General features: G+C 72.6%; 46 protein-coding genes (1 of these 46 running past the window's edge). 28 read left to right on the forward strand and 18 right to left on the reverse strand.

Annotated features, from left to right (window positions below):
• Positions 1-216 precede the first annotated feature (216 nt).
• Positions 217-624 carry a tetratricopeptide repeat protein gene (locus tag IF23_RS0112410; protein ID WP_051739534.1) on the forward strand — a complete coding sequence of 136 codons (408 nt, stop codon included), beginning with the start codon at positions 217-219 and terminating at the stop codon, positions 622-624.
• Between the two features lie 101 nt (positions 625-725).
• On the opposite strand, the gene IF23_RS0112415 is transcribed toward IF23_RS0112410, so the two are convergent.
• Both IF23_RS0112415 and IF23_RS0112420 read right to left on the reverse strand, forming a co-directional pair.
• Positions 726-1,046: a DUF6343 family protein gene (locus IF23_RS0112415; protein WP_030282886.1), complete on the reverse strand. Its 321-nt coding sequence runs from the start codon at positions 1,044-1,046 to the stop codon at positions 726-728.
• Positions 1,047-1,212: 166 nt separating this feature from the next.
• Complete coding sequence (locus IF23_RS0112420; protein WP_030282887.1) at positions 1,213-2,766, reverse strand: UvrD-helicase domain-containing protein; 1,554 nt, start codon at positions 2,764-2,766, stop codon at positions 1,213-1,215.
• Between the two features lie 401 nt (positions 2,767-3,167).
• Here IF23_RS0112420 and IF23_RS0112425 point away from each other — a divergent pair, with 401 nt between their 5' ends.
• The 4 genes from IF23_RS0112425 to IF23_RS0112440 all read left to right on the forward strand — a co-directional run bounded on the left by IF23_RS0112425 (position 3,168) and on the right by IF23_RS0112440 (position 11,876).
• Complete coding sequence (locus tag IF23_RS0112425; protein ID WP_078653937.1) at positions 3,168-6,080, forward strand: DEAD/DEAH box helicase; 2,913 nt, start codon at positions 3,168-3,170, stop codon at positions 6,078-6,080.
• Positions 6,077-7,723, forward strand: a complete 1,647-nt coding sequence (locus tag IF23_RS0112430) for an SWIM zinc finger family protein (RefSeq protein WP_078653938.1) — start codon at positions 6,077-6,079, stop codon at positions 7,721-7,723. Before IF23_RS0112425 ends, IF23_RS0112430 begins: the two co-directional genes overlap by 4 nt.
• Positions 7,720-9,654 (forward strand): helicase-associated domain-containing protein, encoded by a 1,935-nt coding sequence (locus IF23_RS35375; protein WP_051739535.1) that lies wholly within the window; start codon positions 7,720-7,722, stop codon positions 9,652-9,654. The genes IF23_RS0112430 and IF23_RS35375 overlap by 4 nt, the downstream gene beginning before the upstream one ends.
• 140 nt (positions 9,655-9,794) lie before the next feature.
• Positions 9,795-11,876: an NB-ARC domain-containing protein gene (locus IF23_RS0112440; protein ID WP_037678038.1), complete on the forward strand. Its 2,082-nt coding sequence runs from the start codon at positions 9,795-9,797 to the stop codon at positions 11,874-11,876.
• Positions 11,877-11,934: 58 nt separating this feature from the next.
• Here IF23_RS0112440 and IF23_RS0112445 read toward each other — a convergent pair whose 3' ends face one another.
• Positions 11,935-13,821, reverse strand: a complete 1,887-nt coding sequence (locus tag IF23_RS0112445; RefSeq protein ID WP_078653947.1) for a CDP-glycerol glycerophosphotransferase family protein — start codon at positions 13,819-13,821, stop codon at positions 11,935-11,937.
• Between the two features lie 278 nt (positions 13,822-14,099).
• Positions 14,100-15,668, reverse strand: coding sequence for an FAD-dependent monooxygenase (locus IF23_RS31150; protein ID WP_051739536.1), 1,569 nt, complete (start codon positions 15,666-15,668; stop codon positions 14,100-14,102).
• Between the two features lie 714 nt (positions 15,669-16,382).
• Here IF23_RS31150 and IF23_RS0112455 point away from each other — a divergent pair.
• The 4 genes from IF23_RS0112455 (at position 16,383) to IF23_RS0112470 (ending at position 19,601) form a co-directional block, all read left to right on the forward strand.
• A complete protein-coding gene (locus IF23_RS0112455) occupies positions 16,383-17,354 on the forward strand; it encodes a quinone oxidoreductase family protein (RefSeq protein ID WP_030282901.1) in 972 nt (323 codons plus the stop codon).
• A 72-nt stretch (positions 17,355-17,426) separates the two neighbouring features.
• Positions 17,427-18,347 (forward strand): IclR family transcriptional regulator domain-containing protein, encoded by a 921-nt coding sequence (locus tag IF23_RS0112460; protein WP_030282902.1) that lies wholly within the window; start codon positions 17,427-17,429, stop codon positions 18,345-18,347.
• Between the two features lie 148 nt (positions 18,348-18,495).
• Positions 18,496-18,936 (forward strand): hypothetical protein, encoded by a 441-nt coding sequence (locus IF23_RS0112465; protein WP_030282904.1) that lies wholly within the window; start codon positions 18,496-18,498, stop codon positions 18,934-18,936.
• A 41-nt stretch (positions 18,937-18,977) separates the two neighbouring features.
• On the forward strand, positions 18,978-19,601 hold the full coding sequence (locus tag IF23_RS0112470) for a nucleoside/nucleotide kinase family protein (RefSeq protein ID WP_030282906.1): 624 nt from the start codon (positions 18,978-18,980) through the stop codon (positions 19,599-19,601).
• A 37-nt stretch (positions 19,602-19,638) separates the two neighbouring features.
• Here IF23_RS0112470 and IF23_RS0112475 read toward each other — a convergent pair whose 3' ends face one another.
• Positions 19,639-21,069, reverse strand: a complete 1,431-nt coding sequence (locus tag IF23_RS0112475) for a WGR domain-containing protein (RefSeq protein ID WP_030282907.1) — start codon at positions 21,067-21,069, stop codon at positions 19,639-19,641.
• 142 nt (positions 21,070-21,211) lie between these two features.
• Here IF23_RS0112475 and IF23_RS0112480 point away from each other — a divergent pair, with 142 nt between their 5' ends.
• Entirely contained in the window at positions 21,212-21,670 is a 459-nt protein-coding gene (locus IF23_RS0112480; protein WP_030282908.1) for a type II toxin-antitoxin system PemK/MazF family toxin, read from the forward strand.
• 63 nt (positions 21,671-21,733) lie between these two features.
• Here the strand turns inward: IF23_RS0112480 and IF23_RS0112485 are convergent, their stop codons facing one another.
• The 3 genes from IF23_RS0112485 to IF23_RS0112495 all read right to left on the reverse strand — a co-directional run bounded on the left by IF23_RS0112485 (position 21,734) and on the right by IF23_RS0112495 (position 23,854).
• The gene (locus tag IF23_RS0112485) at positions 21,734-22,276 is read right to left on the reverse strand and encodes a DUF1697 domain-containing protein (protein ID WP_030282909.1); all 543 of its coding nucleotides are present in this window, start codon (positions 22,274-22,276) and stop codon (positions 21,734-21,736) included.
• A 37-nt stretch (positions 22,277-22,313) separates the two neighbouring features.
• Complete coding sequence (locus tag IF23_RS0112490) at positions 22,314-22,877, reverse strand: methylated-DNA--[protein]-cysteine S-methyltransferase (protein WP_051739537.1); 564 nt, start codon at positions 22,875-22,877, stop codon at positions 22,314-22,316.
• A 92-nt stretch (positions 22,878-22,969) separates the two neighbouring features.
• Positions 22,970-23,854 (reverse strand): glycerophosphodiester phosphodiesterase, encoded by an 885-nt coding sequence (locus IF23_RS0112495; protein ID WP_030282911.1) that lies wholly within the window; start codon positions 23,852-23,854, stop codon positions 22,970-22,972.
• A gap of 674 nt (positions 23,855-24,528) precedes the next feature.
• Between IF23_RS0112495 and uvrB the strand changes: the two genes are divergently transcribed.
• Positions 24,529-26,664, forward strand: a complete 2,136-nt coding sequence (gene uvrB, locus IF23_RS0112500) for an excinuclease ABC subunit UvrB (protein ID WP_030282913.1) — start codon at positions 24,529-24,531, stop codon at positions 26,662-26,664.
• A 273-nt stretch (positions 26,665-26,937) separates the two neighbouring features.
• Entirely contained in the window at positions 26,938-27,921 is a 984-nt protein-coding gene (locus IF23_RS0112505) for a TerC family protein (RefSeq protein ID WP_030282915.1), read from the forward strand.
• Positions 27,922-27,991: 70 nt separating this feature from the next.
• Here IF23_RS0112505 and IF23_RS0112510 read toward each other — a convergent pair whose 3' ends face one another.
• The 3 genes from IF23_RS0112510 to IF23_RS0112520 all read right to left on the reverse strand — a co-directional run bounded on the left by IF23_RS0112510 (position 27,992) and on the right by IF23_RS0112520 (position 31,233).
• A complete protein-coding gene (locus tag IF23_RS0112510) occupies positions 27,992-28,648 on the reverse strand; it encodes an MBL fold metallo-hydrolase (RefSeq protein ID WP_030282917.1) in 657 nt (218 codons plus the stop codon).
• A 9-nt stretch (positions 28,649-28,657) separates the two neighbouring features.
• Positions 28,658-29,389 carry a maleylpyruvate isomerase family mycothiol-dependent enzyme gene (locus IF23_RS0112515; RefSeq protein ID WP_030282919.1) on the reverse strand — a complete coding sequence of 244 codons (732 nt, stop codon included), beginning with the start codon at positions 29,387-29,389 and terminating at the stop codon, positions 28,658-28,660.
• A 260-nt stretch (positions 29,390-29,649) separates the two neighbouring features.
• Positions 29,650-31,233, reverse strand: coding sequence for an FAD-dependent oxidoreductase (locus IF23_RS0112520; protein WP_051739538.1), 1,584 nt, complete (start codon positions 31,231-31,233; stop codon positions 29,650-29,652).
• A gap of 76 nt (positions 31,234-31,309) precedes the next feature.
• Here IF23_RS0112520 and IF23_RS0112525 point away from each other — a divergent pair, with 76 nt between their 5' ends.
• Positions 31,310-32,035 carry a TetR/AcrR family transcriptional regulator gene (locus IF23_RS0112525; protein WP_078653940.1) on the forward strand — a complete coding sequence of 242 codons (726 nt, stop codon included), beginning with the start codon at positions 31,310-31,312 and terminating at the stop codon, positions 32,033-32,035.
• 262 nt (positions 32,036-32,297) lie between these two features.
• The gene (gene uvrA / locus IF23_RS0112530) at positions 32,298-35,321 is read left to right on the forward strand and encodes an excinuclease ABC subunit UvrA (protein WP_030282925.1); all 3,024 of its coding nucleotides are present in this window, start codon (positions 32,298-32,300) and stop codon (positions 35,319-35,321) included.
• A gap of 144 nt (positions 35,322-35,465) precedes the next feature.
• On the opposite strand, the gene IF23_RS0112535 is transcribed toward uvrA, so the two are convergent.
• Both IF23_RS0112535 and IF23_RS0112540 read right to left on the reverse strand, forming a co-directional pair.
• Positions 35,466-36,431, reverse strand: a complete 966-nt coding sequence (locus IF23_RS0112535; RefSeq protein ID WP_030282927.1) for a carbohydrate kinase family protein — start codon at positions 36,429-36,431, stop codon at positions 35,466-35,468.
• Positions 36,428-37,525 (reverse strand): LacI family DNA-binding transcriptional regulator, encoded by a 1,098-nt coding sequence (locus tag IF23_RS0112540; protein WP_030282929.1) that lies wholly within the window; start codon positions 37,523-37,525, stop codon positions 36,428-36,430. Before IF23_RS0112540 ends, IF23_RS0112535 begins: the two co-directional genes overlap by 4 nt.
• Positions 37,526-37,850: 325 nt before the next feature.
• Between IF23_RS0112540 and IF23_RS0112545 the strand changes: the two genes are divergently transcribed.
• Positions 37,851-38,858: a zinc-dependent alcohol dehydrogenase family protein gene (locus tag IF23_RS0112545; protein ID WP_030282931.1), complete on the forward strand. Its 1,008-nt coding sequence runs from the start codon at positions 37,851-37,853 to the stop codon at positions 38,856-38,858.
• 85 nt (positions 38,859-38,943) lie between these two features.
• Positions 38,944-39,348 (forward strand): Rieske (2Fe-2S) protein, encoded by a 405-nt coding sequence (locus IF23_RS0112550; RefSeq protein ID WP_030282933.1) that lies wholly within the window; start codon positions 38,944-38,946, stop codon positions 39,346-39,348.
• 40 nt (positions 39,349-39,388) lie between these two features.
• On the opposite strand, the gene IF23_RS0112555 is transcribed toward IF23_RS0112550, so the two are convergent.
• Positions 39,389-40,327 carry a hypothetical protein gene (locus tag IF23_RS0112555; RefSeq protein ID WP_030282934.1) on the reverse strand — a complete coding sequence of 313 codons (939 nt, stop codon included), beginning with the start codon at positions 40,325-40,327 and terminating at the stop codon, positions 39,389-39,391.
• 237 nt (positions 40,328-40,564) lie between these two features.
• Between IF23_RS0112555 and IF23_RS0112560 the strand changes: the two genes are divergently transcribed.
• The 12 genes from IF23_RS0112560 (at position 40,565) to pgi (ending at position 53,391) form a co-directional block, all read left to right on the forward strand.
• Entirely contained in the window at positions 40,565-41,185 is a 621-nt protein-coding gene (locus IF23_RS0112560; RefSeq protein ID WP_030282936.1) for a papain-like cysteine protease family protein, read from the forward strand.
• A gap of 4 nt (positions 41,186-41,189) precedes the next feature.
• On the forward strand, positions 41,190-42,020 hold the full coding sequence (locus IF23_RS0112565) for a hypothetical protein (RefSeq protein WP_030282938.1): 831 nt from the start codon (positions 41,190-41,192) through the stop codon (positions 42,018-42,020).
• A 177-nt stretch (positions 42,021-42,197) separates the two neighbouring features.
• Positions 42,198-44,282, forward strand: coding sequence for an excinuclease ABC subunit UvrC (gene uvrC, locus IF23_RS0112570; RefSeq protein ID WP_030282940.1), 2,085 nt, complete (start codon positions 42,198-42,200; stop codon positions 44,280-44,282).
• 68 nt (positions 44,283-44,350) lie between these two features.
• Positions 44,351-45,241, forward strand: coding sequence for an RNase adapter RapZ (gene rapZ, locus IF23_RS0112575; RefSeq protein ID WP_078653941.1), 891 nt, complete (start codon positions 44,351-44,353; stop codon positions 45,239-45,241).
• A complete protein-coding gene (locus IF23_RS0112580) occupies positions 45,238-46,293 on the forward strand; it encodes a gluconeogenesis factor YvcK family protein (RefSeq protein WP_030282944.1) in 1,056 nt (351 codons plus the stop codon). Before rapZ ends, IF23_RS0112580 begins: the two co-directional genes overlap by 4 nt.
• Complete coding sequence (whiA, locus tag IF23_RS0112585; protein WP_030282946.1) at positions 46,284-47,273, forward strand: DNA-binding protein WhiA; 990 nt, start codon at positions 46,284-46,286, stop codon at positions 47,271-47,273. Before IF23_RS0112580 ends, whiA begins: the two co-directional genes overlap by 10 nt.
• Before the next feature lie 228 nt (positions 47,274-47,501).
• Positions 47,502-48,506 carry a type I glyceraldehyde-3-phosphate dehydrogenase gene (gene gap, locus IF23_RS0112590; protein WP_030282948.1) on the forward strand — a complete coding sequence of 335 codons (1,005 nt, stop codon included), beginning with the start codon at positions 47,502-47,504 and terminating at the stop codon, positions 48,504-48,506.
• A 140-nt stretch (positions 48,507-48,646) separates the two neighbouring features.
• Positions 48,647-49,858, forward strand: coding sequence for a phosphoglycerate kinase (locus IF23_RS0112595; RefSeq protein ID WP_030282950.1), 1,212 nt, complete (start codon positions 48,647-48,649; stop codon positions 49,856-49,858).
• A gap of 6 nt (positions 49,859-49,864) precedes the next feature.
• Positions 49,865-50,641: a triose-phosphate isomerase gene (tpiA, locus tag IF23_RS0112600; RefSeq protein WP_030282952.1), complete on the forward strand. Its 777-nt coding sequence runs from the start codon at positions 49,865-49,867 to the stop codon at positions 50,639-50,641.
• A 158-nt stretch (positions 50,642-50,799) separates the two neighbouring features.
• Positions 50,800-51,036: a preprotein translocase subunit SecG gene (gene secG / locus IF23_RS0112605; RefSeq protein WP_030282953.1), complete on the forward strand. Its 237-nt coding sequence runs from the start codon at positions 50,800-50,802 to the stop codon at positions 51,034-51,036.
• Between the two features lie 156 nt (positions 51,037-51,192).
• Positions 51,193-51,528 (forward strand): RNA polymerase-binding protein RbpA, encoded by a 336-nt coding sequence (locus IF23_RS0112610; RefSeq protein WP_078653942.1) that lies wholly within the window; start codon positions 51,193-51,195, stop codon positions 51,526-51,528.
• A gap of 210 nt (positions 51,529-51,738) precedes the next feature.
• Positions 51,739-53,391 carry a glucose-6-phosphate isomerase gene (gene pgi / locus IF23_RS0112615; RefSeq protein WP_030282957.1) on the forward strand — a complete coding sequence of 551 codons (1,653 nt, stop codon included), beginning with the start codon at positions 51,739-51,741 and terminating at the stop codon, positions 53,389-53,391.
• A 94-nt stretch (positions 53,392-53,485) separates the two neighbouring features.
• On the opposite strand, the gene pgl is transcribed toward pgi, so the two are convergent.
• The 4 genes in view from pgl to tal are tightly spaced (at most 4 nt apart) and all read right to left on the reverse strand, a layout consistent with a single transcriptional unit that may run on beyond the window.
• A complete protein-coding gene (gene pgl, locus IF23_RS0112620; RefSeq protein WP_030282959.1) occupies positions 53,486-54,268 on the reverse strand; it encodes a 6-phosphogluconolactonase in 783 nt (260 codons plus the stop codon).
• The gene (gene opcA / locus IF23_RS0112625; protein ID WP_030282961.1) at positions 54,265-55,293 is read right to left on the reverse strand and encodes a glucose-6-phosphate dehydrogenase assembly protein OpcA; all 1,029 of its coding nucleotides are present in this window, start codon (positions 55,291-55,293) and stop codon (positions 54,265-54,267) included. The genes pgl and opcA overlap by 4 nt, the downstream gene beginning before the upstream one ends.
• Positions 55,290-56,822 carry a glucose-6-phosphate dehydrogenase gene (gene zwf / locus IF23_RS0112630; RefSeq protein ID WP_030282963.1) on the reverse strand — a complete coding sequence of 511 codons (1,533 nt, stop codon included), beginning with the start codon at positions 56,820-56,822 and terminating at the stop codon, positions 55,290-55,292. The genes opcA and zwf overlap by 4 nt, the downstream gene beginning before the upstream one ends.
• A gap of 4 nt (positions 56,823-56,826) precedes the next feature.
• Positions 56,827-57,671, reverse strand: the 3' portion of a protein-coding gene (gene tal / locus IF23_RS0112635; protein ID WP_030282965.1) for a transaldolase. It continues 274 nt past the right edge of the window; only the last 845 of its 1,119 coding nucleotides appear in the window; its start codon lies off the right edge, out of view; its stop codon occupies positions 56,827-56,829.

Raw genomic sequence — 57,671 nt, forward strand, 5'->3', positions numbered from 1 at the left:
CCCCCCGCCCCACCCCCTCCCTCCGCCCGCCCTCTTCCCCTTCCGCCTCGTGCTCGCCCCGGCCCGGCCTCGCGTGGCCGAGACGAGGTGTCGACGTCGATGTCTTATCCGTCGGCCGTCCGCCGGGAATGCGGCGGCAGGCGTTGTCGTTGTGCGGTGAGTATCCGACCGGGTGGCCCAGGAGGGGCATCCGGTGCCCACCGGAAGGAGGCAGCCGTGCAAGAGCGCAGCCCCGAGACCTATGTCATCGATTACCGCACTGCGGAGCAGCTGCTGGACATCCGCGACCCCCGTGGCGCGATCCGGCTGCTCGATCCGGTCATCGAGGCGTACCCGGAGAACACCGCGGCGCGGCTGCTGCGCGCACGCTCCTTCTTTCTCGCCGCTCAGCTCCGCCCGGCCGAGCTGGAGTTCAAGGTCGTTCTGGAGCGTGAGCCGGACAACGCGTTCGCGCACTTCGCCCTGGCGCGTACCTTCGAGCGGTCCGGTCGCCCGGAAGAGGCGCAGCGTCACTTCCGGCTCGCTGCGGCTCTCGAACCGAGGCCCGACTTCCTCCAGGCGGCCAGCTTCGGCACCGGTACCGACGGCACGGGCCCCGATCTGCCGCCTGCTCCCGCTGTCTGATCCTGCGTTCCTCGCGCCGTGGGGTGGGCCCGGTCTTCGGGCCTTCCTCCTTCCTCGGGGCATGGCTGGACCGGGTCTTGAGCGCGGTAAGCGCGGTGGTGCTACGGGTGCGCTCGGCCCTGTGGCCCTGATGAGCGGGGCCGGGTGAGCGCCTTGTTCCGGCCGTGGTCGGGCTCGTAGGGAGGTATCTCCTTGCCCGGCTGGTAGTGCGGGCCCTGGTGGATGTGCCGGATGACCATGGCCAGGTCCATCAGGGTCACCACGGCCAGGGTGGCGCAGGCGGCCGCCCAACCGGGTCTGCCGACCATGACGAAAGCCACGGTTCCGGCGACCGTCCAGACCAGCCCCCAGATGATCAGCCCGAAGCGGATCTTCAGCGGGCTGCGTGCGTGGAGGGGCTCATTTCCCGTGCGCATTGCCATCCATCTCCCGCCTCCATGGTCCTCCTCAATCGTGGGGTCGTCACTCACCAGTGCGTAGCGCCATGTCACCCAGCGCAGGTGAAACGAGCGCGCGTGCGGGAGGGCGGTTGGCGTGGGTGCGAGCCGAAGCTGTCTCCGTAAGCAGGTCCGTCCTCTCCGTGTCCGCTCAGACGGTGTTCTCCGAGCCGGGCTCTGTGCCCTCGCGGGGCGCGGGTGTGGCGTAGGTGCGGGGGTCGCCTGCCGGGTGTCTGTTGATCCAGGCCAGTCCGCCGATGTCGAGGCGGGAGCGGGCTCGGGTCACCGCCACGTAGGCGAGGCGGGCCTCGTCGGGGTCGACGGGGCCGGGGAGCGGTATCCCGCGGTCGTCGTGCTCGTCCAGATCGTCGGGCTCCGTGAAGTCGTCGCCGATTCTTACGCTGTCCCATTCACGCCCCTTGGCGCGGTGTGCGGTGGAGACGATGACTTCGGCGTGCTCCTCGGGTGAGAGCTGGTCCAGGGTGGCCAGGACCGCTTCGCTTCCGTGGGTGTCGACGAGCTCCACCAGTGGCAGCAGATCCCGTCCCGCCGGGTCGTACTCCGCGTATTCGCGCAGCTCGCCCCACGAGGCGAAGAGCATCAGCTCCGGGTGCCCGGTCGACCGGCCCGACTCCAGTTCGTGTGCGGCCTGTGCCAAGGCGTTGAGCGCCCCGCTACCGCCGGCGAGCGCCACTCTGCGGCCCGTCGCCAGTTGCCGTATCACCTCTCTCATCGCTCCCGCGTTGGATCGGCAGAGGATCGCCCGGGGCGCGCGGACCACGGTGAGCTCCGTGGTGCGCCACGGTGCTCCGGTCAGGCGGAGTGGCGCGTTCGCCAGGGTCAGCCAGCGGTTCGCTTCGTGGGCGAGTGCCGGGCCGAAACGGAAGGAGTGGGAGAGGCGGAGATGTCGACCGGGGGAGCCGGTCATGATGTCCCGGGCCCCGCGCCAGCCGTAGACGGCCTGCGCGGAGTCGCCGACCAGGACCACTTGGGCGTGGTTCCGCTGCGCGTCGAGGAGGTGCTCCACGACCGGGTTGGTGTCCTGCGCCTCGTCCAGGAGGAGGTAGTCGGCGGCGATGATGGGGTCCTGCAGGGCCCACATCTTGAGGTAATGATCGTGGAGGAACCGCACCGTGCCCCGGTCCGGATTCTGCAGGTCGGCCCATGCCTTACGCGCGTAGGGGAGAACGGCGTCGGCGAGTCGGCTGTGGAGCGGCTCGGCCTCGGCGCCGCGCAGGGGCGGGACATGGTGGTGCGTGAGGTGACGGTCCGCGGACTGGCAGAAGCGGTTGACGGTGCGCAGTGCCGTGCAGGACAGGCCCCGGTGCGTGATCGTGCGGGGGCCTAGGCGTAAGGACATTCCGGTGTCGATCCCGAGGGCTGCACCGGTCCGCCACCCCGAGCGGCGGGGCGCGTCCATCCTGGCCCGGAAATTTCTGCCGACTTCGGCGTAGGCGAGGGCGTGCGCAGTGGTGCAGGCGGTCTCCCCGGGAAAGGTATGGGCGGCGTCCCTGGCGATGGATCTGTTGAAGGCGAGGTAGCGGCCGCGGCGGCCCTGGGCCTGAGCCTCGTGCGCCAGCATGGCGAGGGTTGTGGTCTTCCCCGTCCCGGCGCCTGCCTGAATCACGAGGTGTGAGCCGGACCGGAAGGCCTCCGCAGCCGTGCTCTGCTCGGTGGTGGGGGCGGTGGTGCGGTGGGCATGCATGGGCATCTCCTCAACGAGGCGAGTCGGTCACAGAAAGTGACGACGTGACTCACTGTAACCTCTTCGTCGTTGCTGTGCGAGACCTTTCGTGGGCTGTGGAAAACCTTCGCGGGGGAGCGGGCGGCGCGACGGGTGGGTGCTTGGGGGCGCAGGGAGGTGCACCGGCGAAAGCACAGCTCAGAGGTGATTGTCAGTGGTGTCTGGTTCCATCGGCGGTGGATCGGTCGCAGCGATCCGCGGAGGGAGAACGCCCGCGCCGGAGTGGCGGGGAGCGGAATCGAAGCGGGGGAGGAGGGGCCGTGCGGACGACCGTAGACTCGCGAGCTGGAGCCGGGTGGCGGACGGAAGGTGCCGAACCGGCGAGGTGCGTGACAGCGAGTGATCGGCAAGTAGAGGTAGGCATGGCGACGGACGGGGAGCGGGCGGGGCACGCCGGTTCGGCTGTCGGCGTCGCGCCGAGTACGCCGTCCGCTGCCGAGGAGGCGAAGCACGCGGGGCTGGTGGCGTGCGCCGCGACCTTCCTGCCCGCTTCACCGCCGCGGGCCGGAACCGTCGCCTTCTGGCGGCCGGACGGTGCCCCGCTTCCTTGTGAGGAGGCCGACGGCATCACACAGCTGACCGTCGCCCGGCGCCACGGCAACGGCGCACGGAGCCGCGCCGTCCCCGCCGTACTCCTGCCGATCGCCGACGCGCTTCCGTTGCTGCTCGATGCCCGGCACGACCCCCGGGCCCATCCGGCAGCCGTCTGCTGGGGTGCCGCCGCCCACCACGCGCTGCACCTCGCGGCACGCGGACGACTGCTGCCCGGCCTCACCGAACACGACATCGACGCCTGGCGCGCCGGGCCGCTCGACCCGGACGACGCCGCCCACCTCGCCGCCATCGCCGCCGCCATGCCCGGCGAGGCATACGCGACCCCCCTGCCGGGCACACGCCCCCTCCAGCTCCCCGACCCGGGCGCACTCGTCCGGCTCTTCGTCGACGCCGTCACCGACACGCTGCCGCGCACACCGGGCGCCGCACTCCTCGCCGGGCCCGCCTTCGCCGCCCAGGAGCCGCAGACGATCCCCGGAGCGCGGGAGTGGGCGGCCGAGACCGCGGCCGGTGCGGACGCCGGGGTACGCCTCTCCCTCCGGCTGGACCTCGCCCCCCACCGGCTCTTCGACCGCCCCGACACACCGTCGCCCACGGACGGACAGGGCGCGGCGGACTCGGCGTCCGAGCGGAACGCCGCCGCGGCCATCCTCCAGGTCCACAGCCTCACCGACCCCACCCTCGTGACCGACGCGGCAGACCTGTGGGACGGCGACGGCGCCGACCGCTTCGGCCCCCGCTCCCGCGTCGACACCCTTCTGGCCCTCCGCCGCGCCGCACGGATCTGGCCCCCACTCGGCCGACTCCTCGACCGGCCGGTCCCGGACGTCCTCCCGCTCGACGAAGACGAACTCACCGATCTGCTCGGCGCGGTGGCGACCCGGCTGAAAGCCGCCGGTGTGACCGTCCACTGGCCCAGAGAGTTGGCCCGCGGCCTCACCGCCACCGCCGTGCTGCGCCCCGCGCCCGGTACCGCCGCCGACGGATTCGGCTTCTTCGACACCGACGAACTCCTGCAGTTCCGCTGGCAGCTGGCCATGGACGGGGTGCCGCTCACCGAGGCGGAGATGGACGAACTCGCCGAGGCGCACCGCCCCATGGTGAGGCTGCGGGACCGATGGGTTCCGGTCGACCCTGCCCTCGTCCGTAAGGCCCGTAAGCGGGAGCTCGGCCTCCTGAGCCCGGCCGACGCCCTTGCCGCCACCCTCGACGGCACCACGGACATCGACGGCGAAGAGGTGGAGGTCGTCCCCCTGGGAGCGCTCGCCGCCCTCCGTGACCGCCTCACCGACCCCACCCACCTCCTGCCGCAACCACCCGCGCTCCGCGCCACCCTCCGCGACTACCAACTCCGCGGAATGACCTGGCTCGACACCATGGCCTCCCTCGGCCTCGGCGGCTGCCTCGCCGACGACATGGGCCTGGGGAAGACCGTCACCGTCATCGCCCTCCACCTCCACCGACGCCCCACCGACCCGGTGCTCGTCGTCTGCCCCGCCTCTCTCCTGGGCAACTGGCAACGCGAGATCGAACGCTTCGCGCCCGGCACCCCCGTACGCCGCTTCCACGGAGCGGGGCGCAGCCTCGACGGCGCGGACAGCGGATTCGTCCTCACCACCTACGGAACGATGCGCAGCAGCGCCTCCCAACTCGCCGACCACCCCTGGGCCTGGGTCGTCGCCGACGAGGCCCAACACGTCAAGAACCCCGGTTCCGGCACCGCCAGAGCGCTGCGCGGCATCAAGGCACCCGCCCGCATCGCCCTCACCGGCACGCCTGTCGAGAACAACCTCTCCGAACTCTGGGCCCTCCTCGACTGGACCACCCCCGGGCTCCTCGGACCCCTGAAGACGTTCCGCGCACTGCACGCCCGCGACGTCGAGGGCGGTGAAGTCCCCGGTGCCGCGGAGCGCCTCGCGCGGATCGTGCGGCCGTTCATCCTGCGCCGCAGAAAGTCCGACCCCGGCATCGCCCCGGAACTCCCGCCCAAGACCGAGACGGACCACCCGGTGGCGCTCGGCCGCGAACAGGCCGCCCTCTACCGGGCGGTCGTCCGGGAAACCCTCGCCGCCATCGAGGGCGCCGAGGGCATCGCCCGCCGCGGCCTGATCATGAAGCTGCTCACCGCCCTCAAGCAGATCTGCAACCACCCCGCCCAGTACCTCAAGGAGGCCGCACCGGGGCTCGTCGCCCGCTCCGGCAAGCTCGAACTCCTCGATGAACTGCTCGCCACCATCCTCGCCGAGGGCGGCGCCACGCTGATCTTCACCCAGTACGTCGAAATGGCCCGGCTGCTCGAACACCATCTGCGCACCCGCGGCATCCCGAACCAACTGCTGCACGGAGGCACCCCCGTCGCCCGGCGCGAGGAGATGGTCGACCGCTTCCAGTCCGGCGACGTCCCGGTCTTCCTGCTCTCCCTCAAGGCCGCGGGCACCGGACTCAACCTCACCCGCGCCGGCCATGTGATCCACTACGACCGCTGGTGGAACCCGGCCGTGGAGGAGCAGGCCACCGACCGCGCCTACCGCATCGGCCAGACCCAACCGGTCCAGGTGCACCGCCTCATCACCGAAGGCACCGTCGAGGACAACATCGCGGACCTCCTCACCGCCAAGAGAGCACTCGCCGACGCGGTGCTGTCCACCGGCGAGACCGCATTCACCGAACTGTCCGACGCCGACCTCGCCGACCTCGTCTCACTCCGGAGGCCCGCATGAGCCCCCGCCCCGCCTCCGGACACCCCGACCCGTTCGCCGCCGGGCCCCGCCGTCGCCCGGCCGGTCGGCAAGGAACCCCCGGCACCGCGCCGTTCCGCGGCCGACACGCCGACGCCGGACGCAGAGCCGCCGCGGACCGCCTCGCCCGCGCCGACCGCTCCCGTACCTTCCCGCCGCTGCCACCGCACACCACGGGCGACACCTTCGCCACCACCTGGTGGGGCCGCGCCTGGCTCGACGCCCTCGAAACCACCGCTCTGGACCCCGCACGGCTGGCCCGCGGCCGCACCTACGCCCGCGACGGCCACGTCGACACCATCAACATCACCCCCGGGCGGATCCTCGCCACCATCCGCGGCAGCCGACCGCGCCCCTACAGCGCCGAGATCCGCCTCCGCACCCTCCCGGACGAGGAGTGGGACGCGCTCCTGGAGACCGTCGCCGCCCAACCGGCCCAACTGGCCGCACTCCTGGCCAAGAAGCTCCCCGAGGCCCTCACGGACGGCACCGTTCCGCTGCTGCCGGGGCCCGGTGACCTCACCTCCCGCTGCTCCTGCCCCGACCACGGACGCCCCTGCAAACACGCCGCCGCCCTCTGCTGTCATGTGGCCCGCCTCCTGGACGCGGACCCCTTCGTCCTGCTGCTCATGCGCGGCCGGGGCGAACGCGAACTCCTCGACGACCTCACCCGCCGCAGCGCCGTCCACACCGCCCGCGAGACCCACCCGGAACCCGGGCCGCACGAAGCCCGACAGGGCGACACGCCCCGGGAGGCCGCTGAGCCTCACGGAGTACGCCGACCGCGACCGGCGGGAGCCCGGCCGGAGCCCCACGGCCCGGTCCCTCCCGCCGACCTCGCGCCACGCCGGAGGACTCCCGAGAGCCCCGTCCCGGCCAAGCCGGAGGACGAGGCCGCACCCGTACCCCAGCTCGGTACGCCACGCGACCCCTCTCCCCGCCCCGCACACATCCGGCGCGGGGTTGCCGCCCGCGACGCCCTCGCCGACCGCCCCCGTCCGCCACTCCCGCCACCCCGGCCGCTTCCCGACGCGCCGGGCTCCACCCCGGCGCTCCCCGACGGCACCGGTCTGCCCTTCGACCCCGCCGCCGTCGAGTTCCTCGCCACCGACACCGCTGCCCGGGCCCACGCCCGCCTGGCCGTCCTCGGGCGGGACGCTGTCCGACGCCGTCCCGAGCCCGACCCGGCCGCCGCGCTCACCCCCTGGCAGGACGCCCTCCGCCTCGCCGCCACCACACACCCCACCGCAGGGCTCACCTCCGCCACCCGCGCCCTCTTCCGCGACCTCGCCGCCGCCACCGGCCGCAGCACCGAGGACGTCGCCCGCTCCGTCGCCGCCTGGCGCCAAGGCGGACGCGAAGGTCTCGCCCTCCTCGAAGACCCCTGGGACCCACCCGCCGGAGACTACGACCGGGCCCGCAGCGCCCTGCTCGCCGCAGGCCACCCACCCCTGCGCCCCGAGCACAACCACCTCACCGACCCCGACCGCCGCCACCAGCTCCGCTTCGGCCACGACGGCCGCTGGTACCCCTACGAATCCGATCCCGGGGCCGAGATCTGGTGGCCCACCGGCCCCGCCGACCCCGACCCCCTGACCGCCCTCCGCAACCTCCTCACACGATGACTAACCTCGACACGGTGGAAGGACTCGACACACTCACCCGCTCCCTCGCACAGCGCACCCCCGAGCAGCTCGCCGCGCTCCTCACCCGGCACGCGGCCCCGCTCTCCCTGCGCCCCGCCGCCACCGGCCTGCGAGACCTCGCCACCACACTGTGGTCGTACGAAACCCTCCACCACCTGGTGCTCCACCTCGACCACCCGAGACTCCAGGTCCTCGCCGCCACCGCCCGCCTCAGCCAGGACCGCGCCGACCAGGACGCACCGGCCCCCGCCGCCCCCTCCTCCGGCGCCGACTACCAGTCCCTCATGGCCCACCGGCTCTCCTTCGCCCGGCTGGCCACCGCACCCGTCCCGCCTGACGCCACCCGCACCGCACTCGGAGCCACCACCGGACCCGCCCGGGCCACGGCCGAAGCCGCCCTGCGCTCCCTCTGCGACGACGGAATCGCCGCCCGCACCGAGGACGGCCACATCGTCGTCCCGCCCCGGACCGCGCAACTCCTGGCCGCCGCACCCCTCGGACCGTTCACCGCGGCCCCGCCACGCCCCACCCCGCACCCCGCCCGACCCGGCACCGGCCCCCTCGCCCCCACCGCCCTCCGCGACGAATCGGCCGCCGCGGCAGCCACCCTCGCCACCACCGCCGAACGGTTGCTCGCCGCCCTCGCCACCCAGCCCGCCGCGCTCCGTAAATCCGGCGGCCTCACCGTCCGCGAAACCAAACGCCTCGCCAGGACCGCCGGAGCCACCGAGGCGCACACCCGCCTCCTCCTCGACCTCGCCCTCGCCGCCGACCTCATCGCCCTCACCCGCACCCCCTCCGGCATCACCGCCCTCCCCACCGCCGCCTACGACGACTGGCTTGCCCGCACCCCCGGCGAACGCCTCGCCCCCCTGCTCACCGCCTGGTCAGCGCTGTGGGGCCTGCCCACCCACACCCCGTACGGCGAAACCCCGACCGCCCTCGTCCGCGGCCACGACCGCCACGCCCCCGCCCTCCGCCACGCCCTGCTGGCCGCGCTCGCCACCGTCCCCCTCGGCAGCGGCGCCCCGCTCCCACCACTGCCCGACGCGCCATCACCGGTCGGCGGGACCACCGCGGACACCCCGCTACGGGAACTCCTCGACGCCGCCCGATGGCACCGCCCCCTCGCCTTCGACGCCCAGCCCCAGATCGAGGACCGCGCCGCCCACACCCTCCACGAAGCCGCCTACCTGGGGCTCGTCGCCCACGGCACGCTCACCCCGCTCGGCGAAGCCCTCCTCGCCGACCCCCGGCACCTCGACGCGGCACTCCACGACCTGCTGCCCACACCTCTCGACCACGCCCACTTCCAGGCCGACCTGACCGCCGTCGTCCCCGGCCGCCCCACCCCCACCCTCACCGACCTGCTCGCCGCCACCGCCGACCGCGAATCCGAGGGACACGCCGTCACCTGGCGCTTCACCGCCGCATCCGTACGCCGCGCCCTCGACGGCGGACACCGCCCCGCCGACCTCCTCGCCGCCCTCACCGCGACATCCGCCGACGGCCGGCTGCCGCAACCCCTCACCTACCTCGTCGAGGACACCGCACGCGCCCACGGCCGGATACGGGTGGTCCCCGCGGCCTGCTGCCTCCGCTCCGACGACGAGACCCTCATCGCCGAACTCGCCGCCCACCGCGCGCTGCGCGGCCTGGGACTCCGCGCCCTCGCCCCCACCGTCCTCGTCAGCAGCTGCCCGCCCGCCGACACCCTCGAAGCCCTCCGCGCAGCCGGGTACGCCCCGGCCCTCGAATCCGACACCGGAGTCACCGAGGTGGAACGCCTCCCCACCCACCGCACCCACGCCCCCGTACCCGTCCGCGATCCCGACGCCACGCTGGCCCTCGCCCGCCGTCTCCTCGGCACGCCCGACCCGGCGGGGGCCGGTGGTTGTCCACAGCCCTGACGAGCCACTGCTCGCGTCAAGTAGCGTTTCACCGTACGGAGTCGAGCACGGCACAACGGGGAGGGTGAGGCCGGAATGGGGACACACGGCGTGAGCGGCGGAAACGTGTCGAACGACGTCTCGGGAAACGTCCAGGCACGGTGATCCAGGCCGGAGCGATCGAGAACATCTGGCAGGCCCCACCACGCCCGAAGACCCCCACCCCGCGCCAGGTCCCACCGGAGCTCGCCCAGTTCGTGGACCGTGAGCCGGTGCTGGAGGCCATCGACAACTGGACCGGTGACCTCCACGGCGCCCCGCGCGTCGCCGTCCTGAGCGGCATGGCGGGTGTCGGCAAGAGCACCACCGCCCGCCGATGGGCACACCGGGACGAGAGCCGCTTCCCCGGCGGCGCCTTCTACGTCGACTTCGCCGCGCTGCGAAGAGAAGCCGGAGGAGACATTTCCGCCGGGGTCAGTCAGTGCCTGCGCGCCCTCGGCGTGGAGGACCAGTACCTGCCCCGCTCCCTCGGCGAGCTGTCCGCCCTGTTCCGCAGCCGCACCGCCGGTGAACGCGTGCTGCTGGTGCTCGACGACGTGACCGAGCCCGCCCAGGTCCGTGCCCTGATTCCGGGCGCCCCCGGAAGTGTGGTGCTCGCGACGAGCCAGGGACGGCTCGGCGAGCTGATGATGGACGGAGCCCAGCTGATGTCTCTGGAACCACTGACCCCGCACCACGGCCTCCAACTGCTACGACGCCTGTGCGGGGAGGCTCGCATCGCCCCGGACGACGAGGACGCCCGCCGCATCGTGGAGTACTGCGGCGGCCTCCCCGTGGCCCTCCACGTCGCCGCCGCCCGGCTCGCGACCCACTCCCGGCTGACCACCACGGCCCTCGCCACCGAGCTCGCCGGCGAACACCACCGCCTGCAGGCCCTGCGCCTCGGCAAGGACCACACCGTCTCCGCCGTCTTCGCCATCGCCTACGAAGGTCTCCCCGCGGAAGAAGCCCGGCTCTACCGGCTCCTGGGACTGCACCCGGGACGTAGCTGGGACACCGCCTCCGCAGCCGCCCTGGCCGGGACGGCACCCGCCGAGGTCCAGGAACAACTCGACAGCCTGGAGCGCGCCAGCCTGATCACCGCCGCGGACGACGGCCGCTACTGCTTCCACGACCTCGTCCGCCTCCACGCCCGCGAACAGGCCACCCACACCGACCCCGAGCCCGAACGCACCGAAGCCGTCCGACGGGCGGTGGACCACTTCCTGGCCCGCGCCGCACAGGCCGACCTCTCCGTGATGGCCACACGGATGCGCATCGGAACGTACGTCGAGCGGCTGGACGACAGCGAGGGCGCCCCGCCCTTCGACGACCGGCAGCAGGCGCTGGACTGGCTGGACTCCTGGCGCAGCGAACTCCTCGCCGCCCAGCGCACCGCCGCCGACCACGGCTGGCACCGCCCGGCCTGGGAGCTCGCGGAGGCGCTCACCGCGCTCTACCTCAACAGGCGTTATCTCCAAGACTGGGTCCGGTCCGGGGAACTGGGCGCCGCCCACGCCGCCGCCGACGACAACCCCGCCGCCGAGGCCCGGCTGCGCGCCCTCCTGAGCCGCCCGCTGATGGACCGCGACGAACCGGAGCGCGCCCGCGCTGAGCTGGAGACCGCCGTCGCCAAGGCCGACACATCCGGCCACACCCTGCTCCGCGCCTCCGTCCGGGAGTTCTACGGCCGGTACTGGGACCGCTGCGATCCGACCCGGGCCATCGCCACGTACGAGGAGGCGATGGTGCTCTACCGCGCCGCGGGGGACGCCCGAGGCATCGCCATCGGCCTCTACTTCATGGGCTGCGCCGAAGCCGCGGCCGACCGAACCGAGCAGGCCCTCGGAACGCTGCGGGACGCCTATGACCGGTTCATGACGCTGGACGACCGCCGGATGGGCGGCCGCGCCCTGGCGGCCATCGGAAGCGCCGAGCACCGTCTCGGGCGGAGCGACGAAGCTGTCGCGTCCCTGGAGGAGGCGGTCCGCATGCTGCGGGAGCGAGGCGCACTCCACTACGAGGCACCGGCCCGCGAGACGCTGGCCGCGATAGCCGGGCAGCGGGGCGACCGTGAGCTGTGGCGACGCCACCTGACCGCGGCACTGGCCATCTACGAAGCGGGCGGCGGGCCCCGCGCGGAAGAACTGCGCCGCCGTCTGGCCCGGACGGAGGAGGACACCGAGGAGCCGCCCCGGACCTGACCCTGCGCCCACCGTCCAGCGGCCACGAGACCGTCGCGATGTCGCACGGCCGCCCGGCTCAGGAGCGGTCCGCGAACAACTCCCCGGCGACCGGTGGCGCCGTCCGGTACGCGTCCGGTTGCGCGGCAGGGGCCGGGGACGCCGCACCGTCCCGCTGGACGACGCGGAGGTCGACGTCCCCGGCGAGGTCGCCGAGCGTGAAGTCGGCGGCTTCCAGGGGACGCCCGGAGCGCAGTAGTGCGTAGACGAGCGCCGCCGCGACCATGGCGCCGGGGCGGTCGTCCGGAAGCGTCGCGGTGACGGTCCGGCCGTCGCGGAGCCCCACCCGGCAGCCCGAGTCGCCGACGGCAGCCGAGGCGAGCAGGCACCCCGGATAGCGGGACAGGGTGTCCGCCATCCACCGGTCGGCGACGGCAACGGACCCGGCGACGGCGTCGCGGACCAGCACGGACGCGTTCTCCGTCAACTCCCGGTCCCGCTCCAGGTCGCTGCAGGACAGATGGCGGAACGTGGCAGCGGGCGACCGTCCCGCGGCAGGAGAACCGGCCTCGTCCCCGGGAGCGATTCCGGGCGCGGTCTCCGGGTCTCCGACGTCCGCGAAGTGACCGACCGCGGCGGGTGTCCGGCTGAGGACGACCCGCGGGCCGTCAGGGGTGTCATGGACCTCGGTCGTGATGTGCACCGCGGTGATGTCCGGGAGCGGGTCCGCCGGGCGTGGGTCCTCGGGGGCGAAACGCGGCAGCGGAGCGGGCCGCTCGGGAAGTTCGAGGCGGAGGAGGTCGTAGACCGCGGTACGCAGTCGGCGCAGAGCGTCGCCCGGAGCGATGAGCGCCTTCGCCCCGAGTCGGCCGAGGGATGCGCTGCCGGGGGAGCCGAGGGCGTGGTCGGTCAGAGCGCGCTCGATCTGCGGGCGGAGCGGGGCACCGGGGACGAGCCGGGGCACCTGGCTGCCCAGTTCCGCCATGGGCGTGCCGGGCACCGCCTCTTCCTCGCTGAACGCGCCGAGCAGCAACGGCTTGCCCAGCGCGGCACCGTAGAACGTCACCGAACCGTGGTCACCGATCAGCAGATCGCCCGCGACCAGCGTGGCCTGCCAGCCGTCCGTCGGCGGGATGCGCAACAGTCCCGCGCTCAGCGGGGAGGCGAGCAGGGACCGCAGCTGGTAGACGCCGTGTGCGGAGACGATGTTGGGGTGGGTCACCAGCGCCACCGCGTAGTCGTCCATCGGCAACTCGGCGAGCAGCCGGGCGGGCAGCGTGGGATTCCGTCCGAGCAGCGACCGGTCGCGCCAGGTCGAACTGAGCACGATCAGATGGCGGTCGCCGGTGACACCGAGGGCCTCGCGGTACGCGGCACGCAGATCCATGGCGTTGACCAGCGTGTCGTGGCAGGGGTCGCCGATGAGCAGCGTCCGGCCCTTGGTCAGCGGGTGAGCGGCGGCCAACTGGGCGGCCTGGTCGGGATGGGAGACGGCGAGCCACGCCCGTCCGCTGCGCAGCAGCGCGTCGGGGACGACACCGGCCAGCCGGTCCTGGTCGCTGCGGGAGTCCGGTACGACCTTGTGGAATCCGACGCCGTGCGGCAGGACGAGGACGGGAGCGGTGTGGCCCTCGACCGCGAGATCGGCGTTCTCGGTGGCCGTGATGACCAGATCGGGGGAGAGGTCCCGGTACTGGTGCCAGGGCAGCACCCGGGCACCCACGGACCGGATCAGGTCGTGGACCCCGTCGTTGAAGGCGGAGCTGGGGTCGAAGGCGAAGACCAGGTCGACGCGCGATTCGTCGCGGAAGACCGGTCCCAGGACGTCGAGCACCCGGACCGTGGAGGTGACGGTCCGGGCGATGACGACGACGGTGCGCTCCGTGGGGAACGTCCGCCAGCGCTCAGGATCCGCGCCGACCGGCACCCGCAGCGGAGGTATCAGACCGTGACTGGTGTCGAGCATGTCCCCGCACCGGCAACCGCACGCCTCGCGGTTCGCGGTTCGCGGTTCGCGGTTCGCGGTTCGCGGTTCGCGGTTCGCGGTTCGCGGTTCGCGGTTCGCGGTTCGCGGTTCGCGGGACGCTACTGTGAATTCACCACCGTAAGCCAGTGGCTGAGGCACCGTCGGGGCAGGCCCGTCCGCCCGCCCTGCACCGAAGGGAACGGACCCGAAGACGCGGAGTCAGCCGAAGGCGGGACATCCGGTGCGGGCCGAGCGGCAGGCGGGAAGGCGGCTGCCCGTCACTGTTCCGCCCCCGGCCCCGAGGACGTCCGTGGCGCCCGCCCCGGAGGCGGGCCCGGTGGCGTTCCGTCCGCCGGGGGCGACGGGCGGGACGGTGTCTCGCCGTCGGGGGTGGGCGGGCCGCCCGGGAGCGGGTCGGTGGGGGACACCGAGCGGCCCGGTGGCAGAGCTGTCGACGGGAGGGACGTCGAGGGAGGCGGGGTGATCAGGGGGTGGGGGGAGACGACGGGCAGCCGTCCTCCGGGGAGAGGGGAGCGTCCGGGGCGGGTGCCGAGCGTGGCCGGAGGCGTGAGTTCCGGGCGGCCGTCGCGTGCCGCGGACCGGTTGGCGCCCGGGCGCAGCATGCGGTGCACCGAGCCCCGGGCGAGTCGGGCGACCGTCGAAGGGCGCGACCCCGCGGCACCCGGCCGACGTATGCCCTGGCCGGTCGCGAGCGCCCACGGCGCATGGACGAGACGGCCGACCGTACGCTGCAGATTCCGCGCCCGCGCCGGGTCGTCCAGACCGTGGCGGTGCAGCCCGTCGCGCAACGCCACCGCGGCGCGTGCGGTGACCGACAGCCCCTGGTCGTACGCGGGCGGGAACGCGGCGACGGCATCGCCCAGCACGACGAACCCCGTGGGCCAGGACGCCAGCTCCTCGTACCGGAGCCGGTGACCGGCCGTCTGCGGTGCCAGCCGTACCTCGCTCAACGGCTCGGCACCGGCGATGAGTTCCCCGATGGAGCCGTCCCCCACCTCACGCGCGAAGGGGACGAAACCGTCGGCGGTGTGCGACGGCTCCTCGCCCGGCGCGCCCGCGAGCGTGACCAGCCAGCATCCGTCCTCGATCGGGATCAGGGTCGCGTGACGGCCGAGCACCTGCCCGGTGGCGTCGTGGCCCGCGCTGAGCACGGCGGACTCGCTCCCGGAGGGGGCACGGAAGACGCGGGTGGCGCAGGTGAACCCGCCGTCCGCGACCAGCCGCCGGACCTCCGGCAGCCCCAGGGCGACGAGGCGCTCCGGGGTCAGGGAGCGTCGCCCCGTGGCGTCCACCACCAGGTCCGCGTCGAGCCGCCGGGCTTCGCCGCCGAGGGTCTCCCGGATCCGTACGCCCGTGACGTCCTCCGCCGTGCCCGTCAGACTCTCGGCCTCGGCGCCGTCGAGGAGGGTCACGCCGGGCAGGGTCAGCACCTGCTCGCGGACCACCCGTTCCAGCAGGTCGTGGGAGGAGGACAGGAGCGTGCCGGACGGTGGCCGACGGCGGATCCGGCTCGCCGCGGGGGCGAGGTCCGCGGTCGGCGGCAACCGGCGGGCGCCGACCTCCAGCAGCCGCCCGGTCACCCCCGGCAGCAACTCCTCGATCGTGTCGGCGACCGCGCCGGTGAGCAGCGAGGCCGGCCGCGGGTGGGGGAGCGTGCACCGCGACGCCGGTCCCCGGGACACCGTCTCCTCCTCGACGACCACCACATCGGCGTGTCCGGACAGCGCAGCCGCCGCGAGCATGCCCGCGACGCCGCCGCCCATCACCACGGCGAGGTACGGGTGGGTGAAGTGGAGCCCGCCGCTCATGCCGTTCGGCGTGTTCATGGGCAGCCTCTTTCTCCGCAGGTGCGCGCGACGGCCGGGCGGGCGAGGGGCGCCGGGAGGAACGGCGGCACCACCGCCGGGTGGGTCCGGCGCCGGGCGGCGGCCACGACGGCGCCGGAGACGGCCGTGAACGAGGCCGACACCGACGGGAGCGCGGACAACCTGGCGCGCACTCGGCGGACCTGCGCCGCCAGGGGTAACTCCGGTTGCTGAACGTCCTGACACCGCGGCGCGAACGCCGGTACACCGACGGATTTCCGCATCATGACCCCCCTCAGCCCGTGCACACCCCGCAACCCGCCCGGCGGTGCGCCCCGTCGTCCACCCGTCGCGCACCCGGTGGGCGGACACCGCCCCCGTGGCGGAGTGCGCGCAACCCGGGGGAGCGCGGCCGTCCCGGCCTGGCGACGGCGGACACGACTCCGGATCGTAGGCCGCGGAGATCACATGCGATACCCGCAAGTATCCGAGGGTCCGGCGGGAGCCACTCCGCCGATACCGGCGCGTAGATCTGATGCAAAACGACGTAATGGGCAGAAAGCGTAGGGGGAGTTTCTCGCGAGGAGAGATACCGCGGCGTTCTTTCTCGTCTGACGCGCCACAACGGGCCGGGAATCCCACCGGGGTTGGCGCGAAATGGTCGGACGGCCGCCCGAACAACGACGGCGTGCCTACCCTGTCCGGGCACAGCACCGAGACCCTTGAGGGAGAGTCGTGCACGCGATCGTGATGCGGGAATTCGGCGGCCCCGAGGTGCTGCGGACCGAGGAGGTCCCCGAACCCGGGCACCGCGCCGGTCATCTGGCGGTCGAGGTGAGCCTCGCCGGGATCAACTACGCGGACATGCACGTCCGGGGCAACACCTACCTCGCCCCGGTCGACCTGCCGTACATCCCCGGCAACGAGGTGATGGGGACGACGGACGCCGGACGCCGGGTCGTCGGACTGTCCCGGGGCGGCGGCTACGCCGAACGCGCCCTGCTGCACCGCCGCGTCACCTGGGACGTCCCCGACGGCATCAGCGACGAACAGGCCGTCGCCCTGGCGCTCCAGGGCAACAGCGCCTGGCACCTGCTCTTCACCACGCTGCGCGTCACCGCCGGGGAGACGCTGGTGGTGCCCGCCGCCGCGGGCGGCGTCGGCTCGCTGGCCGTCCAGCTCGCCGCACACGCCGGGGTCAAGGTCATCGCCCTCGCCGGCAGCGAGGAGAAGCGGAAGCTCGCCGTGGACCTCGGCGCCCACGCGGCCGTCGACTCCACCGCCGACGACCTGACCGAACGGATCCGGGAAGCCGCCGGCGGCCCGGTCGCCGCGGCCCTGGAGATGACCGGCGGCGACACCTTCCACCGCACCCTCGACGCCGTCGCCCCACGCGGCCGCCTCGCGGTGTACGGCTATGCGGGCGGGGAGCTGGCGCAGGTGTCCACCCGCCTCCTGATGGAACGGTCCCTGAGCGTCTCCGGCTTCTGGCTGCCGCAGCTCTACGGCGACCGGACCGCCCTGCCCACCTCGATGCGGGCCCTGTTCGACGCGGTCGAGAACGGCACCCTCACCCCGCTCACCGGCGCCCGCTACCCGCTCGACCGGGCGGCGCAGGCCCACCGCGATCTGGCCGCCCGTACCCCCACCGGGAAGCTCACCCTCGACGTCCGGCGCCGGTCCAGCGCGCCGGAGCACACGACCTGAAACCTGCCCGGACGGCAACGCCACCACCGTGCGCCTGCGGGCGCTGACCACTGCCAGGGGAGAGAGCACACGATGGGCAACCACCTCACCGCGCCCGACGCCGCCGTGGCGGCGACCACCGCCCTGCCCGCGGGCCCGCCCCCGAAGGGCACCGCTGTCCGCACGAGGCCCGTGTACCGCCCGCGGGACACCACGCGGGCGACGGGATCCAGCCATGCGGAGCGGGTCTTCCTCGTCCAGGCCGCCTTCGCCGAACTCGGCGGCTCCGCCCACGGACCCGGCAAGATCGCGGAGTTCACCGGCCTGGACGACTCCGTCGTCTACCGCATCCTGCAGTCCGGCATCTACCAGCGGATCTTCGAACGCGTCGACCGCGGCCTCTACCGGCTGCGCACCTCGGCGGCGCAGCTCGCTTTCACCGCCCTCGACCACCGCCTCGACGGCGCCGCCGCACAGACGGTGCTGCGCGAGCTGCGGATGGCCACCGACGGCGGCCTGGCCTTCCTCTACATGGTGGCGCCGTTCTCCGGCGCGCAGCGGCAGTGCGTCGACATGGCCGTCGGCGACTCCGACCTCGCCGAACTCGGGATGACCCCCCGCGACGTGCTGTCCGTGACGCGCTCGCTGCGCACCGGCGCCTCCGGCCGGACGATCCTCGCCTACCTGCCGCAGAAGCTGCAGCAGCGGGTGCTGGCCGAGCCCGTGCCCGACCAGGCGGGGCCCGGCGTCTACCGGGACAACGACGCGCTGAGCGCCTCCCTCACCGAGGTCCGCGACATCGGCTACGCCCTGGGCTACGAGGAGTGCATGGCCGGGTGGAACTCCTGCGCGGCGCCCATCATCTGGGACGGCGCCATCATGGGGTCGGTGCTGCTGCTCAAGCCGAAGACCGTGATGCCGGAGGCGCCGGAGTCCTTCATCGAGGCGACGAAGGAGGCGGCGGCCGAACTCAGCCGCCACGGCGCGGCCCGTCCGGCGGCCGACGGAGCCTGAGCCGCCCGGACCCGCCCCGGGAAGCCCCGGCACCGGCCCGCCGCCCGGCGGGCCGGATCCCGTGACGCGGGCGGTCGGCGCGGCGTACGGTCGGACGGCCGCCGCGCCGACGGCGGCACCGGAACGGCAACGGGGACAAGGGGAACCGATGGACGCGGAGTTGACGGCACTCGCCACGGCCGGGGCGACGACGCTCGTACAGCAGATGGCGACCGAGGGCTGGGCGCAGGTGCGCGGGCGGTTCGCCGCCTTCCTCGCCCGGCGGCGCGGCACGGACGACGAAGAGGCCCTCCGGGGTGAACTCGACGCGTCGCGGGACGATCTGATCGCCGCCCGGCAGGACGGGGACGAGGAGTCGGCCGCCGATGTCGTCGCCGTCTGGCGGGGACAGCTGCGCCGACTGCTGCGTGAGGACCCGGCCGCCGCCGAGGAGTTGGCGGCCCTGGAGGAGGAGTGGCGGCCCCGGCAGGGCGGCACGTCGGTCCGCGATGTGCACAACTCCATGAGCGGCTCCGTGCAACAGGGCATCGTGATCCAGGCCGGGGTGATCTCCCGTCTCCACACCGGGGACGGCCCCTTCCCGCGCTGATCCCCGGGAGGCCGCGCCCCGCCGCCGTGCACAATGACGGGGTGCGGCTCCATCCGATCTCCTGGGAACGACTGACCGAAGCGCTGGCCGAACGCATCGCCACCACCCCGGCGCAGGACGGCGGTCCCTGGCTGCGGATCGCCGTCGACGGTGCGCCCGCCGCCGAGCCGGAGCAACTCGCCGGACGGCTGGCGGAGGCGCTGCGGCTGCGCGGCCGGGCCGCCCTCCGCGTCGACACCCACGGCTTTCTCCGCCCCGCCTCGCTGCGGCTGGAGTACGGGCACACCGACCCGGACGCCTTCCACGACGAGTGGTTCGACCGGCGTGCGCTGTGGCGGGAGGTCTTCCAGCCGCTGGAGCCCGGCGGCACCGGACGGGTCCTGCCGGACCTGTGGGACCCCGTCACCGACCGGGCCACCCGCAGCGACTACGTGGCACTGCCGCCCGGCGGTGTGCTGCTGCTGCACGGACCGCTGCTGCTCGGCCATTGGTTCCCCTTCGATCTCACGGTGCACCTGAAGCTGTCCGCCGCGGCCCTCGCCCGCCGCACTCCGCAGGGGGAGCGGTGGACGCTGCCGGCGTTCGCGCGCTACGAGGACGAGACCTGCCCGGCCGACGCCGCGGACGTCGTCGTACGGGCCGACGATCGGCACCGACCGGCCTGACCCGGGCGCCGTGGGGTGCTCCGTGCCGGGGCCGGGCTCAGACCAGCTGCCGGATCTCGCCCCGTACGCGGTAGAAGCCCCCCGACGCCGGGGCGAGGCCGTCGACGACGTAGCGCGCTCCGGGGCGGCGTATGTGACGGGGGAACTGCACGTTCCAGGACGGTTCGAAGCCGTCCGACACGACGTGCACCCGCAGCCGCCCGCTCTCCTGGACGCACTCCACGACGATGCCGGAGGCGGCGGTGGCCGTCACCGTCTGCACCGTGGTCGACGGGGTGTAGGTGGGCAGCGCGGCGGCCGACTTCACGTCCCGGGCGACCGGGACCGTACCGGCCCGCGCGGCCGCCACGGCGGTCTCGCTCGCGTCCACGCACACCAGCGAACCGTCGGTGGTCACCATGTACAGCTTCTCGTCGAGGTACTGCATCGACAGGGCGGAGCCGCCGCCGGTGCCGAGCTTCCACAGCCGGGTCCCGTCGGCGGCGAAGCAGTACACCGAGGAGGCCGAGTCGCCCGCGAAGACGTAGCGGCCGCCCGGCGCCGTGGCGCAGGAGTAGACGACCGTGTCGCAGGCGTACGTCGCCTCGATCGCGCCGTCCTTCTTCGCCAGCCGCTGCACCACGCGCCGGTCGGTACCGGCATAGACCGAGGCGTCCTCCTGCCAGCCGAAGAGCACCGCGCCCCGGGTGGGCGTGTGCCACAGCTCCCGGCTGCCGTCGGCGGCGTACGCGGTCACGCCGCGGCTGTGGCCGTGGTGGACGGCGCGGTCGTCACGCCGCACCATCCAGGCGGCGCTGCCGCTGCTGCGGCGCGACCACTGGTACTCGTCCTCGTGGTCGATCACCGTCAGACCGCCGTCGCGGTCCGCCACATGGAGAACGCCCTCGTGGATGTCCAGCCAGAAGATGTCGACGTCGGGGGCGATGTCGTAGGCGGCGAACGGCAGCTTCGAGGAGAGGTCGTACACCGAGCCGTCGTCGCAGCCCGCGTAGATCCAGAAGTCGTCCGCCACCAGGCATTTGACGCCTGCCGGGAGCTGATAGCGGGCCAGCACCTCGCCGTCGTGGCCCAGGGTGTGGACGTCGCCGTTCTGATTGCCGACCCAGCAACGGTCGGCGTCGACATGGATGCCGAACGCGGCGGAGCCGGTGCGGAACCGCCACAGGACGGGGGCGACCGCACGCGCCGTCGACGGCGCCGAGGTGACCTGGCGGCGCGTCACCGGCCGGGCGGCGCGCTGCCCCTGGACCGCCGGTGCGTACCCCTTGCGGACCTTCTCGCCGATCTTCTTGGCGGCCGCCGCCTGCGCCTTCTCCACCGTCGGGAACGTCGAACACTGCGACTGGCCGCTCGCGCCGATCCGGCCGTAGCGGACCGCGACCTGCGTGCCGCTGACCGACACCTCGTAGAACTTGTGGGCCCCGCCGTCCTCCTGGGACAGCTCCAGATACGTCGTGGATTCAGACATGGCGATCCCCTCCCCGGGCGGTCCCGCTGACCTTCCCCGCTGCTGAAAACCGTACGGCCGACCACTGACAACGGGCCCGGACCGCGCTCCCCGCCCGGTCCCTGACGGGCGTTCACGGCGCTGCCGTTAGCGTGAGCCCGTGATGTTTTCGAACCACGCGACCGGCGACAGCCCGGCGCTCCCCGGCAGCCACGGCCCCCACGCGACGACGGACGCCCTGCCCGCCTCCGTCGGCGCCGTACGGATGTCGTACGCGCCCGACCCCGACCACGACCCGGACCCCGGCGAGATCGTGTGGACCTGGGTGCCGTACGAGGAAGGTGACGGGCGGGGCAAGGACCGTCCGGTGCTGGTGGTGGCCCGGGAAGCGGCGGGCACGCTGCTCGCCGTGCGGCTGTCCAGCAAGCCGCACGACCAGGACCGGGAGTGGATAGCCATCGGCACCGGGCCGTGGGACCGCGCGGGCCGCGACTCGTGGGTCGACCTGGACCGGGTCCTGCGGCTGCACCCCCAGGGGATGCGCCGGGAGGCGTGCGCCCTGGACCGGGGCCGCTTCGGCCTCGTCGCGCAGCGCCTCCAGGAACGCTACGGCTGGCGCTGAACCGCCGGACCCGCCGTGACCGACCACGGTGGGCCGTGCCGGACCGGGGCCCGGAACCGCAGGTCAGGCCCCGGTCAGCGCCAGGATCTTGGTCACGGTGCTCCAGTTCCGGGAGGTGGCGACGACGCCGAGCGGAACCCGGCCCACCGCCTGGGCGAGCTTGGAGCGGCCGATGCCGTCCGGGCAGTGCAGATACAGCTCCCGCCCGATCAGCCGGAAGCTGTCCGGGGCGAACGCCGCCGCGTCCAGGGCATCCAGCCGCGAGGTGTCACCGGGCTCCTCGGACAGGAACGTGAGGTGCAGCGTCCGCGGCTCCGCCACCGCCTGCGGATACGGATTCGCCGCGACGCCCGCGGCGAACTCCGCGCCGGTGCGGACCACCACCGGCACCGTCAGCCCCAGATCGGCGAGGATCCGCTCCTGCAGCAGGCGCGCGGTCTCCCCGGGCGGGGTGCCCGGATCGGCGAAGACCAGATTGCCCGTCTGCAGCAGGACGGTGACCTCCCGCAACCCCAGCGACCGCGCCAGCTCCAGCTGACGGGCCTTGGGGAAGACGTTGTGCCCGCCGACGTTGATGCCGCGCAACAGCGCGATCTGCGTGGACATGGTGCCGCCTTTCGTGCGCCCGCTCGCGGCCGCTCGGTCAGAACAGGGGAGCCGGCAGAACGCCTTCCAGGGCCAGCAGGACGCGCTTGGTCTCCAGACCGCCGCTGAACCCGCCGATGCCGCCGTCACTGGCCACCACCCGGTGGCAGGGGACGACGACGGGCAGCGGATTGGAGCCCATCGCCGCGCCGACCGCCCGCGCGGCGCCCGGCTCACCGACCCGGTCGGCGAGGTCCTGATAGCCGACGACACTGCCGTACGGCACGTCGGCGGCGAGCGTGTGCAGGACCCGGGCGTAGAAGCCGGAGGTCAGCGACCAGTCCAGGGGCACCGTGAAGGCGGTCGGCTCGCCGGAGAAGTACGCCGCCAGCTCCGCCACCGCCGTGGTCAGGTGCGGTATCTCCGCGCGCGGGGCCGTGCCGAAGAGCCCTTCCAGCCGGGCCAGGGACCGCTGGACCGTCCGCTCGTCGGCATGGAAGCCCACCTGGACCAGGCCCTGCTCCGTCGCGGCGAGGAGCAGTGGTCCGACGGGTGAGTCCGTCCGCGTCCATGCCCAGTCGCGCCGTGGATTCCGCACTGATTCCTGCGCTGCATCCGTCACGCCCCTCAGCGTAGGGCGTGGCACCGACAACGCGGCGGCGGGCGGTTCCGGGAGACCGTTCCCGGAACCGCCCGCCAGGCCGTAGGCGCAGGTCAGAGACCGTTCTTGCGCAGTGCGGCGCGGATGGTGTCCGCGGAGTTGCTGATGACGCCGTCCGCACCGGCACCGGCGAGCTTCACCGCCGTGGCGGTGTTGTCGACGGTCCAGGTGTAGACGTCCATCGGACGGCCGTGCGGCCCGCGCAGTCCGTGCACCGCCTTGATGTACTCCGGGGTGGTCACCGTGTACGACGGGTTGATCTGGTCGCAGAACCGGGCGTACTCGGGCAGCTCGGCGACGGTGGGGTTGCCGAGGAAGCCGGTCTTGATGTCCGGCCGCAGCAGGTGGACGGTCTTCACCGCGTCGCCGTTGAAGCTCTGGATGATCAGGCGGTTCTTGACGTGGTCACGGTCGAGCCACCCCTGGCGGCGCAGCTGGGACAGGACCTGCAGCTCGATACCCGGGTACAGCTCCGGAGACTTCAGCTCCAGCAGGAGCCGCTGGTGGTTGTGGGTGACCGCGGTCATGTACTGCTTGAGGGTGGGCACCCGCTCGCCGGTGAACTTCGCGTCGAACCAGCTGCCCGCGTCCAGCTTCTTGATCTCGTTGAGCGTGAAGTCGGCGACCTTCCAGGGCGCGCGGTCCGGGAACACCTTCTTCACGTCGGTCGTCCGGTTGAGCGTCGTGTCGTGCATGACGATCAGCTGACCGTCCTTGGTGCGCTGCACATCGTTCTCCACCCAGGTGGAGCCGCGCCGGTGGGCCTCGTTGATGGAGGCCACGGTGTTCTCGGGCGCGTGGGTGGGGGCGCCGCGGTGGGCGACCGCCACGGTTCTGTGGCCGCCGGTGGCGGCCTGTGCGGTGGCTGGGGGGAGGACGAGCGTGGACAGACCCAGGAGCGCGCCGGAGAGGGCGGTGGCGGCGGTGCGAAGACGCATACGGACTCCTCGTGACGTCGTGGACGTGACCGGGTGTGAGGTGTGCGACGAACGGGTGTGACGTGGCCTGATGCCGTGCCGGACGGCCAGAGGTTCGCAGCCGGGGGGTACGGAGAGGGAGGCGAGGGATGGACAGAGATTGAACGAGAAGTGGCCGGTGTTCCGTGTTTGAGGGGCGCGGTGACAGGTTGTCCGGAAACGCCGTGCAACAGATGGACGCTCCGGCGCCGTCCAACTTGCCGGAGTGGCGGCGAACCCGCATCCCGGCCGACGGTTCGTCACCCTTCGCTCCTGTGACCGGTTTTGGTCTTTCCGGAATACCGGAGCGTGCGGCTCCGGAAGGCGGGCGGGGAGCGGGGCGGCCACGGGGGCGGGCGGGGCCCGCGGTGCCGGAGGGACCGGCCGTCGCCGCGCGGCTCCGGACGGCCCGGGCGCCGGGTGCGCCCCCGGTGCCGCGGCGCCTCCGCGCGGTCGGGCCGCCCCGCCGTCCGCCCGGTCGGCCCGCTCCTCCGGACGGGCGTCCGGCCGGGCCGGGGCCGGGCGCGGGCCCGATCATCGTTCCGGCCCTTCCCAGGCCCCGGCCGCCTCCGTCCCGAGATCCGCCGATCGGAAGAACGCCCTGGTCGGACGGGTTTCCCGGCCGGATGTCAGTGGCGGGTCGTACGGTGGTTTCCATGCGGCCCGTATCGAAGATCGAACGCACGGTGGCGCCTTTCGAGGTCGTCAGCCCCTATCAGCCCAGCGGCGACCAGCCGACGGCCATCGCCGAGCTGGAGCAGCGCATCCGCGGCGGTGAGAAGGACGTCGTCCTGCTGGGCGCGACCGGCACCGGCAAGTCGGCGACCACCGCGTGGATGATCGAGAAGCTGCAGCGCCCGACGCTCGTCATGGCGCCCAACAAGACCCTCGCGGCCCAGCTCGCCAACGAATTCCGCGAGCTGCTGCCGAACAACGCCGTCGAGTACTTCGTCTCCTACTACGACTACTACCAACCCGAGGCGTACGTCCCGCAGTCCGACACGTACATCGAGAAGGACTCCTCGATCAACGAAGAGGTCGAGCGGCTCCGCCACTCCGCGACGAATTCCCTGCTCACCCGGCGGGACGTCGTCGTGGTCGCCTCGGTCTCCTGCATCTACGGCCTGGGCACGCCGCAGGAGTACGTCGACCGCATGGTGCCGCTCAAGGTCGGCGACGAGATCGACCGCGATCAGCTGCTGCGCCGCTTCGTCGACATCCAGTACACACGCAACGACGTGGCGTTCACCCGCGGCACCTTCCGGGTGCGCGGCGATACCATCGAGATCTTCCCGGTCTACGAGGAGCTGGCCGTCCGGATCGAGATGTTCGGCGACGAGGTGGAGGCGCTGTCCACCCTCCACCCGCTGACCGGCGAGGTCATCAGCGAGGACCAGGAGCTGTACGTCTTCCCCGCCAGCCACTACATCGCCGGTCCCGAGCGGATGGAGCGCGCCATCGCCGGGATCGAGGCGGAGCTGGCCGACACCCTCGCCACGATGGAGAAGCAGGGCAAGCATCTGGAGGCCCAGCGGCTGCGGATGCGCACCACCTACGACATCGAGATGATGCGCCAGGTCGGCTCCTGCTCCGGCATCGAGAACTACTCCATGCACATGGACGACCGTGAGCCCGGCTCCGCGCCCAACACCCTGCTGGACTACTTCCCCGATGACTTCCTGCTGGTCATCGACGAGTCGCATGTGACGGTGCCGCAGATCGGTGCGATGTACGAGGGGGACGCCTCGCGGAAGCGGACCCTCGTCGAGCACGGCTTCCGGCTGCCGTCCGCCATGGACAACCGCCCGCTGAAGTGGGAGGAGTTCCTGGAGCGGGTCGGTCAGACCGTCTACCTCTCGGCGACCCCGGGGAAGTACGAGCTGGCGCGGTCCGACGGCTTCGTGGAGCAGATCATCCGTCCGACCGGGCTGGTGGACCCGGAGGTGGTGGTCAAGCCCACCGACGGGCAGATCGACGATCTGGTCCACGAGATCCGGGCGCGGACCGAGAAGGACGAGCGGGTCCTCGTCACGACCCTCACCAAGAAGATGGCCGAGGACCTCACGGACTACTTCCTGGAGCTGGGCATCCAGGTCCGCTATCTCCACAGCGACGTCGACACCCTGCGCCGGGTGGAGCTGCTGCGTGAGCTGCGGGCGGGCGAGTACGACGTCCTGGTCGGCATCAACCTGCTGCGCGAGGGGCTGGACCTCCCGGAGGTCTCCCTGGTCTCCATCCTCGACGCCGACAAGGAGGGCTTCCTGCGCTCCGGTTCGGCGCTGATCCAGACGATCGGGCGCGCGGCGCGGAACGTCTCCGGCCAGGTCCATATGTACGCCGACAAGATCACCCCGGCGATGGAGCGGGCGATCGACGAGACCAACCGCCGCCGGGAGAAGCAGCTCGCCTACAACAAGGCCCACGGCATCGATCCGCAGCCGCTGCGGAAGAAGATCGGTGACATCGTGGCCACCCTCGCGCGCGAGGAGATCGACACCCAGGAGCTGCTGGGGACGGGCTACCGCAAGGGCGACGCCGGGGGAGCGGCGAAGGCGCCCGTCCCGGAGCTGGGCGGCAAGGCGGCGAAGGGCGGCAAGCGCGCCAAGGCGGCCAAGGGTGCGACGCCGACCGACCGGCCCGCCGCCGAGCTGGCCGAGCTGATCGAGGAGATGACCGAGCGGATGCGGGCCGCCGCCGCGGACCTGCAGTTCGAGGTGGCGGCCCGGCTCCGGGACGAGGTCGGCGAGCTGAAGAAGGAGCTGCGCCAGATGCGGGAGGCCGGGGTGAGCTGACCTCCGACGCCGCGCCGCCACGCCGAGCACCTGTAGAACGTGGCGGCGCGTACGGCCTGACCAGGCACTTTACCTTTTCATTTACTTATCCTTGGTATTCCTTTACGCTAGCTCCGCGGAGGGGAGTACTCCTGCAACGACGTTCCCGTCATCACGGATCACGAGCGTGACGAGATCCCGGGGCGTCGGCCCGGTGGCCTTCGGGAGCCGGGCGGAAGAGACCTCCGGCAGCGACGACGCTGTTATGTGCCGTACGACTCTGCCGGAGGAGCAGTGGACGTTTCCCTGACCCTGTGGGTGCTGACCATCCTCGGTCTCAGCGCCCTGATCGCCGCCGATTTCTTCATCGGCGGCCGCACCCCGCACGAGGTCTCCCTCAAGGAGGCCGGAATCTGGACCGGCGTCTGGGTGACGCTCGCCGCGCTCTTCGGACTCGGACTGCTGCTGTTCGGCGGCTCCGCTCCGGCAGGTGAGTTCTTCGCCGGTTTCATCACCGAGAAGTCCCTGAGCGTCGACAACCTCTTCGTCTTCGTCCTGATCATGGCGAAGTTCGCGGTCCCGTCGATCTACCAACAGCGGGTGCTGATGGTCGGCGTGCTGATCGCGCTGGTGCTGCGGGCCGGATTCATCGGCGCCGGAGCCGCGATCATCGCCAACTTCTCCTGGGTCTTCTACCTCTTCGGCGCGTTCCTCATCTGGACCGCGTGGAAGCTCGTCAAGGAGGCGATGGCCGGGGCGGAGGACGAGGAGTTCGAGGAGAACCGCTTCCTGAAGACCGTGGAGAAGCGCTTCCCGTCGACCGGTACGTACCACGGGACGAAGCTGTTCGTCGTCGAGAACGGCAAGCGGCTGATGACGCCGATGCTGGTCGTCATGCTGGCGATCGGCACCACCGACGTCCTCTTCGCCCTGGACTCCATACCGGCGATCTTCGGGCTCACCCAGGACCCGTACATCGTCTTCACCGCCAACGCGTTCGCCCTGATGGGGCTGCGGCAGCTCTACTTCCTGATCGGCGGACTGCTCAAGAAGCTGGTCCACCTCTCGTACGGCCTGTCGGTGATCCTCGGCTTCATCGGGGTGAAGCTGGTGCTGCACGCGCTGCACGAATCGGGGGTCGCCGTGCCGGAGATCAGCATTCCGGTCTCGCTGGGCGTCATCTGCGCGGTCCTCGTCGTCACCACCGTCACCAGCCTGCTGGCCGCCCGGAAGCAGACGGAGGAGGAGACGGAGCCGCAGGAGAGCGCGGGCGTCTGACCGGCGGCTGCCGCCCGGACGCGACGGCGGGCCCCGCCCACCCGGGTGCGGGGCCCGCCGTCACGGATGGCTACCAGCCGCGCTCGCGCCACTCGGCGAGATGCGGCCGCTCCGCGCCCAGCGTGGTGTCGGCGCCGTGCCCCGGATAGATCCAGGTCTCGTCCGGAAGCTGGTCGAAGAGCTTGTGCTGGACGCCGTCGATCAGGGTGGCGAAGCTCTCCGCATCGCCCCAGGTGTTCCCCACGCCGCCTGGGAAGAGGCAGTCCCCGGTGAAGACATGGGGAGCGCCGTGCGGGTCGTCGTAGATCAACGCGATGCTGCCCGGGGTGTGGCCGACCAGATGCCGCGCGGTCAGCTCCACCCGGCCGACGCGCAGCACATCGCCGTCCTCGACCGGCACGTCCGTGGGCACCGGGATGCCCTCGGCGTCGTACCGCCCGGCGTACGTCCGTGCGCCCGTCGCATCGACCACCTCGCGCAGGGCGCCCCAGTGATCGCCGTGCCGGTGCGTGGTGACCACCGAGGCGAGACCGCTGTCGCCGATCAGGGTGAGCAGCGTGTGCGGCTCCGCCGCCGCATCGATCAGCAACTGCTCATCGGTCGCCCGGCACCGCAGGACATAGGCGTTGTTGTTCGTCGGACCGACCGCGACCTTCGAGATCATCAGGTCGGTCAGCTCGTGCACGTCGGCCGGTCCGCCGACCTTCACTGCTCCGCTGTAGGCCATGACGCCAGCTTAGAGCGGGGGTACGACAGGCAGCGCGCCGCCGTCGGCGGTCAGCTCGTCGCCCTCGCCGCGCCCGGTGAGCCAGCCGAGCAGCGCCGTCGCCGGGCCCGCCACCACCAGCGGCGCCGCGCCCTCGGCGGTACTGCCGGTGCGCCGCGGGTGCCCGTCCGCGGTCCGCAGCTCCAGCGCCGGGAGCCCGGGGTGTCCCGCGAACTTCACGCCGGTCAGGAAATCCAGCTCGGCGGCGACAAAGGCGGCGGGCAGCCGGTCGAGGGTGTAGCCGATCCCCAGGTCGACGTGGTGCAGCTCCACCTCGCCGAGCCGCCGCAACGGCAGCCGGTCGGCGCGCTCCACCACGCCGTTGCGCATCTCGACCCGGAAGTCCCACCGGTCCGCCGGGAGCGCCCGCGCCGCGGCGGTGAACCGCTCCCCGCTCGCCCGCAGATCGTCCAGCTGCGCCGCCAGCGGGCGGACCGCGTCCCGCCGGATGTCGGCGTCCCGGGTCGCCGCATCGGCGTACATCGGCGTGGGGACATCCGTCCGTGCCCAGGTCAGAAGGTTGACCAGGGCGTCCGCGTTGCGCGACAGATGGGCCAGGACATGGCCGCGGGTCCAGTCGGGGAGCAGGGACGGTTCGGTGACCGCGGCGTCGTCGAGACCGGCGACGGCGGTGAGCAGCCGCTCGGTGGCCTCGTGGACGGCGGCCACATCGTGCGCGAAATCAGGCGCGGTATCGGTCATGCCCCCGACGCTAGCGCCGCGGACGCGGCTGCGGGAGACCGCCGGAACCGGCCACACCGCGCCCCCGCGCGCCCCGGGACGACACCGGTGCGCCCCGGGGAGGCCCGGTCGCGTACCGGGCACTTCGCGGGCGGCGCGGCGCCGCCCACCAGGCCCGGGGCCCGTACGGCTGCGATCGCCCCAGGGGCCGCACCGCGCGCGCCGCCCCGGAGTGCGCCCCCTCCCCGGGGAGTGCGCCCCGCCGGGCCGCGGGTGCGCCGCTACGCCGTGTCCGCGCGGGGCGCGCCGAACCACCGGCGCAGCGCGTCGTCCAGCCCGCCCAGCGGCACCGGGCCCCCGGGGACCGCGTCCACCGCCCACGCCGTGCAGCCGTCGGGGCGGATCAGCAGCCCGGCGGGGGCGGGCCCGGTGGTGCGGGCGGTCAGCACCCGCAGCCGGTCCGGGTAACCGGCGGCGCGGGCGCGCAGCGCGGCGTCGTCCGTCAGGTCGAGCAGCAGACCGCCCCCGGCGCACAACCGGTCGCCGAGCCGGGTGCCGTCGGAGAACAGCAGGTCGGGGGCGCTGCGGCCGATCAGCGGATGGTCGCCGGGCAGGTCGATGCGGTGCAGGACGCCGGAGATCCGCTTGGCGAAGAAGGTGGTCGCGTCGACGGTCCGCGCCAACTCCGCGACGAGGGAGCGCAGCGCCCGGGCGTGCGACTCCGGCCGCATCAGCGCCACTTGGGCCCGCGTCCACTCCAGCACCCAGGCGCCGAGCGGGTGCCGCTCCGCGGTGTACGTGTCCAGCAGGCCCTCCGGGGCCCACCCGCGGATCGTCGCGGCGAGCTTCCAGCCGAGGTTGACCGCGTCGCCGATCCCGAGGTTCAGCCCCTGGCCGCCGAAAGGCGCGTGCACATGGGCGGCGTCCCCCGCCAGCAACACCCGCCCCTTGCGGTACTCCGGGACCTGCCGGGCGTTGTCGGTGAAGCGGGTCGCCGACAGCACCTTGGTGACCGTGACGTCGACGCCCGAGGTGTGCCGCAGCGAGGTCTGCAACTCCTCGGCGGTGACCGGCGCCGCGCGGTCGGCCGGCGGGCCGTCGAACTCCACCGTCAGGATCCGCCCCGGCACCGGTCCGTGCACGTAGATGCCGGTGTCCGTGCCGTTCCAGCCGGTCTTCAGGCCTTCGCCGCCGGTCATCTCGACGAGCGCCTGACGGCCCGTGATCTCCGGTGCGGTGCCCGGGAACGGGAAGCCCGCGAGGCGGCGGACCGTGCTGCGCCCGCCGTCGCAGCCGACCAGCCAACCGGCGCGCAGCGCCCCGTCGGTGGTGCGGACGCGCACATGGTCGGCCGCGGTGTCGAAATCGGTCAGCTCCACACCGCGGCGCACGGTGACGCCCAGTTCGGCGGCGCGTGCGGCGAGCAGATGCTCCACGGTCGCCTGCGCGACGAACCCGACGCCGTCGGCGGGCCCGGCGGCGTGGAAGTCGGGATCCTCCCCGTCCAGCAGGTCACCGTGGAGCATGATCCCCGCGAAGTGCCCGGCGAAGCGCGGCGGTCGGGCGGCGCCGTCCGTGCCCGCCGTTCGCTGCCGCAGGAACGACGCGAACCGCTCCAGCCCCTCGCGCTGCGCCTCCTCCAGGGCGGGCAGCATGCCGCGCCGGTAGAAGGACTCCACGGTCGGCGTGTTGATCGACCCGGCCTTGATGGTGGTGTCCACCTCCGTCAGCCGCTCCAGGACCACGACGTCCACCCCCGCCAGGGCGAGTTCGCAGGCCAGCATCAGCCCCACCGGTCCGCCGCCCGCGACGACGACCTCCGTCTCCGTGTCCGGCCCGGTGTCCGCCGTGGTGTCCGTACGCATGCCCCACCCTTGTTCTGTCGCTGTCGCAGAGAAGGATGTAGTCACTAAAAAAATATGGCAAGTAAAATATTGCGGCATGAGCGCGAACGGAGCGGTGGACCGGGCCGGTGCGGACGACGGGCGGGCGGACCCGGTGGCGGGCACGGACCCGGAGGAGGCGGGCCTCACGCTGCGGGAACGGAAGAAGCGGCGGACCCGGCAGCGGATCTCCGGCGAGGCGAGCCGCCTCTTCGTCGAGCGCGGCTTCGAGCAGGTCACCGTCGCCGAGGTGGCCCGCGCCGCCGAGGTCTCCGCGATGACGGTCTTCAACTACTTCCCGCGCAAGGAGGACCTCTTCCTCGACCGGGTCCCGGAGGCCGCCGGGATGCTCGTCCGCGCGGTGCGCGACCGGGAGCCGGACGAGACGCCGCTCGCCGCGCTGCGGCGGCTCGCCACCGGGCTGGTGGCCTCCGGGCATCCGTTGACGAGGGTGGGGGAGGGGTTCGGGCGCTTCTGGCGGACGGTCCTCGACTCACCCGCGCTGCGGGCCAGGGGGCGCGAGGTGCTGGAGGAATTGGAGGAGCTGCTCGCGGTGGAGCTGGGGCGGGCCGCCGGTGCGCCGCCGGACGATCCGGAGTCCCGGGTCGCCGCCGCGCTGATCGCCGCCGGGTGGCGGGCCGCGTACGCGACGGCGGTGCGGCGGCAGCTCGACGGTGACCCCGCGGAGGCGGTCGCCGTTGAGCAGGCGGCGGTGCTGGAGCGGACCTTCGACGCGCTGGAACGGGCGCTGCCGGTGCTCGCCGGACCGGGGGAGCGGCGCTGACCTGCGAGGGCGCGGACGGGGCGCGGAGCGCCGGTGATCGGGAAGGATCCGGCGCCGCCACACGTTCGAGTGAAGCAGGGCAACGACGACCGTAATTCGAATGCGCGTGCTATAGGCTCGTGTGTGGCATCACTCAGACAGTGCCGTGGCGGGCCCCATACCCTGGGAAGGGGTTCCGCTCCGCTCCGCCGCCCCTGCTCATCACCGGGCGGCGGACGCGGTACCGCGGCTCCCCGCCCACTCCAGAAAGGTGCCGACCGGCGTGGCCGACCGTCTCATCGTCCGTGGCGCTCGCGAGCACAATCTCCGCAACGTCTCGCTCGACCTCCCCCGCGACTCCCTCATCGTCTTCACGGGGCTCTCCGGGTCGGGCAAGTCCTCGCTCGCCTTCGACACGATCTTCGCCGAGGGGCAGCGGCGCTACGTCGAGTCGCTCTCCTCCTACGCCCGGCAGTTCCTCGGGCAGATGGACAAGCCCGATGTGGACTTCATCGAGGGGCTCTCCCCCGCGGTCTCCATCGACCAGAAGTCGACGTCCCGCAACCCCCGCTCGACGGTCGGCACCATCACCGAGGTCTACGACTACCTCCGCCTCCTCTTCGCCCGCATCGGCAAGCCGCACTGCCCCGAGTGCGGCCGCCCGATCGCCCGGCAGTCGCCCCAGGCCATCGTCGACAAGGTGCTGGAGCTGCCCGAGGGCAGCCGCTTCCAGGTGCTCTCGCCGCTGGTGCGGGAGCGCAAGGGCGAGTTCGTCGACCTCTTCGCCGACCTCCAGACCAAGGGGTACAGCCGCGCCCGGGTCGACGGCGAGACGATCCAGCTGGCCGAGCCGCCGAAGCTGAAGAAGCAGGAGAAGCACACCATCGAGGTGGTCGTCGACCGCCTGACGGTGAAGGAGTCCGCCAAGCGTCGGCTGACCGACTCCGTGGAGACCGCCCTCGGGCTCTCCGGCGGCATGGTCATCCTCGACTTCGTCGACCTGGACGCCGACGACCCGCAGCGCGAGCGGATGTACTCCGAGCACCTCTACTGCGCCTACGACGACCTCTCCTTCGAGGAGCTGGAGCCGCGCTCCTTCTCCTTCAACTCCCCCTTCGGCGCCTGCCCGGACTGCACCGGCATCGGCACGCGGATGGAGGTCGACCCGGAGCTGATCGTCCCCGACGAGGACCGCTCGCTGGACGAGGGCGCCATCCACCCGTGGTCGCACGGCCACACCAAGGAGTACTTCGGCCGCCTGGTCGGCGCCCTCGCCGACGCCCTCGGGTTCCGTACCGACATCCCGTGGGCCGGACTGCCGCAGCGCGCCAAGAAGGCCCTGCTCAACGGCCACCGCACCCAGATCGAGGTCCGCTACCGCAACCGCTACGGCCGCGAGCGTGCCTACACCACGCCGTTCGAGGGCGCCCTGCCGTTCGTCAAGCGGCGCCACAGCGAGGCGGAGAGCGACAGCAGCCGCGAGCGCTTCGAGGGCTACATGCGCGAGGTGCCCTGCCCGACGTGTGAGGGCACCCGGCTGAAGCCGATCGTCCTCGCGGTCACCGTGCAGGGCCGGTCGATCGCCGAGGTCGCGGCCATGTCGATCAGCGACTGCGCCGACTTCCTCCGCGAGATGACGCTCAACGCCCGCGAGAAGAAGATCGCCGAGCGGGTCCTCAAGGAGGTCAACGAGCGGCTGAAGTTCCTGGTCGACGTCGGTCTGGACTACCTCTCGCTCAACCGCGCCGCGGGCACCCTCTCCGGCGGCGAGGCCCAGCGCATCCGGCTCGCCACCCAGATCGGCTCCGGTCTGGTCGGCGTCCTCTACGTCCTCGACGAACCGTCGATCGGCCTCCACCAGCGCGACAACCACCGGCTGATCGAGACGCTGGTGCGGCTGCGCGACATGGGCAACACGCTGATCGTCGTCGAGCACGACGAGGACACCATCAAGGTCGCCGACTGGGTCGTGGACATCGGTCCCGGCGCCGGTGAGCACGGCGGCAAGGTCGTGCACAGCGGCCCCATGAAGGAGCTGCTGGCCAACAAGGAGTCGATCACCGGCCAGTACCTCTCCGGTCGGCGCGCCATCGCGACGCCGGAGATCCGCCGCCCCGTGGACCCCGCCCGGCAGCTGACGGTGCACGGTGCCAAGGAGAACAACCTCCGCGACATCGACGCCGCCTTCCCGCTGGGCGTGCTGACCGCCGTCACCGGGGTCTCCGGCTCCGGCAAGTCCACGCTGGTCAACGACATCCTCTACACCCACCTGGCGCGCGAGCTGAACGGCGCCAAGACGGTGCCCGGGCGGCACACCCGGGTGGACGGCGACGACCTCGTCGACAAGGTGGTCCATGTCGACCAGTCGCCCATCGGCCGTACGCCGCGCTCCAACCCCGCGACGTACACCGGGGTGTTCGACAACATCCGCAAGCTCTTCGCGGAGACGATGGAGGCGAAGGTCCGCGGCTATCTGCCGGGGCGGTTCTCCTTCAACGTCAAGGGCGGCCGCTGCGAGAACTGCTCGGGCGACGGCACCATCAAGATCGAGATGAACTTCCTGCCGGACGTGTACGTGCCGTGCGAGGTCTGCCACGGCGCGCGCTACAACCGCGAGACGCTGGAGGTGCACTACAAGGGCAAGTCCATCGCCGAGGTGCTGGACATGCCCATCGAGGAGGCGCTGACCTTCTTCGAGGCGGTGCCGGCCATCGCCCGGCACCTCCGGACGCTGCACGACGTCGGTCTGGGCTATGTCCGCCTCGGCCAGTCCGCGCCGACCCTCTCCGGCGGTGAGGCGCAGCGCGTCAAGCTGGCCAGCGAACTCCAGAAGCGCTCCACGGGCCGTACGGTCTACGTCCTGGACGAGCCCACCACCGGGCTGCACTTCGACGACATCAGCAAGCTGATCACGGTGCTGTCCGGGCTGGTCGACAAGGGCAACACGGTCATCGTCATCGAGCACAACCTCGACGTGATCAAGACCGCCGACTGGATCGTCGACATGGGTCCCGAGGGCGGCAACGGCGGCGGCATGATCGTCGCCGAGGGCACCCCGGAGCAGATCGCCTCGGTTCCGGCCAGCCACACCGGTAAGTTCCTGCGGGAGATCCTCGGTGACCGGGTCAGCGACGCGGCCACCTCGGGCGCCCCCGCGGCGGCGAAGCCGGTGAAGAAGACGGCGGCCAGGAAGACCGCCGCCAAGGCGACGGCTACCAAGGCGACCGCCAAGAAGACCGCGGCGAAGACCACGGCCAAGAAGACCGCCGCGAAGAAGACGACAGGCAAGGCCCGCCGGGCCTCCTGACGCCCGTCGGCACCCGGGCCGCCGCCCTCGTCCCGCTCCCCGGAGCGGCAGGGGCGGCGGCCCGCCACGTACTCACCGCTCCGGGCGGGCGGGGCGCCACAAGAGGGCGGCGCACGCCCCTCCGGGCCCCGCCCGCCCGACGCGCTACCGCTCCACCTCCGCCGCCCACGGCGGCTCGGCGCCCGCGCGGGCGCAGGTGACGGCGGCCGCCCGGGCCGCGAAGCCGAGGATGTCGCGCCAGCCGTCCGCACCGAGCGCGGCCACCGCAGGGCGGGAGAGCGCGTCATGGGCGTCGAGCCGGTGCAGCAGCGCCGCGTTGACGGTGTCGCCCGCACCGATGGTGTCCACCACCGGGACCCGCACCCCGGGCACCGACACCTCGGAGCCGTCCCGCGTCCACACCGTCAGCCCGTCGGCGCCGCGGGTCAGCACCACCGCGGCGGGCCCGGCTGCCAGCCACTCCCGCACCGCGGACACCACGGACCCGTCGCCGTCCGCGCGGTCCGGCCCGGCGTCCGCGAGCCACCGGGCGTCCTCCTCCGACAGCTTCAGCAGCGTCACATGGGGGAGCCAGGAGCGGAACCGGGCGCGGTAGGCCGCGGGATCCGGGATCAGCCCGGCCCGGATGTTCGGGTCCAGCGCGGTGAACACCCCGCGCCCGGACTCCCGGCGCAGCAGCGTCTCGTACGCCGTCGCGCCCGGCTCCAGCACCAGCGAACAGGTGCCGAAGGAGAGCGCGCGCACCGACGGCGGCAGCGCGCCCGGCACCGTGAAGAGGCGGTCGGCGGTGCCCCCGGCGTAGAAGCCGTAGCCCGCCGAACCGTCCGCGCCGATGTCCGCCACGGCCAGCGTCGTCGGCTCGTCGCCCCGCTGCACCAGCCGGGTGTCCACCCCGGCCGCGTCCAGACCGTCGAGCAGCGCGTTCCCGAACGCGTCCCGGGAGATCCGCGAGCAGAAACCGGCCGTGGCGCCGAGCCGCCCCAGCGCGACGGCGGTGTTGTACGGGCCGCCGCCGCGCCGCGGCAGCAGTGCGGGCAGTCCGTCGCCCGCGGTGCCGTCCCGCGGGCCGGGGACGAGATCGATCAGTGCCTCACCGGCGACAACGATCACGGGGCGTTCCTTCCGTCCACGGGGGAGTTCCTTTCCTCGGTGGCCGGAGCGGTCGGCGGCGCCGCGCCCGGCCGGGCACCGGCGGCGCCACGGGGGAGTTCGGGGCAGCCGCACGAACTGCGGTGCACCAGCGTGCAGGGCAGCCGCAGGGTGCGCGGCGCCCGGTCCGGCTCGGCCAGCCGGTCCAGCAGCAGCCGGACCGCCGCCGCCCCGATCTCACGGCCGGGCTGGGCGACGGCGGTCAGCCGGGGCGTGAACAGATCGGCCCAGGAGAAGTCGTCGAAGCAGGCCAGCGCCACCTCCTCCGGCACCCGCAGACCGCGGTCGCCCAGCGCGCGCAGGGCGCCGATGGTCATCGCGTTGTTGGCGGTGACCAGGGCGGTCGGCGGGCGGTCGGCGGACAGCACCTGATGGGTGGCGGACTCGGCGCCCGCCGCCTCGGAGTTGCCGCCCGCCAACAGCCCGGGGTCGTACGGCAGTGCGCGCGAGCGCAGCGCCGCGCGGTATCCGGCGACGCGTTCGGTGGTGGTGCTCAGCCCGGGCAGTCCGGCGATCAGCCCGATGCGGGTGTGTCCCCGGTCGGCGAGATGTTCGACGAGTTGCCGCATGGGAGCGGTGTTGTCCGCGCACACCTGATCGTGCGCGTCGCCGACCAGCCGGTCCAGGAAGACGGTGGGCACGGCCCGGCGGGTCAGATAGCCGACCATCTCCGACGGCTCCGCGGACGGCGCGACGATCATGCCGTCCACCCGCCGCTCGTGCAGGAGTTGGACGACCTTTCGCTCATGGCCGGGGTCGTCGTGCGGGTCGGCGAGCAGCAGCCCGTACCCCGCCTCCAGCGCGCTCGCCTCGACGCCCCGGAGGATCTCGGTGAAGTACGGGTTGCTGATCGCGGAGACCGCCAGCCCGATCGACCGGGTCCGCGCGGTCACCAGTGAACGGGCCAGGGTGTTGGGGGTGTAGCCGAGGTCGTCGATGGCGCGGAGCACCGCGGCGCGGGTGGCCTCGCGCACCCGGCGGGTGTCGTTGAGGACGTGCGACACCGTGGCGACGGAGACCCCCGCGCGCCGCGCCACGTCCACCATCGTCGTCATCGGGCTCTTCCTTCCGAACGTGCGGCGCCGCGGCCGGATGCCGCGGCGTCCTGGTGCGGTCGGCCCCACGGACCGGAGGGGCGCGCGGCCGGACCCCGGGCGCCCCGTAGGGGCCGACCCGTACGGGCTCCGGTCCGGAGCCGGGCGCCGCGCAACTCCCGGGCGTACGCCGGGGAACCGGGGCGGGCGGCCACCGGGGACGGGGGCCGTGCGCCCGCCCACCGTAGCCGTCCCCGGCCGTGCGCGTAAACGCTTGCGCAAGCGTTTACGCGCGGGCTACCTTCCGGGGGCAGCGAACCCCGCACGACGTCGTGAGGAGGCGCCGATGCGCGCTCTTGTGGTCACCGAACCGGGCACCCCCGACGGCTTCGTCGTCACCGAGGTGCCCGATCCCCGCCCCGGGGCCGGTGAGGTGCTGGTGCGCGTCGCGTCCTGCGGGCTGTGCGGTACGGACATGCACCTGCTCGACGGGGAACTGCCCGCCGCGCGCTACCCGTTGATCCCCGGGCACGAACTGACCGGCGAGGTCGTCGCCCTGGGCGCCGGGGTGAGCGCCCCGGCCGTCGGCACCCGGGTCGCGGTGGACCCCAACATGCCGTGCGGCACCTGCCACTACTGCCGGATCGGCCGCGGCAACCTCTGCGCCGACTACCGCGCGGTCGGCGTCACCCGGGACGGCGGCTTCGCCGAACTCGTCGCCGTCCCCGCGAGCTGCGCGTACCCGCTGCCGGACGGGCTCTCGGCGGCCGCCGCCGGGCTCGTCGAACCGCTCTCCTGCGCGGTCCACGGCCTCCACCGGCTGCCCCGCCGCCCCGGGGAGCACTACCTGATCTACGGCGCGGGCACGATGGGCCTGATGATGGCCGCGCTCGTCCGGACCGCCGGTGCGGCGTCGGTGTCGGTGGTGGACCTCAACGCGGACCGGCTGGCCTTCGCCGAGTCGTTCGGCGTCGACGCCGCGGTGGCCGACGCGGACGCCCTGGGGCGCGCGCCCGGCTTCGAGGTGGTGATCGACGCCACCGGGGTCGTCGCGGCCATCGAGGACGGTCTTGGCCGGGTGCGGCGCGGCGGCACGTTCCTCCAGTTCGGCGTGGCCGACCCGGCCCGCACCGCGTCGTTCTCGCCGTACCGCGTCTACCACCACGAGATCGACATCCTCGGCTCGATGGCGGTCCACCACAGCTTCGGGCCCGCCATCGACGTGCTCGCCGCCGGGCTGGACCTCGACCCGCTGGTCAGCGACGTCCTGCCGCTCGACGACGCCGCCGAGGCGGTCCGCCGCTTCCGCGCGGGCACCTGCCGCAAGATCCAACTGGCGCCCGGGACCGTCTGACGCGGCCCGGCGGGGGACGCCGCGGAGCTGCCGGTAAGGTCGGGCTTCGGTAGACATCGCCCCCTGTGAACCCTCTGGAGCAGCCATGAGCCAGTCACCCGCCCGCCGAACCGTTCTGCGTGGCGCCGCGCTGGTGGGCGCCGCGGGCTTCGGGGTGGCGGCGTGCTCCGGCGCCAAGAAGGACGACGGTCTGCCCACCGAGCCGGTCGAGCTGGGGGCCGCCGCCGAGGTCCCGGTGGGCGGCGCGAAGCTCTACCGCGAGGACCGGCTGGTCGTCTCGCAGCCCGCCAAGGGCACGTTCAAGTGCTTCAGCGCCCGCTGCACCCACGCCGGGTGCGTGCTCACCGGGGTGACGAAGGAGGAGGGTGACTGCTCCTGCCACGGCAGCCGCTTCGACGTCACCAACGGCCAGGTGATCCAGGGACCGGCCACCGAGCCGCTGCCGGAGGTCCCGGTCAAGAACAAGGGCGGCAAGCTGATCGCCGGCTGAGACGGGCACCAAACGCGGCGCCTCCGCAGGCCCCGCCCCGTCACCCCCAGTCCCACACGATCCCCACGATCCCGGGCCGTACGCCCTGCTCCACCAGGTGGACGGCGCGGTGGCGGCCGCTCAGCGTCAGCTCCTGGCGACCACCGCGCGGGGCGCCCGCCGACGACTGGGTGAAGCGGCGGCACCGCACCGGGAGCGCCGTCTCGTCGAAGCGCACCTGGAGGACGTACTGCCCGCCGGTGAAGCGGAAGCCGCGGAAGTACTCGGCACTGGGGCCGCCGGTGCCGTCCTCGAAGGCGTAGCCGAAGACATGGGTGTCCCCGGCGCGCAGCCGGGTGTCGAACAGCAACTCCGCGACCACCACCCCGGCCGCCGCGTCGCCGCGCACCCGGCCCAGACGGCAGTTCTCCGCCGCCCGGACCGTCACCCGGGACGGATCGCAGCCCACGTCACCGCGGTGGATGGCCACATAGCGGTCCACCCCGTCCCGGTGCGCCCGGACCACCTGGACCGATTCGCGGGCGCTCAGCTCCCGCTCCGCGCCGATCCGCACCCGCTCGTGGTGGCCCACGGTGTGCAGCCCGTCGTCGGCGGGCGTCTCCAGCTCGGCGAAGAGTTGCTGGAGCGCGTCGGCGGGCTCCACCAGCGTCCGGTACGAGCGCGCCGACGGGCGGTCGCCGTCCGGCCGGGCGCCGCCCTCCGGCACCAGCAGCCGGTGCAGCGACCGCTCCGGCAGCTCCAGCACCTCCTCCAGCGCCCGCACCGCCCGGAGCGACTCGGGGCGCTGCGGGCGCCGCGCGCCCTGCTGCCAGTAGCTGAGGCTCGTCACCCCCACCTTGATGCCGCGCTGCGCGAGCTTGTGCTGCACCCGGTTGAGCGCCAGACCGCGGACGCTCAGCGCACTGCGCAGCGCCAGGTGGAAGGGGCCGGTCTTCAGCAGTTGCGCCAGCTCGGCCGCCTCGGGAGTGTTCCGTGCCATCTCTCAACCTCCGGCGCGCGGGTGAACGTTCACTACCGGATCGCACGGCGCGCGCCCTGCCCGTGAACTCACTGCAGTACGCCGGGCACCGGTCGTTCACATCCGGGCCCGTTCGTCCACACCCCCATGTCACCCCGCATTGAAGCGTGTTGACCTGCCTGCGACAACACCCGATGCTCCTTCGCAGCATCCGGATGCGCTCCTCCACACCCCACCGCCCCGTTCGGGAGGAACGCCATGCCCCGTCCCCGCACCGTACGCCGCAGACGGCCGGTGGCCGCCGCACTCGCCGCCGCCGCGCTGACCTTCCTGCCCGTGGCCTCCGCCACCGCGGCGCCCGCCACACCCCGCACACCCGCCGCAGCCACCCCGCGCGCCACCGCGAACAGCCTGGACATCGCCATGCAGGCCCAGGAGAACAGCAACTGGTGCTGGGCCGGCTCCGGCAACACCATCGCCGCCTGGTACGGCCGCGACTACAGCCAGAACCAGTTCTGCAACGCCGCCTTCGGGCGCCCCCAGAACACCGACTGCCCCAACGACCAGGCCACCTTGGGCAACGTCCAGAACGCCTTCCGGTGGATGGGCCTCAACCCCGGCTCGTACGTCAGCGGCTACCTCGCCTACGCCACCGTCCGCGGCGAGATCGACGCCCGGCGCCCCGTGGAGACCCGCATCCAGTGGGCGTCCGGCGGCGGCCACATGCATGTGCTCTACGGGTACGACGCCGATCGGGGCTGGGTGCGCTGGGGCGATCCCTGGCCGTCCAACAATCGCTACAACTGGGGTGATTACAGCTACTACGTCAACGGAAACGACTTCTCCTGGACCCACTCCCTCTACCGGACAGGAGCCTGAGGCCATGACACGGCGCCTCGCCGTCCGGGCCGCCGCCCTCGGCGCCCTCACCACCTCGCTCATCGGCCTCGCCGCCCAGAGCGCCTCGGCCGCATCCCACCCCGCGGCCCCCGCGCCGCCGCCTCGCGCGAGCGTCGCCGCGGCCCACCGCGCCGCCGCCGCGCCCGGCACGCTCGCCACCCTCGCCCGCTTCTTCGCCCACGACGGCACGCTGACCCCGGCGCAGGCCGCCCCGCGCGTCGACGGCGCCACCGTCCCCGTCTACGGGCTCTCCCCGGACTTCGTCCGCAAGGTCCCCGGCGCCCCGGTGGCCCGGCTGGAGACCCTCGCCACCAGGGCGGTCGCCTCCGACGGGCGCACCGCCTCGGTGTGGACGGTGCGCCAGGGCGACTCCTGGAAGGTCGTCAACATCGCCACCGGCGACGACGAGACCCGCGCCGCGGCCGCCGGGTCCCGCCTCGCCGCCGGGGGCACCGTCTTCCACGAACCGCAGATCAACGCCTGGTACGTCCAGCAGGGCGACCGCATCCGGCCGCTCGACGCCGAGGCGCGCAAGGCGGTCGGCCCCACCGGCACCACCGTCGCCGCCTACCAGGAACGCGTCGCGCAGGCGTACGGCGACAAGCTCCCCGGCTCCGCCTACGACCGGCGCGGTGAGGCCGGCGGCTACGGCGGCCCCGCCGCGGAGCGGTCCGCGGTCCCCGGAGCCCGCCCCGTCGCCACGGCCGACGGCGGCATCCCGGTGGCCGCCGCCTCGGCCGTCGCCGGTGCCGCCGCCCTGGTCGCCCTGGGGCTGACCGGCACCACCGCGGTCCGCCGCCTGCGCCGCCGCTGACCGGGCGGCCCGCCGTCCGCCTCCCCGCGGCGGGCGGGCCGCCCCGCACCGGCAGAGGGGGCCGCGGACCGGAACCACCGGGTCCGCGGCCCCCGCTCCCGGCCCCGGCCACCGCGGGCCGTCCCGCCCCCGCCGCGGGCCCGCGGATTGTCGGTGGCGGTCAGTAGGGTGGTGGTCATGGCAGACCCCAGCAGCTACCGACCCAAGCCGGGACAGATCCCCGACTCGCCGGGGGTCTATAAATTCCGCGACGACCACGGCCGTGTCATCTACGTCGGCAAGGCCAAGAGCCTGCGCCAGCGCCTGGCCAACTACTTCCAGGACCTGGCCGGTCTCCACCCCCGCACCCGCACGATGGTCACCACCGCCGCCTCCGTGGAGTGGACCGTCGTCTCCACCGAGGTCGAGGCGCTCCAGCTCGAATACAGCTGGATCAAGGAATTCGACCCGCGTTTCAACGTCAAGTACCGCGACGACAAGAGCTATCCGTATCTCGCGGTCACCCTGGGCGAGGAGTTCCCCCGCGTCCAGGTGATGCGCGGCGCCAAGAAGAAGGGCGTCCGCTACTTCGGCCCCTACGGCCACGCCTGGGCGATCCGCGAGACCGTCGATCTGATGCTCCGCGTCTTCCCCGTCCGAACCTGCTCCGCGGGCGTCTTCAAGCGCTCCGCGCAGATCGGCCGCCCCTGCCTGCTCGGCTACATCGGCAAGTGCTCGGCGCCGTGCGTCGGCCGGATCTCCCCCGAGGAGCACCACGAACTCGCCGAGGACTTCTGCGACTTCATGGCCGGACGCACCGGCGCCTACCTCCGCCGCCTGGAGCGCGCCATGCAGGACGCCGCCGAGGAGATGGAGTACGAGCGCGCCGCCCGCCTGCGGGACGACATAGGGGCGCTCCGGCGGGCCATGGAGAAGAGCGCCGTCGTCCTCGCCGACGCCACCGACGCCGACCTCATCGCCGTCGCCGAGGACGAACTGGAGGCCGCCGTCCAGATCTTCCACGTCCGCGGCGGCCGGGTCCGCGGCCAGCGCGGCTGGGTCACCGACAAGGTCGAGGCCGTCACCACCGCCGGTCTCGTCGAACACGCCCTCCAGCAGCTCTACGGCGAGGAGCGCGGCGACGCGGTCCCCAAGGAGGTGCTGGTCCCCGCGCTGCCCGAGCCCGTCGAGCCCGTTCAGCAGTGGCTCTCCGAGCGCCGCGGCTCCCAGGTCTCACTGCGCATCCCGCAGCGCGGCGACAAGAAGGACCTGATGGCCACCGTCGGCCGCAACGCCCAGCAGGCGCTGGCGCTCCACAAGACCAGGCGCGCCTCCGACCTGACCACCCGCTCCCGCGCCCTGGAGGAGATCGCCGAGGCCCTCGGCCTGGACGCGGTGCCGCTGCGCATCGAGTGCTTCGACATCTCCCACCTCCAGGGCGAGGACGTCGTCGCGTCCATGGTGGTCTTCGAGGACGGGCTCGCCCGCAAGAGCGAGTACCGCCGCTTCCAGATCAAGGGCTTCGAGGGCCAGGACGACGTCCGCTCCATGCACGAGGTCATCGGCCGCCGCTTCCGCCGCTACCTCCAGGAGAAGCAGAAGTCGGGGGAGTGGACGGAGGAGCCCCCCGCCCCCGAGGAGGGCAACGGCGAGGCCGGTGCCGCCGAGCGCGCCGAGGCCGCGTCCCCGGAGCCGGACCCGATGGCCGGGCGCCCCACGGACGAGGAGGGCCGCCCCAAGCGGTTCGCCTACCCGCCGCAGCTCGTCGTCGTCGACGGCGGCGCCCCGCAGGTCGCCGCCGCCCGCCGCGCCCTGGACGAGCTGGGCATCGACGACGTCGCCGTCTGCGGTCTGGCCAAGCGCCTGGAGGAGGTCTGGCTGCCCGAGGAGGACGACCCGGTCGTCCTGCCCCGCTCCAGCGAGGGCCTCTACCTCCTCCAGCGCGTCCGAGACGAGGCCCACCGCTTCGCCATCCGCTACCAGCGCACCAAGCGCGGCAAACGGCTGAAGTCCTCGCCGCTGGACGCGGTCGCCGGACTGGGCGAGAGCCGCCGTCAGGCGCTGCTCAAGCACTTCGGCTCGCTCAAGAAGCTCCGGGCGGCCACGGTCGAGGAGCTGTGCGAGGTCCCCGGCGTCGGCCGGAAGACCGCCGAGTCGGTGCTCGCCTCCCTCGCCGGTGCGACACCCGCCGGACCCGCGGTGAACACCGCCACAGGAGAGATCATTGAGGATGACGGGGCCGCTCCGGCCACGTCGTCGCCGGAACGGGGGCGGGACGCATGAGCACACCGCACAACACGCACGAAACCGAGACATCCGAGAAAGACGGTGCACAGGTGAGTACGGGCACGATGCGCGAGTCCGACCAGGGAGAGAGCGCCGCCATCCCCGAGCTGGTGATCATCTCCGGCATGTCCGGCGCCGGCCGCTCCACCGCGGCCAAATGCCTGGAGGACCTCGGCTGGTTCGTCGTCGACAACATTCCGCCCGAGCTGATCCCCCCGATGGTCGACCTCGGCGCCCGCTCCCAGGGGAACGTCGCCAAGATCGCCGTCGTCGTCGACGTCCGCGGTCGCCGCTTCTTCGACAACCTCAAGGAATCCCTCGCCACGCTCGACGCCCAGAACGTCAAGCGCCGCATCGTGTTCCTGGAATCCTCCGACGAGGCGCTGGTCCGCCGCTTCGAGTCGGTCCGCCGCCCGCACCCCCTCCAGGGCGACGGCCGGATCGTCGACGGCATCGCCGCCGAGCGCGACCTGCTGCGCGAACTGCGCGGCGACGCCGACCTGGTGATCGACACCTCCAGCCTCAACGTCCACGAGCTGCGCGCCAAGATGGACGCCCAGTTCGCGGGCGAGGAGGTGCCCGAGCTGCGCGCCACGGTCATGTCCTTCGGCTTCAAGTACGGCCTGCCCGTCGACGCCGACATGGTCATCGACTGCCGCTTCATCCCCAACCCGCACTGGGTCCCCGAGCTGCGCCCCTTCACCGGTCTGAGCGAAGAGGTCTCCGACTACGTCTTCGACCAGCCCGGCACCAAGGAGTTCCTGGACGGCTACGCCGACCTGCTCCGCATCGTCGCCGAGGGCTACCGCCGCGAGGGCAAGCGCTACGTCACCATCGCCGTCGGCTGCACGGGCGGCAAGCACCGCTCCGTCGCCATGTCCGAGAAGCTCGCCCGGCGTCTCGTGGCCGAAGGGGTGGAAACCGTCACCGTCCACCGCGACATGGGGCGCGAATGACCGGCCGCGCCCTGCGGCTGCGCCGGGTCCGCAAACTGGTCCCCGGCGCCCGCCCGCACAAGGGCACCCCCAAGGTGGTGGCGCTCGGCGGCGGCATGGGGCTCTCCGCGTCGCTGGCCGCGCTGCGCCGGATCACCGGCGATCTGACCGCCGTCGTCACCGTCGCCGACGACGGCGGCTCCAGCGGCCGCCTCCGCGACGAGCTGGGCGTACTGCCCCCCGGCGACCTGCGCAAGGCGCTGGCCGCGCTCTGCGGGGACGACGACTGGGGCCAGACCTGGGCCCGCGTCATCCAGCACCGCTTCCAGAGCGGCGGCGAGCTGCACGACCACGCCGTCGGCAACCTCCTCATCGTCGCCCTGTGGGAGCAGCTGGGCGATCACGTCCAGGCGCTCGACCTGGTCGGCAAGCTGCTCGGCGCGCACGGCCGGGTGCTGCCCATGTCGGCGGTCCCCCTGGAGCTGCAGGCCCAGGTCCGCGGCCACGACGAGGCGCGCCCGGAGGAGGTCACGACCGTCCGTGGACAGGCCACCGTCGCGCTCACCCGCGGCGAGGTGCAGTCCGTCCATGTCGTCCCGGAGGCCCCGCCGGCCGTCCCGGAGGTGGTCGCGGCGGTCCGCGACGCCGACTGGGTGGTGCTCGGTCCCGGCTCGTGGTTCTCCTCCGTGATCCCGCATCTGCTGGTGCCGGAGCTGCGCGAGGCGCTGGAGGAGACCAAGGCGCGCAAGGTCCTCTCGCTCAACCTCGCACCGCAACCCGGTGAAACCGATGGCTTCTCCCCGCAGCGTCATTTGGAGGTTTTGGCCCGACACGCCCCTAAACTCGCCTTCGACGTGGTGCTGGCCGATCGGGACGCCGTGCCCGACATCGAGGGTCTGACGGCTGCCGCCAAGCAGCTCGTCGGCAGCGAGGTCGAGCTGGCTGCGGTCGCCGCCCGGGGCGATGCCGCCCGCCCGGCGGGCGGCGCCCCCGACAGGCACGACCCCGAGCTGCTGGCCGCCGCGTACGACCGTATTTTTCGGATGCATGGAAGGATCGGCCCATGGCGATGACGGCAGCGGTGAAGGATGAAATCTCCCGGCTCCCCGTCACCCGGACCTGCTGCCGGAAGTCGGAGGTCTCGTCGATCCTGCGGTTCGCGGGCGGTCTGCACCTGGTGAGCGGCCGCATCGTGATCGAGGCGGAGCTGGACACGGGCATCGCGGCCCGGCGGCTCCGCAAGGACATTCTGGAGATCTTCGGCCACTCCTCCGACCTGGTGGTGATGGCCCCCGGCGGACTGCGGCGCGGCAGCCGGTACGTCGTACGGGTGGTGGCGGGCGGTGACCAGCTGGCCCGCCAGACCGGCCTGGTCGACGGCCGCGGCCGCCCGATCCGCGGGCTGCCCCCGCAGGTGGTGTCCGGTGCGACCTGCGACGCCGAGGCGGCCTGGCGCGGCGCCTTCCTCGCCCACGGTTCGCTGACCGAGCCGGGCCGCTCCTCCTCACTGGAGGTCACCTGCCCCGGTCCGGAGGCGGCGCTCGCCCTGGTCGGCGCGGCCCGGCGGCTCGGCATCGGCGCCAAGGCCCGCGAGGTCCGCGGGGTGGACCGCGTCGTCGTCCGCGACGGTGACGCGATCGGTGCCCTGCTGACCCGGCTCGGCGCCCATGAGTCGGTGCTGGCCTGGGAGGAGCGGCGGATGCGCCGCGAGGTGCGGGCCACCGCCAACCGCCTCGCCAACTTCGACGACGCCAACCTCCGCCGCTCGGCCCGCGCCGCGGTCGCCGCCGGTGCCCGGGTCCAGCGGGCCCTGGAGATCCTCGGCGAGGAGGTCCCCGAGCACCTCGCGGCGGCCGGGCGGCTGCGGATGGAGCACAAGCAGGCGTCCCTGGAGGAGCTGGGCGCGCTCGCCGACCCGCCGCTCACCAAGGACGCGGTGGCCGGTCGGATCCGCCGTCTGCTGGCGATGGCCGACAAGCGCGCACAGGACCTCGGCATCCCCGGCACCGAGTCGAATCTCACCGAGGAGCTGGCCGACGGGATGGTCGGCTGACCTCGTCACAAAACCCGCATAACCCTGCTCCGTCGCAGGTCATAGGTGGTACGCCCCCGGTTTCCGAGAGGATGCCGGGGGCGTTTTGCCGCCGCTCGTGAGTGTGGGGTGGCGGCCGATGTCAATGTCACGTATGTCTCGCATTGGGGGTAGGGTCGAAGTCGGTCGGGGACATCCCATACAGCTCGCCGGTATCGCTGCCGGCGCACCAACGAGGAGATCGGTTTCGTGACGATCCGCGTAGGCATCAACGGATTCGGCCGCATTGGTCGCAACTACTTCCGCGCGCTCCTGGAGCAGGGCGCGGACATCGAGATCGTCGGTGTCAACGACCTGACCGACAACGCCACCCTGGTCCACCTGCTGAAGTACGACACCATCCTGGGCCGTCTCAAGCAGGACGTCAGCCACACCGACGACACGATCACGGTCGGCAACCAGACGTTCAAGACCATGGCGGAGCGCGACCCCGCCAACCTCCCGTGGGCCGAGCTGGGCGCCGACATCGTCGTCGAGTCCACCGGCATCTTCACCAAGCGCGCCGACGCCGCCAAGCACCTCGCCGCCGGTGCCAAGAAGGTCCTGATCTCCGCGCCCGCCAAGGACGAGGACATCACCGTCGTCATGGGCGTCAACCAGGACCAGTACGACCCGGCGAAGCACGACGTCATCTCCAACGCCTCCTGCACCACCAACTGTGTGGCGCCGATGGCCAAGGTTCTCCTGGAGAACTTCGGCATCGTCAAGGGCATGATGACGACGGTCCACGCCTACACCAACGACCAGCGCATCCTGGACTTCCCGCACAAGGACCTGCGCCGCGCCCGCGCCGCCGCGGAGAACATCATCCCCACCACCACCGGTGCCGCGAAGGCCACCGCGCTGGTGATCCCGGAGCTGGCGGGCAAGCTGGACGGCATCGCCATGCGCGTGCCGGTCCCCACCGGCTCCGTCACCGACCTCGTCATCGAGCTGGAGCGCGAGGTCACCAAGGACGAGGTCAACGGCGCCTTCCAGAAGGCGGCCGAGGGGCAGCTCAAGGGCATCCTGGAGTACACCGAGGACGCCATCGTCTCCTCGGACATCGTCAACTGGCCGGCGTCCTGCACCTTCGACTCCTCCCTGACCATGGTCCAGGGCAAGAGCGTCAAGGTCATCGGCTGGTACGACAACGAGTGGGGCTACTCCAACCGCCTGGTGGACCTGACCACCTTCGTCGGCGGTCAGCTCTGATCTCCACCGGCTGAGCCGGCGGGTGCCCCGTACCACGGGCGCCCACGCACCGAGATGTACGGTCGGGGCTCGTACGACGCGACGACGCGTCGTACGAGCCCCGAGCCATGGCTGATCTGATGCAACGGAGTCATTCCTCAATGAAGACGATCGACGAACTCATCGCCGACGGGGTCGGGGGCAAGCGGGTGTTCGTCCGCGCCGACCTGAACGTGCCGCTCGACGGCGCGACCATCACCGACGACGGCCGGATCCGCGCCGTCCAGCCGACGATCGCCAAGCTCGCCCAGAACGGCGCCAAGGTCATCGTCGCCTCCCACCTGGGCCGTCCCAAGGGCGCCCCGGACCCGGCCTTCTCGCTCGCCCCCGCCGCCGCCCGCCTCAGCGAGCTGCTGGGCCGCGATGTCGCCTTCGCCGCCGACACCGTCGGCGACTCCGCCCGCGCCACCGTCGCCGCGCTGGGCGACGGAGAGGTCGCCGTGCTGGAGAACCTCCGCTTCAACCCCGGCGAGACCAGCAAGGACGACGCCGAGCGCGGCGCCTTCGCCGATGAGCTGGCGCAGCTGGCCGACCTCTACGTCGGCGACGGCTTCGGCGCCGTGCACCGCAAGCACGCCTCCGTCTACGACCTCCCCGCGCGCCTCCCGCACGCCGCGGGTGACCTGATCGCCACCGAGGTCGCCGTCCTCAAGCGCCTCACCGAGGACGTCGCGCGCCCCTACGCCGTGGTGCTCGGCGGCGCGAAGGTCTCCGACAAGCTCGGCGTCATCGACCACCTGCTGGAGCGCGCCGACCGCATCCTCATCGGCGGCGGCATGGCGTACACCTTCCTCGCCGCCCAGGGGCACGAGGTCGGCATCTCGCTGCTGCAGAAGGACCAGATCCCGGCCGTCCAGGGCTACCTGGAGCGGGCCGCGGCCAAGGGCGTGGAGTTCGTGCTCCCCGTCGACGTGCTGGTCTCCGCGGACTTCCCGGACCTCAAGACCAAGGCCCCGGCCCACCCGGACACGGTTGCCGCCGACGCCATCCCCGCGGACAAGGAGGGCCTGGACATCGGCCCCGAGACCCGCAAGCTGTACGCCTCGAAGCTCGCCGACGCGGCCACCATCTTCTGGAACGGCCCGATGGGCGTCTTCGAACACCCCGATTACGCGGGCGGCACCAAGGCCGTCGCGCAGGGGCTGCTGGACTCGTCCGCCTTCACGGTCGTCGGTGGTGGCGACAGCGCCGCCGCGGTCCGTCAGCTGGGCTTCGACGAGAATGCTTTTGGCCACATTTCGACCGGCGGCGGCGCCAGCCTCGAATACCTCGAAGGCAAGACGCTCCCCGGCCTCGCCGCTCTGGAGGACTGAACCACCGTGACTGCTCGTACCCCGCTGATGGCGGGCAACTGGAAGATGAACCTCAACCACCTCGAGGCCATCGCCCACGTCCAGAAGCTCGCCTTCGCGCTCACCGACAAGGACTACGACGCCGTCGAGGTCGCGGTCCTGCCGCCCTTCACCGACCTGCGCTCGGTCCAGACCCTGGTCGACGGCGACAAGCTGAAGATCAAGTACGGCGCCCAGGACGTCTCCGCGCAGGACTCCGGCGCGTACACCGGCGAGATCTCCGGCGCCATGCTCACCAAGCTCAAGTGCACGTACGTGGCGATCGGCCACAGCGAGCGCCGCCAGTACCACGGTGAGAACGAGGAGATCTGCAACGCCAAGGTCAAGGCCGCGTACAAGCACGGCCTCACCCCGATCCTCTGCGTCGGTGAGGGCCTGGACGTCCGCAAGGCCGGCAACCAGGTCGCGCACACCCTCGCCCAGGTCGACGGCGCCCTGAAGGACGTCCCGGCCGAGCAGGCCGAGTCCATCGTGATCGCCTACGAGCCCGTCTGGGCCATCGGCACCGGCGAGGTCGCCACGCCCGAGGACGCGCAGGAGGTCTGCGGGGCGATCCGCGGCCGCCTCGCCGAGCTGTACAGCCAGGAGCTGGCGGACAAGGTCCGTATCCAGTACGGCGGCTCCGTCAAGTCCGGCAACGTCGCCGCGATCATGGCGCAGCCCGACGTCGACGGTGCGCTGGTCGGCGGTGCGGCGCTGGACGCGGAGGAGTTCGTGAAGATCGTCCGCTTCCGCGACCAGTAGCAGCTATGACGACGGGCCCGGCCCGTCGTACCCTGTCGGGGCCGGTCCGGCGCTCAGCGCGCGGTCCGGCCCCGCACGATGTCGCCCGTCGCGGTGGTGCCGCGGCCCGTACCGGCGCCCTCGACACCGTCCGTCAGTCCTAGAGAGTTGGTCCAGCCGTGGTCATCGGGTTCTCGATCGCCCTCATCGTCTTCAGCCTGCTGCTGATGATGCTGGTGCTCATGCACAAGGGGAAGGGCGGCGGCCTGTCCGACATGTTCGGTGGCGGTATGCAGTCCTCCGTCGGCGGCTCCTCCGTCGCCGAGCGGAACCTCGACCGCATCACCATCGTCGTGGGTCTCCTGTGGTTCGCCTGCATCGTCGCGCTCGGTGTCCTGATGAAGCTCGGCAGCTGACATACCGTCGGGGACGCGGCCTATCATGGGGCGGCGTCCTGCAGCGGGCGGTAACTCCCGTCACGGGGCGCGCGTTGGGCCTTTCATAGACCGGAGCGCCCGCAGCGCAGCTGCCGCGCGATGCTGTGCAGCACCATTACGCAGGGAGTTACGACCGTGGCAAGTGGCAACGCGATCCGAGGAAGCCGGGTCGGGGCGGGGCCGATGGGGGAGGCCGAGCGCGGCGAGTCCGCACCGCGTACCCGGATCTCCTTCTGGTGCGCCAACGGGCACGAGACGCAGCCCAGCTTCGCCGGCGACGCACAGGTTCCCGACACGTGGGACTGCCAGCGCTGTGGTTTCCCGGCGGGCAAGGACCGCGACAGCCCGCCCGACCCGCCGCGCACCGAGCCGTACAAGACCCACCTCGCGTATGTGCGCGAGCGCCGCAGCGACGCCGACGGCGAGGCGATCCTCGCCGAGGCGCTCGCCAAGCTCCGCGGCGAGATCTGACGCCGCACCGGATGGGCGAACGGCCCGGCCCGGAGAGGGAACAACCCCTCCGGGTCGGGCCGTTGACGTTTCCGGCACCGCACGGCGCGGCGCCCGGCACCGTACCGCCGCCCGTGTGCCGAGAGCGGACAGACCCCTCATATCACGCGCCGATCAACTAAATTGGAGGGCGGCGGGGCCGGTACGAGACGAAGAAGGCTGATGTCCGAGATGAACGCAGAAGGCCGCAGCAGGCTCGATCAGATGCCTGAGTGGACGGCGCTGGGCGCACACCGCGCACGGCTGGGCGATCCCCAGCTGCGCGACCTGTTCGCCCAGGAGCCGGAGCGGGCCGGACGGTACACCCTTCGGGTGGGCGACCTGCACATCGACTACTCCAAGCATCTGATCACCGACGAGACACTTCTGCTCCTGCGCGAGCTGGCCGCGGCGACGGGCGTGGCCGAGCTGCGGGACGCGATGTTCCGCGGCGAGAAGATCAACGTCACCGAGGGCCGTTCGGTGCTGCACACCGCGCTGCGCGCCCCCGGCTCCGCGGTGATCGAGGCCGATGGGCAGAACGTCGTCCCCGCCGTCCACGCCGTCCTCACCAAGATGGCGACCTTCGCCGACCGGGTCCGCTCCGGCGACTGGACGGGCCACACCGGGCGCCGCATCAGGACGGTCGTCAACATCGGCATCGGCGGCTCCGACCTGGGCCCCGCGATGGCGTACGAGGCGCTGCGCGCCCACACCCACCGGGACATGCAGTTCCGCTTCGTCTCCAACGTCGACGGCGCCGATCTGCACGAGGCGCTGCGCGACCTGGACCCGGCCGAGACGCTCTTCGTCATCGCCTCGAAGACCTTCACCACCATCGAGACGATCACCAACGCCACCTCGGCCCGCGCCTGGCTGCTCGACGGGCTGGGCGCCGGTGAGGACGCGGTCGCCCAGCACTTCGTGGCGGTCTCCACCAACGCCGAGAAGGTCGCCGAGTTCGGTATCGACACGGCCAACATGTTCGAGTTCTGGGACTGGGTCGGCGGCCGCTACTCCTACGACTCGGCGATCGGCCTGTCGCTGATGATCGCCATCGGGCCGGAGCACTTCCGGGAGATGCTGGCCGGGTTCCACCTCGTCGACGAGCACTTCCGCACCGCCCCCGCCGAGGAGAACGTCCCGCTGCTGCTGGGCCTGCTCGGCATCTGGTACGGCAACTTCTTCGACGCCCAGTCGCACGCCGTCCTGCCGTACAGCCACTATCTGTCGAAGTTCACCGCCTATCTCCAGCAGCTCGACATGGAGTCGAACGGCAAGTCGGTGGACCGCGAGGGCCGTCCGGTGCAGTGGCAGACCGGCCCGGTCGTCTGGGGCACGCCCGGCACCAACGGCCAGCACGCCTACTACCAACTGCTCCACCAGGGCACCAAGATGATCCCGGCGGACCTCATCGGCTTCGCCCGCCCGGTCGAGGACCTGGCGCCCCGGCTCGTCGCCCAGCACGATCTGCTGATGGCCAACCTCTTCGCCCAGGGCCAGGCGCTGGCCTTCGGCAAGACGCCGGACGAGGTGCGCGCCGAGGGCGTCGCCGAGGAGCTGGTGCCGCACCGGACGTTCCGCGGCAACCACCCCACCACCACGATCCTCGCCACCGAGCTGTCCCCGTCCGTGCTGGGCCAGTTGATCGCCCTCTACGAGCACAAGGTGTTCGTCCAGGGCGCGGTGTGGAACATCGACTCCTTCGACCAGTGGGGCGTGGAGCTGGGCAAGCTCCTCGCCCGGCGGGTCGAACCGGCGCTCACCGACGGCGCCGAGGTGCCGGGTCTGGACGCCTCGACGGCCGCCCTGGTCGCCACCTACCGCGAGCTGCGCGGCCGTTGAGCCACCGGGCGGCGCACCGACGCGCCGCCCGCCGCCGTACGACGAAGGGCTCCCGCACCGGTGAGGTGCGGGAGCCCTTCGTGCGTGCCGTGGGTCAGGCGGAGGCCGGACGGTAGAGGTCGCGCGGCAGCTGGGAGGCGGCCGCCTCGTCCAGCAGCCACAGGGTCCGGCTGCGGCCCCGGGCACCGGCGGCCGGGGCCTGGATCTCCCCGGCGCCGGAGAGCGCGATGGCCGCGGCCTGCGCCTTGTCCGCACCGGCGGCCAGCAGCCACACCTCACGCGCCGCGCGGATCGCGGGCAGCGTCAGCGTGACCCGGGTGGGCGGCGGCTTCGGCGCACCGTGCACCCCGACCACCGTCCGCTCGTCCTCCCGCACCCCCGGCAGCTCCGGGAAGAGGGAGGCGACATGGGTGTCCGGGCCGACGCCGAGCAGCAGGACGTCGAACGACGGCACCGGACCGTGGTCCTCCGGGCCCGCGGCGGCGGCCAGCTCGGCGGCGTACGCCTCGGCCGCCGCGTCCGCGTCGTTGCCGTACGGGCCACCGGCCGGGGCCATGGCGTGGACCCGCGCCGGATCGAGCGGTACGGAGTCGAGCAGCGCCGCACGGGCCTGGGTCTCGTTGCGCTCCGGGTCGCCGTCCGGCAGGAACCGTTCGTCGCCCCACCACAGGTCGAGGCGGGCCCAGTCCACGGCGTCCCGGGCGGGCGCCTCGGCGAGGGCCGCGAGCAGCCCGTTGCCGTTGCGTCCGCCGGTCAGCACCACGGAGGCGGAGCCCCGGGCGGCCTGGGCGTCCACGATCTTCGTGATCAGCCGGGCCGCCGCGGCCTGCGCCATCAGCTCCTTGTCGCGGTGGACGACGACCTGCGGCGCGCTCACTTGGCCGCCGCCTTCTTCGCGGCGGTCTTCTTCGGCGCGGGCTTCGCCGCGCCCTCCCCGCCGCCCTTCGCGGGCATCTCCGGCGCGGTGGTCCGCGCCGTCTCGCTCAGCCGCTCCACGCCGTACTTCAGCGCGGCGGCGAAGGTGTCGTCCGGGTCGAGGCGGCGCAGCTCCTCGGCGAGCAGCTCGGAGGTCTCCCGCCGCTTGAGCGCCACCGCACGGTCGGGCTGGCCCTGCATCGACAGGGTGGCCAGCGAACCGTCCGGCCGGTCCAGCACGATCGGCCCGCAGCTGGTCTCCAGCCGCACCGCGGTCAGGCCGGGGCCGGACGAGACGGTGCGCTCGACGGGGACGTTCAGCCGACTGGCGAGCCACATGCCCAGCAGCTCGCAGCTGGGGTTGAACTCCTCGCCCTCCACCACCGCGGAGGAGATCTCGCACGGCATCTGGTCCAGCGCCGCCGCGAGCATCGAACGCCACGGGGTGATCCGGCTCCAGGACAGGTCCGTGTCGCCGGGGGTGTACGTGGCGGCGCGGTCGGTCAGCTCCTGGATGGGCTGCTCGGAGGCGTAGGCGTCGGTGACCCGGCGCTGGGCCAGCGCGCCGAGCGGGTCCTTCGCCGGGTCCAGCGGACCGTTGACCGCCCACCAGACGACGACGGGCGCGTCCGGCAGCAGCAGCGGCAGCACCACGGACTGGGCGTGGTCGATCGCCTCGCCGTACAGCCGCAGCACGACCGTTTCGCCCGTACCGGCGTCCGCGCCCACCCGGACCTCGGCGTCCAGCCGGGCCTTGGCGCGGTCGCGCGGGGTGCGGCTGACCCGCTTGATGACGACCAGGGTCCGCGAGGGGTGCTCGCGGGACGCCTCGTTGGCCGCCTTCAGGGCGTCGTAGGCGTTCTCCTCGTCGGTGACGATGACGAGGGTGAGCACCATGCCGACGGCGGGCGTGCCGACGGCGCGGCGGCCCTGCACCAGCGCCTTGTTGATCTTGCTGGCCGTGGTTTCCGTCAGATCGATCTTCATGGGCGACGCCAGCTCCGTCCGTCTCGTGCGAGCATTTCGTCCGCCTCGGCGGGGCCCCAGGTACCGGCCGGGTACTGCGCCGGCTTGCCGTGGCGGTCCCAGTACTCCTCGATCGGGTCGAGGATCCGCCAGGACTGCTCGACCTCCTCCAGCCGCGGGAAGAGGTTGGCGTCACCCAGCAGCACATCGAGGATGAGCCGCTCGTACGCCTCGGGGCTCGACTCCGTGAAGGACTCGCCGTAGGCGAAGTCCATGGAGACGTCCCGCACCTCCATCGAGGTGCCCGGGACCTTCGAACCGAAGCGCACGGTCACGCCCTCGTCCGGCTGCACCCGGATGACCAGGGCGTTCTGGCCCAGCTCCTCCGTGGCGGTGTGGTCGAAGGGGGAGTGCGGCGCCCGCTGGAAGACCAGCGCGATCTCGGTGACCCGGCGGCCCAGCCGCTTGCCGGTGCGCAGGTAGAAGGGGACGCCCGCCCAGCGGCGGTTGTCCACCTCCAGCTTGATCGCGGCGTAGGTGTCGGTCTTCGACTTGGGGTCGATGCCGTCTTCCTGGAGGTAGCCGACGGCCTGCTCGCCGCCCTGCCACCCGGCGGTGTACTGCGCCCGCACCGTCTCCTTGCCCAGCTCGGCGGGGAGCCGCACGGCGCCGAGGACCTTGGTCTTCTCGGCGACCAGCGCGTCCGCGTCGAACGAGGACGGCTCCTCCATGGCGGTCAGCGCGAGCAGCTGGAGCAGGTGGTTCTGGATGACGTCCCGCGCCGCGCCGATGCCGTCGTAGTAACCGGCCCGGCCACCGATGCCGATGTCCTCGGCCATGGTGATCTGCACATGGTCGACGTACGAGCGGTTCCACAGCGGCTCGAACATCGTGTTGGCGAAGCGGAGCGCCAGGATGTTCTGGACCGTCTCCTTGCCGAGGTAGTGGTCGATGCGGAAGACCGCCTCGGGCGGGAAGACCTCGTGGACGACCTGGTTGAGCTCCTGGGCGCTCTTGAGGTCGTGGCCGAAGGGCTTCTCGATGACGGCGCGCCGCCAGGAGCCGTCCTTCTGGTCGGCGAGCCCGTGGTTCTTGAGCTGCTTGACGACCGTGGGGAAGAACTTGGGCGGCACCGACAGGTAGAAGGCGAAGTTGCCGCCCGTGCCCTGCGCCTTGTCCAGCTCCTCTATCGTCGCCTTCAGCGTCTCGAACGCCGCGTCGTCGTCGAAGTTGCCCTGGACGAAGCGCATCCCCTGGATGAGCTGCTGCCAGACCTCCTCACGGAACGGCGTCCGCGAGTGCTGCTTGACGGCGTCGTGCACCACCTGCGCGAAGTCCTCGTCCTGCCACTCGCGCCGGGCGAAGCCGATGAGGGAGAAGCCGGGCGGGAGCAGACCGCGGTTGGCGAGGTCGTACACCGCCGGCATCAGCTTTTTCCGCGACAGATCGCCCGTGACGCCGAAGATGACCAGGCCCGACGGCCCCGCGATACGCGGGAGCCGTCGGTCCGCGGCGTCACGAAGCGGGTTCGCTCCATGAACTGCGGTCAAGGTGTCAGCCCTCCGAAGGAGCGAGGCGCTTGAGCTCCGCCTCGGTGGACTTGAGCAGGTCGTTCCAGGAAGCCTCGAACTTCTCCACGCCCTCGTCCTCCAGCAGCTGCACGACCTCGTCGTACGAGATCCCGAGCTTCGCGACGGCGGCGAGGTCCGCACGGGCCTGCTCGTAGGTCCCGCGGACGGTGTCGCCGGTGATCCGGCCGTGGTCACCGGTCGCCTGGAGGGTGGCCTCCGGCATGGTGTTGACCGTGCCGGGCGCGACCAGCTCGTCGACGTAGAGGGTGTCCTTGTACGCCGGGTCCTTGACGCCGGTCGAGGCCCACAGCGGACGCTGCTTGTTGGCCTGCGCCTTGTCCAGGGCGGCCCAGCGCTCGGAGGAGAAGACCTCCTCGTACGCCTCGTAGGCCAGGCGGGCGTTGGCCAGCGCGGCCTTGCCCTTGAGGGCCTTGGCCTCGTCCGTGCCGAGGGCCTCCAGCCGCTTGTCGATCTCGGAGTCGACGCGGGAGACGAAGAACGACGCCACCGAGTGGATCTGCGAGAGGTCCAGGCCCGCGGCCTTCGCCTTCTCCAGGCCCGCCAGGTAGGCGTCCATCACCTCGCGGTAGCGCTCCAGCGAGAAGATCAGCGTGACGTTGACGCTGATGCCCTTGGCGATGACCTCGGTGATCGCCGGCAGACCCGCCTTGGTGGCCGGGATCTTGATGAGGGTGTTGGGCCGGTCCACCAGCCACGCCAGCTGCTTCGCCTCGGCGACGGTCGGCGTGGTGTGGTGCGCCAGGCGCGGGTCGACCTCGATGGAGACCCGGCCGTCCTGGCCGTCGGTGGCGTCGAAGACCGGCCGCA

The sequence above is a fragment of the Streptomyces catenulae genome (assembly GCF_000718015.1).
Classification (GTDB): domain Bacteria; phylum Actinomycetota; class Actinomycetes; order Streptomycetales; family Streptomycetaceae; genus Streptomyces; species Streptomyces catenulae.

Excerpts from the sequence above, each read along its gene's own strand:
- IF23_RS0112445 (WP_078653947.1), bottom strand. The coding sequence starts at position 13,821 with ATGCTCGACACCAGTCACGGTCTGATACCTCCGCTGCGGGTGCCGGTC.
- IF23_RS0112485 (WP_030282909.1), bottom strand. The coding sequence starts at position 22,276 with ATGTCCACGCAGATCGCGCTGTTGCGCGGCATCAACGTCGGCGGGCAC.
- IF23_RS0112515 (WP_030282919.1), bottom strand. The coding sequence starts at position 29,389 with ATGACCGATACCGCGCCTGATTTCGCGCACGATGTGGCCGCCGTCCAC.
- IF23_RS0112595 (WP_030282950.1), top strand. The coding sequence starts at position 48,647 with ATGAAGACGATCGACGAACTCATCGCCGACGGGGTCGGGGGCAAGCGG.
- IF23_RS0112550 (WP_030282933.1), top strand. The coding sequence starts at position 38,944 with ATGAGCCAGTCACCCGCCCGCCGAACCGTTCTGCGTGGCGCCGCGCTG.
- IF23_RS0112555 (WP_030282934.1), bottom strand. The coding sequence starts at position 40,327 with ATGGCACGGAACACTCCCGAGGCGGCCGAGCTGGCGCAACTGCTGAAG.
- IF23_RS0112465 (WP_030282904.1), top strand. The coding sequence starts at position 18,496 with ATGGACGCGGAGTTGACGGCACTCGCCACGGCCGGGGCGACGACGCTC.
- IF23_RS0112525 (WP_078653940.1), top strand. The coding sequence starts at position 31,310 with ATGAGCGCGAACGGAGCGGTGGACCGGGCCGGTGCGGACGACGGGCGG.
- IF23_RS0112495 (WP_030282911.1), bottom strand. The coding sequence starts at position 23,854 with ATGCGTCTTCGCACCGCCGCCACCGCCCTCTCCGGCGCGCTCCTGGGT.
- rapZ (WP_078653941.1), top strand. The coding sequence starts at position 44,351 with ATGCGCGAGTCCGACCAGGGAGAGAGCGCCGCCATCCCCGAGCTGGTG.
- opcA (WP_030282961.1), bottom strand. The coding sequence starts at position 55,293 with ATGAAGATCGATCTGACGGAAACCACGGCCAGCAAGATCAACAAGGCG.
- uvrC (WP_030282940.1), top strand. The coding sequence starts at position 42,198 with ATGGCAGACCCCAGCAGCTACCGACCCAAGCCGGGACAGATCCCCGAC.
- IF23_RS0112520 (WP_051739538.1), bottom strand. The coding sequence starts at position 31,233 with ATGCGTACGGACACCACGGCGGACACCGGGCCGGACACGGAGACGGAG.
- IF23_RS0112540 (WP_030282929.1), bottom strand. The coding sequence starts at position 37,525 with ATGACGACGATGGTGGACGTGGCGCGGCGCGCGGGGGTCTCCGTCGCC.
- IF23_RS0112420 (WP_030282887.1), bottom strand. The coding sequence starts at position 2,766 with ATGCATGCCCACCGCACCACCGCCCCCACCACCGAGCAGAGCACGGCT.
- uvrB (WP_030282913.1), top strand. The coding sequence starts at position 24,529 with ATGCGGCCCGTATCGAAGATCGAACGCACGGTGGCGCCTTTCGAGGTC.
- IF23_RS0112560 (WP_030282936.1), top strand. The coding sequence starts at position 40,565 with ATGCCCCGTCCCCGCACCGTACGCCGCAGACGGCCGGTGGCCGCCGCA.
- IF23_RS0112580 (WP_030282944.1), top strand. The coding sequence starts at position 45,238 with ATGACCGGCCGCGCCCTGCGGCTGCGCCGGGTCCGCAAACTGGTCCCC.
- IF23_RS0112565 (WP_030282938.1), top strand. The coding sequence starts at position 41,190 with ATGACACGGCGCCTCGCCGTCCGGGCCGCCGCCCTCGGCGCCCTCACC.
- IF23_RS0112415 (WP_030282886.1), bottom strand. The coding sequence starts at position 1,046 with ATGGCAATGCGCACGGGAAATGAGCCCCTCCACGCACGCAGCCCGCTG.
- IF23_RS0112460 (WP_030282902.1), top strand. The coding sequence starts at position 17,427 with ATGGGCAACCACCTCACCGCGCCCGACGCCGCCGTGGCGGCGACCACC.
- IF23_RS35375 (WP_051739535.1), top strand. The coding sequence starts at position 7,720 with ATGACTAACCTCGACACGGTGGAAGGACTCGACACACTCACCCGCTCC.
- IF23_RS31150 (WP_051739536.1), bottom strand. The coding sequence starts at position 15,668 with ATGAACACGCCGAACGGCATGAGCGGCGGGCTCCACTTCACCCACCCG.
- pgi (WP_030282957.1), top strand. The coding sequence starts at position 51,739 with ATGAACGCAGAAGGCCGCAGCAGGCTCGATCAGATGCCTGAGTGGACG.
- IF23_RS0112545 (WP_030282931.1), top strand. The coding sequence starts at position 37,851 with ATGCGCGCTCTTGTGGTCACCGAACCGGGCACCCCCGACGGCTTCGTC.
- IF23_RS0112425 (WP_078653937.1), top strand. The coding sequence starts at position 3,168 with ATGGCGACGGACGGGGAGCGGGCGGGGCACGCCGGTTCGGCTGTCGGC.
- IF23_RS0112480 (WP_030282908.1), top strand. The coding sequence starts at position 21,212 with ATGTTTTCGAACCACGCGACCGGCGACAGCCCGGCGCTCCCCGGCAGC.
- IF23_RS0112510 (WP_030282917.1), bottom strand. The coding sequence starts at position 28,648 with ATGGCCTACAGCGGAGCAGTGAAGGTCGGCGGACCGGCCGACGTGCAC.
- IF23_RS0112430 (WP_078653938.1), top strand. The coding sequence starts at position 6,077 with ATGAGCCCCCGCCCCGCCTCCGGACACCCCGACCCGTTCGCCGCCGGG.
- whiA (WP_030282946.1), top strand. The coding sequence starts at position 46,284 with ATGGCGATGACGGCAGCGGTGAAGGATGAAATCTCCCGGCTCCCCGTC.
- IF23_RS0112475 (WP_030282907.1), bottom strand. The coding sequence starts at position 21,069 with ATGTCTGAATCCACGACGTATCTGGAGCTGTCCCAGGAGGACGGCGGG.